Raw genomic sequence first — 55,218 nt, 5'->3', positions numbered from 1 at the left:
GCCAGGGCTTGGTGACGTTGTAGTTCTGCAGGCTGTAGTAGAGGACGCTGAGCATCGGATAGGCGATGAAGCCCAGCATCAGCAGCCCGGCGGGGGCGATCAGCAGGTACGGGAGGCGGCGTGGTGTCGCTCCCGTACGGCGCCGGGTGCCCCGGGGGGCGACCCGGGGTTGTTTCGCCACGGCGTCGGCCATGACTGCTACTCCGTTCTCAGGGGGAAGCGCGGAATGGAAGCGCTTTCCGCACGTTGTTCGAGATACCGTGCAAAAATTTTTCGGTCGGAGCCGCGGGCCGCTCAGCCCGCGTACGGTTCCGGCACCGCGCCGTCCCGGGCCAGGAAGCGGAAGTCGCAGCCGGTGTCGGCCTGGGTCATCTGGTCCTGGTAGAGCGCCCCGTAGCCGCGCCCGTAGCGGGGCGGCGGGGCCGTCCATTCCGCTCGGCGCCGCTCCAGCTCGGCGTCGTCCACCTCCAGCCGCAGCACCCGCGCCGCCACGTCCAGCGTGATCAGGTCGCCGTCGCGGACGAGGGCGAGCGGCCCGCCGATGTACGACTCGGGGGCGATGTGCAGCGCGCAGGCGCCGTAACTGGTGCCGCTCATCCGGGCGTCGGAGATCCGCACCATGTCCCGCACCCCCTTCTTCAGCAGGTGGTCGGGGATGGGCAGCATGCCGTACTCGGGCATGCCGGGCCCGCCGAGCGGACCGGCGTTGCGCAGCACCAGCACGGTGTCCTCGGTGATGCCGAGGCCGGGGTCGTTGATGGTGGCCTGCATCGTCTTGTAGTCGTCGAAGACGACGGCGGGCCCGGTGTGCTTCAGCAGGTGCTGATCGGCGGCGATGTGCTTGATGACCGCGCCGTCAGGGCACAGGTTGCCGCGCAGCACCGCCACTCCGCCCTCCTCGGCGAGCGGGTTGTCGCGCGGCCGGATGACGTCCGGGTTGTGCACGAGGGCGCCGTCGAGCTGTTCGCGCAGGGTGGTGTGGGCGGCGGTGGGCCGGTCCAGGTGCAGCTGGTCGGTGAGCCGGGAGAGGAAGCCGGGCAGTCCCCCGGCGAAGTGGAAGTCCTCCATCAGATACCGGCCGCCGGGCCGCAGATTGGCGAGGACGGGCACGGTGCGGGCGATCCGGTCGAAGTCGTCCAGGGTGAGCCGCACCCCCGAGCGCCCGGCCATGGCGATCAGGTGGATGACCGCGTTGGTGGAGCCGCCGAGCGCGAGCACGGTGGTGACCGCGTCCTCGTACGCGTCCCGGGTGAGGATCTCCGAGAGCCGCAGGTCCTGCCACACCAGCTCGACGATGCGCATCCCGGAGGCCGCGGCCATCCGCTCGTGCGCGGAGTCGACGGCCGGGATGGACGAGGCGCCCGGCAGGGTCACGCCCAGCGCCTCGGCGGCGGCCGTCAGCGTGGAGGCGGTGCCCATGGTCATGCAGTGGCCGGGCGAGCGGGCGATGCCCTGCTCCAGCTCGGCGATCTCGCAGTCGCCGATGAGCCCGGCCCGCTTGTCGTCCCAGTACTTCCACATGTCGGTGCCCGAGCCCAGCACCTCGTTGCGCCAGTGCCCCGGCAGCATCGGCCCGGCGGGCACGAAGACGGTCGGCAGATCGGCGGTGGCGGCGCCCATGAGCAGCGCCGGGGTGGACTTGTCGCAGCCGCCGAGCAGCACGGCGCCGTCCACCGGGTAGGAGCGCAGCAGCTCCTCGGTCTCCATGGACAGCAGATTCCGGTACAGCATCGGAGTCGGCTTCTGGAAGGTCTCGGAGAGGGTGGAGACCGGGAATTCGAGGGGGAAGCCGCCCGCCTGCCAGACCCCGCGCTTGACCGCCTGGGCGCGGTCGCGCAGGTGGACGTGGCAGGGGTTGATGTCGCTCCAGGTGTTGAGGATCGCGATGACCGGCTTGCCGAGGTGTTCCTCGGGCAGATAGCCGAGCTGGCGGGTGCGGGCCCGGTGGCTGAAGGTGCGTAACCCCTCGGCGCCGTACCACCGGTGGCTGCGCAGCTCCTCCGGTCTCCTGCGCGGGCGGCTTTCGCTTGCGTGGGGGCCGCTCGCGCTTCCGCGCGGGCCGCTCACAGCGCCCACCCCTGTATCAGCGCGGCCACCTCGGCTCGCTGCGGCTCCGGCAGCAGCCGGCTCGGCGGGCGGACGTCGCGGCGGCACAGGCCGAGCGCGGCCAGCGCCTCCTTCACCACGGTCACGTTGTTGGCCGACTGCCGGGCGGCCCGCAGATCCTCGAACGGCCGGATCTGCTCCCACACCTTCATCGCCGCCGCGTAGTCCCCGGCGCGCAGCGCGCCCAGCATGTCCAGCGAGAGCTTCGGGGCGACGTTGACCAGCCCGGAGGTGAAACCGGTGGCGCCGACGGCCCAGTACGAGGGCGCGTACAGCTCGGCCAGCCCCGCCACCCATACGAACCGGTCGAGCCCCGCGTCCCGCGCGAAGGCCGCGAAGCGGGCCGCGTCCGGGACCGCGTACTTCACGCCGATCACGTTCGGGCACGCCTCGCCGAGCCCCGCCAGCGCCGCGCCCTCGATCAGCGGGTTGCGCAGGTACGGCACCACGCCCAGCTCCGGAACCGCCTCGGCGATCTCGCGGTGGTAGTCGACCCAGCCGTCCTGGGAGACGTACGGATGCACCGGCTGGTGCACCATCACCATCTGGGCCCCGGCCTCCCGGGCGTGCCGCGCGGCGGACACCGCCGTCGCCACGTCCTGCCCGACCCCCACCACCACGGCGGCCCGGCCGCCCGCCTCCTCGACGCTCAGCTCGGTGCACAGCCGGCGCTCCTCCAGGGTGAGGGCGTAGAACTCCCCGGTGTTGCCGTTGGGGGTGACCGCCCGTACGCCGCCGTCGAGAAGCCGGCGCAGCAGGGCGCGGTAGGTGTCCCGGTCGACGGCGCCCGTGGCGTCGTACGGGGTCACCGGGATCGCCACGACGTCCGCGAGCGCGGTTCTCAGCGGTGTGAAGTCCATACGGGGCCTCTCTAGTTCGTGTTCGCGTCGGTGTCCGGGTCCGGGAAGGCCCGCTGGACGAAGGAGGAGATGTGGTGGTGCAGCGCGCGGGCGGCCCCGTCGGCGTCGCCGTCGTGCGCGCGGGCCAGGATCTCCCGGTGCTCCCGCGCCTCCCGCTCCCAGGACGGCACCGCCTGCCAGGCGACGGCCGACACCAGCGCGGCCTGGTCGCGCAGCTCGTCGAGCATCCGGGTCAGCAGCGGATTGCCGCACGGGAGGTAGAGCGAGCGGTGGAAGTCCCGGTTGGCCAGCGACCGGTCGGCCGGGTCGGCCGCCGCGTCCGACCGCTCCAGCGCGGCCCCGGCCGCCGCCAGGCTCGCCCGGGCGGTGACGGTCCGCCGCAGCGCCTCGGGCTCCAGCAGCAGCCGTACGTCGTATACGGCCCGTGCCATCGCGGTGTCGACGGTCCGCACGGTCGCGCCCTTGTACTCGCTCATCACCACCAGCCCCCGGCCCGCCAGGGTCTTCAGCGCCTCCCGCACCGGTGTCTTCGACACCCCGAACTGGGCCGCCAGCTCGGTCTCGACGAGCGGCTGCCCCGGCCGCAGCCGTCCCGTGAGGATGGCGTGCTTGACCGCTTCCAGCACGTACTGGGTACGGGACGGAATCGGGCTGGGGGCGATGTCCATGGTGGCTCTCAGATCTCACGTATCGCGTCTCATATATGACGTACGAAGTACGACGCGATGAAGTTAGGGCGGTCCCGGGGATTCGTCAACGGTCCTGACGAAACTTCACGTTCCATTGCCGGTAACGTGATCGGAGTGCTAACGGGCTCCCCGACGACGCGTCTGATCCTGCTGCGCGGCAACTCCGCCTCCGGCAAGTCCTCCATCGCCGCCGGGCTGCGCGCCCGCCACGGGAGGGGCCTCGCGCTGGTCGGCCAGGACGCGCTGCGCCGCGACGTCCTGCGCGAGCGGGACGTCGCGGGCGGCGCGAACATCGGCCTCATCGACACCGTCGCCCGCTACGCCCTCGACCACGGCTACCACGTCGTGGTCGAGGGCATCCTGTACGCCGCCCACTACGGCCCGATGCTCGACGCCCTGCGCGAGGACCACCGGGGCCGGACCCACGCGTACTACCTCGACGTGCCCTTCGCCGAGACGGTGCGCCGCCACGCCACGAAGCCGCAGGCGGCCGAGTACGGCGAGGCGGAGCTGCGCGGCTGGTACCGCCCGCTGGACCTGCTGCCGGGCGGCGCCGAATCCGTGATCCCGGCGGCGAGCGGGCTCGACGAGACGGTGGACCGGATACTCCGGGACGCGGGGCTGGCGCCGGGCTGGATCAGATGATGCGCGACGGGGTGGGCGTCCGTGGGGGCGTCATCGTGGTTGATGCCGTGCACGCGGCCATGCACCCGTGGGGTGGGGCCTCTAGCCAGGTGTGGTCGGCGGTTCCGCGATGCCGATGAAGTTCGCGATCTCCTCCAGCAGCTCTGGGTAGTGCTCGCCGTACGTGTTCACCGCGTGCCACACCGCGTCCAGCGCAGCCTCGAGCGGGGCGGGCTCGGCTGCGGCGAGCACGGCGGGAAGAGCGAAGTGCGGCTGTGAGATCCGCGCGGGGCCGCGCGTGTTGCCGGAGGCGTGCACCACCACGGCGGCGCCGTACCCCGCCCGCCCGGCCGCCGCCGGGGGAGCCGGTGGGCGGTATGGCGGTCGCTCGGGAGGTATCGCCTCGAGCACCGACCGGCTCGGGACCCGGGGGTCGGAGCGCAGGGTCTCCCACAGCCGGGCCGCGTTGTCGAACGGCGGCGGCAGCGGACGCCTCTCCGTCAACGCGGTGAGCGCCTGGGCGACCCACGGCACATCGGTCAGGCCCGCCGCCTCGCAGGCCCGTCGGGCGGCCAGCGACGCCACCGCACGCTGCGCCTCGGGACTCACGACGTCGAGCGCGTGCACCAAGTCGCTGTCGAAGCGGAGCAGACCGCGGACATTGCCGCCGGCACCGCGCAGCGCCTCGCTCGGCAGCCGTCCGCCCCACTCCCACCGCTCGCGGTGCGATCGCCGCTCCTCCGCGGCCCGTTCCTCCGCCTGGCGGGCCAGGCGTTCGGTCTCGGCGCGCTGCTCGGGTGTGGGCGGCGGCGGAAGTTCGCGCGCATAGCGGTGCCAGTTCGCGGCAATCCGTGAGGTCTGGCGGACCACGCGGTCCGGGCGGGGCGGCGCGGGCCAGAACTGCAGGAGGTAACTGTCCGCCGGTGGCTCCCCGGCCACTCTGGTGTCGAGCTCCCGTCCCTCGTCCATCCCCCGGGCGCAGTACCGTACCCGGTAGTCGGTCGGGGCGAGGTTCAGGTCCCACGCGGCCTCGGCCGCCCATTGCACCAGACTGGTGCGTTCCGACACCGGGCGGAAGGACACCTCCACCACGTCCTCCCAGACGGGGTCCAGCGGAGGTGCCTCGTCGTGGACCTCCACGACGAATCCGACATTGCCCGTGTGCAGTCCGGTCGTCAGCCAGAGCACACCCGGGACCGCGGCCCCGCACAGGCCCCCGCTCTGGCCTGCGAAGGCCTCGAAGAGGTCCGGATTCGCACTGCCCGGATCGCTTTCGACGTAGATCTGACTGTAGTGAACGTGGACCTCGCCCGTGACCGGCCTGCGCACGGCAACCCTCTCTTCGTCGCTGACGGCCCCGGGGCCCTGTCGGACGGGCCGTCACATGTCCCGCAGCATGCCGCAGGCCACTGACAACGGGCCCGGCGGTGTCAGTTCGGCGGTCCGGTGGCACGTCCGGGATCACTGCGACCGCCGGCCCTTGGACCGATCAGCTAGGACAGGGTGCCGGCGACCACGGACGCCGCCTTTGCGATCAGCTTGTCGTCGTGCGCGTCGTCCTCCTCGCCGCGGTTCGTCATGACCGCCATGACGATGGGCGCGGCGTTGGGGCGCCACACCACGGCGATGTCGTTGCGGGCGCCGTAGCCGAAGCCGCTCCCCGTCTTGTCGCCGACCACCCAGCCCTTGGGCACGCCGGCCCTGATGACGGCGTCCCCGGTGGTGTTGGTCCGCAGCCACGTCGTCAGCTGGGCGCGTTCGGGCTTGCGGAGGACGTCGCCGAGGACGAAGGCGCGCAGGTCCCCGGCCAGTGCCCGCGGGGTGGTCGTGTCCCGCGTCTCGCCCGGGGTCCATCGGCTCAGGTCGGGCTCGACGCGGTCCATCCGGGTGGTGTCGTCGCCCAGCCTCCTGACCTCGCGTTGCAGCGCCTTGGGCCCGCCGATGGCGTCGAACAGCAGGTTGGCCGCGGTGTTGTCGCTGTAGCGGACGGCGGCGTCGCACAGCTCGCGCAGGGTCATGCCGGTGTCGACGTGCTTCTCGGTGATGGGCGAGTTGTCGATCAGGTCGTCACGGGAGTACGTGATCACCTTGTTCATCCCGCCGAGCGAGTACCGGCGCAGCACGGCCCCGGCGCTGAGCGCCTTGTGCGTGGAGTGGAAGCCGAAGCGCTCACCGTCCCGGTAGGCCACCTCGCGTCCGGTGCCGGTGTCGATGGCGTAGAGGCCGAGCCGGGCGTCGAACTCGCGCTCCAGGGCCTTGAGTTCGCCGGTGTACGGCTTCGTGGCCGTGGCGGACGCCGCCGTGGGCGACGAGGCCGTGGCGGTGTCCTGCCCGCAGGCCACGAGCGGGACGAGGGCGAGCGCGGCGAGAGCGCCGAGTGCGGTGCGGCGGGCACGGGTGAACAGCATGGTGACCTCCAAGGTCCGGTGCTGGTCGGTGAGTTGCGAACACCTTCACCGCCGGGCACTCATGCGGTCCAATACCCTCACGCGCCACTTCATGCCGATCTGGCATAAGGTTCCGGGTTGTGGATCTCGTCGGGGCATGCCGTGCGTTCGTCAGCGTGAGCGAGTACGGCAGTTTCACCGTGGGGGCGGCGGCTGCCGGGATGTCCCAGCCGGTGGCCAGCCGTCGCGTCGCCGCCCTGGAGGAACGCTTCGGTGAGCCGCTGTTCGAGCGCACGTCGCGGCGGGCCGTGCTCACCCCGTTCGGCCGGGACATGCTGCCGACGGCCCGGCAGCTCGTCCAGGCGGCGGATGTGCTGCTGCACGAGGCCGAGGCCGTCAAGCGCAAGCCGTGGCGGCTCGCGGTGCCCGGCATCTGCACCACGGCCGGTCTCGCCCGGCTCGTCGCCGAGGCGCGGGGGCTCGGTGTCACCCTGGACCTCCGGGTCGCGGCCCCGGCGCGGCGCGCGGAGCTGATGCACACCCAGCACGTACGTGCCGCCCTGCTCACGGTGGTGCCGGACGACGCCGCGTGGTCCGTGCCGCTCGGGCTGGCCGGTGCCGTGGATCCCGGGGTGCGGCGCGTCTACCTGGAGACGCTGCGGGTCGGCCGGGCCTCCTCCGGCCCGGCCCGGCGCATCTGGATACAGCCGGAGGACGACGTGCCGCACATCCGCGATCCGCTGACCCGGCTGCGCGACGCGGTGGGCCTGCGGCCCGCCCAGCTCGTCACCGCGACCGACCTGACCACTGCCGTGGCGGAGGCCCTGCGCACCCACGACGTACTGCTGTGCTCGCCCGCGCAGGCTGCGGAACTCGGCCTGCACTGGCGGCCCGTGGGCGAACTGGCCACCCTCACCCGCGGCTACGCCCTCGCCTCCGCGGAGGGCAGTCCACAGCACATCGAAGCACGCCTGGGCGGGGCCATAGCCCGCTGCCTGGGCGCCGAGACCCGGCGGGTGGCCACGTGAACACCGAAGCGCTGCTCCACGACGTACGGCGGCAGCTGCACGACGGCGGCCTGCGCGGCTGCCTCCTCGTACGGGACCTGGACACGGGCGAGGAGCTGGGCATCGACCCGGACACCCAGCTGCCCTCGGCCTCCCTGGTCAAGGTCCCGCTGGCGCTGGCGACGGCGGAGCGCGTCCGGCGGGGCGAGCTGGACGGGGCGACGCGGCTGGACGTGCCGCCCGGGCGCGTCACCACGCCCGGCCCCACCGGGCTGAGCCGCTTCCGCCACCCGGCGCGGATCGCGGTCGACGACCTGCTGTACCTGAGCACCTGCCTGAGCGACGGGGCGGCCGCCGACGCGCTGTTCGGGCTCACCCCGCCCGCCCAGGTCGCCGAGATCCTTCACGAGCTGGGGCTGCGCGGCATCACCGTCCGGCACACCGTGGACGAGTTGTCCGACACCCCCGTGGAACGCTTCGACACAGCCCAGGTCCACCTGGCCCACGCCCTGGCCATCGGCGCCGGTACGGGCGGTCGCGGCCACCGGGTGCCGCAGCTCGACACGACCCGCGCCAATACGGGCAGCGCCCGCTCGTACGTCGACCTGCTCCAGGCCCTGTGGACCCCGTCGAAGATCCACCCCGAGGTGGCGGAGCGCGTACGCGACCTCATGGCCCACAACGTCCTGCGGCACCGCCTGGCCCCGGACTTCAGCTCGGACGCCACGAAGTGGTCCTCCAAGACCGGCACCCTGCTGAACCTCCGCCACGAGGTGGGCGTGGTCGAGCACGCCGACGGCCAGTCCTTCGCCATCGCGGTCCTGACGGAGTCCGAGGTACCGGCCGCCATCCAACCCGGCGCGGAGGCCCTGATGTCCCAGGCGGCCCGCACCCTGCGCGACCACTTACGGCAGCTCTAGACCGGGCGCGGTCACGCCTGGACGGTGGGACGCACGCTGATCTCGCCGATCTCGACGTCATCGGGCTGCTCGACGGCGAAGGCCACCGCGCGGGCGACCGCCTCCGGCGGGATGCCCACCGCGGCCATGTTCTGGCGCGTCAGCTCCCGCAGGCGCGGGTCCGCCATGGAGTCGGCGAGATCGGTGCGGACGTATCCCGGCGAGATGGCCGTCGTGCGCACCACTCCGTCGGTGGACTCCGTGCGCAGCCCCTCATGGATGGTGCGCACCGCGTTCTTGGTCGCGGCGTAGACCGCCATCGAGGGGGACACGCCGGACAGGCCCGCCACGGAGACGATGCTCACCAGGTGGCCCGCCCCCTGCTCACGGAAGACGGGCAGGGCGGCGGCGACGCCGTTGAGCATGCCGCGCAGGTTGACATCGATCATGGCCGACCACCCTTCGGTGTCGAGGTCGGCCAGCGGGCTGATCGGGGCGATGCCGGCGTTGTTCACCAGGACGTCGATACGGCCGTACTGGCCGGTGGCGGTGGAGACCAGGCGCCGCAGGTCCTCGGCCCGGGTGACGTCGACGACGCACGTGGCGGCACGGCCCCCGGCCTCCCGGATGTCCCGCGCTATCGCCTCGATGCGCTCGCCGCGGCGGGCCGCGAGGACGACCGCGCCGCCGCGCCGGGCGAGCAGGCGGGCCGTGGCTTCGCCGATGCCGCTGCTCGCCCCGGTGATGGCGACGACCTTGCCGTGCAGAGAGAGCACTGCTGCCTCCAAGTAAAGTGGACACGTGTCCGCAGTAAGCTTCACCCTACCGGACACGTGTCCACTTGTTGCAGGCGGAACGTCAGGAGAGACAGATGAGCGCGCCGGCACGCCGTCCGGACGCGGCGCGGAACCGGACCCGCATCGTGGAGGCCGCCCGCGCGGCTCTCGCCGAGTCCAGCCACGTCCACCTCAACGAGATCGCCAAGCGCGCCGGTGTGGGACAGGGGACGCTCTACCGGAACTTCCCCAACCGCGAAGCGCTCCTCGCCGAGGTCTACCGGCGCGACGTCGAAGCGCTCGTGGCCGCCGCCCCCGCTCTGCTGGCGGAACACGAGCCGGTGGAGGCCTTGCGTCACTGGCTCGACCGGGTGATCGACTACGCCGAGATCAAGCACGGCGTCCTGGCAGCGCTCGAACCGGCGGCGTGGCAGGACCTTGTCGCCCACAGCCACAACCCCATCGAAGGCGCCCTCGGCCGCCTGCTGGACGCCGGGCAGGCGGCCGGTTCCCTCCGCACGGACGTGGACGCCCACGGGGTCCTGCTGCTGATCGCCTACCTCGGCCGGCTGGACCGGGACGCGTGGGAATCGACGGCACGGCCGCTGATGAGCGTCATCCTCGACGGCCTCCGCCGACGGGACGCGGACCGGTGAGGACCCGTACGGCGAGTACGGACCCGGGGCGCGGTCAGATCACGCGGAACAGATCGGCCGCGGCGTGCACGTCCGTAAGGTCCTCCACGGCGCGCAGGTTGTCGCACAGAGCCTCCAGCACCGACCCGGCCCCCGCGGCCCCCGGCGCGCCGACCGCCACCCCGAAAACCCGGAACCCCAGCAACCGCTTGGCGTCGTTCCAGCCCCGCATCCATGCCTCCGTGACGCCGCACTCGTCGTCGGTGATCATCACGATGTCCCCGCGCCTGCGCGCCGCGTCGTTGAACTCCTCCTCCAGCAGCTCGCGCGCCACCGTCAGCGGCGCCTGGTAGCTGGTGCCGCCGCCGAGGAAGGTCTCCGCGAAGTCGAGGACCCGGGCGACACCGGCGGGCCGGCCGGCCGGGAAGCGGAAGACGCGGATCTTGTCGGCGGCGGAGAACAGCACGCCGACGAAGTCGCGCCCCGCGTGCCGGGCCTGGTCCAGCAGCGCCAGGGCGCACGCCTTGGCCCACGCCTCCCGGGTGACTCCGCCGGGCCCGGCCTCGTACATGGAGTGCGAGGTGTCGACGCACGCGATGATGGCGCCCTGGCCGGTGGTCTGCTCGCCCTGGCTGTCGTAGAGCATCAGCTCCCGGGCCGCGTAGCGCGCGGCGAACACCGCGCGCAGCTCGGGCAGGCCGAGGTTGGCCAGCTCGGAGGGGATGACGCGGGAGAGGTCGTCGCCGAGCGTGACGCCGACCAGCTCGCCGGTGGCGTTCTCCACCTTCCGGGCGCGCTCACCGTCGGCCATCTGCCGGAAGCGGCCGATCAGTTCGGCCCACCGAGCGAGGCGGCCGGTGCGCAGCCGCCTCGCGAGCCGGGCGCGCCGGTCGAACGGCATGCGCTCCGTCTCGCCGGGTGCGATCCCCCACGCCCGCATCAGCGCGGCCTCCTCCCGTACGGCCTCGGCGGCCGTCGCCGCCGCGTTCCGCGCGGCGGCTCGGATGCCGGGGGCGGCCGCCGCGAGGGCCTGCGCGGCGTTCTGGGCGGCCTGCCGCGCGGCGGCCTCGGCGGCTTCGGCGGCCGCGATCGACCGTCGTACGGCGTCGGCGGCCGCGTCCGGCACGGCGCCGTCCTCCTCGGCGGCCCGCTGAAGGTCGGCAGCCTGCTGAAGGTCGGCGGCCCGCTGAAGCGCCTCGCCCACGGCGCTCGCCGCGCCTTCCGCGTCCTGCCGGGCCTTCTTCGCCTGCTCGCCGCGCTCCTGGGCGGTACGGGCGCGCTCCAGCATCCCGCGCAGCGCGGGGCCTTCGGCGAGTACGGCCATGGCGGCGGCGTAGGGGTCACCTGCCGTCTCCCGGCGCAGCTCGGCGAACTCCCGCGACTCCACCAGTGCGGTGACGACCTGATGGTTGACCAGCCGTGAGGGGTCCATCTCCGCGCCCTCGCGCAACCGCGGGTTGACCTTGTACGCGGCCAGGAAGGCGTCGGCGAGGAGGTCCGTGGCGTGGTCGTGGCGCCCGTTCAGCTCCTCGGCCATCTCGCGCAGCCCGGCCGACTGCTCATAGGTGTCGCGCCAGGTGATGCGGTCGAACCGGTCCGCGACGACGGCCGCCGTGTGCCGCCGCCCGGGCGCGGCGGCGGACAGGGCCAGCCACTTCCCGCCCCGGCCGGCCGGCTCGTCGAGCGTACTCACAGCTGGGCCCGCACCATGCTGGCGTCCATGCCGAGCGCCTCGGTGAGTACGCGGGCGCGGACGGCCCGGTGGCGGCCGGTGACCCGGTCGATGGCGGCGGTGGAACGCCCCGCCCTCGCCGCGTCCTCGCGCAGCTTCTCCAGCCGCTTCCCCGCCATGGCGAGCTTGTTGTGGGCCTTCTTGATGACCCACTCGCTCAGCGCCTCACGGGACCGCCCGGCCATGGCGTCGAGCTGGGCCTCCAGCTCCTCGATGGCGTCGGCCAGGTCGAGCGCCTCCTTGGCGTCGGGGTTGACCAGCTGCAGCACCTCGCGCTCGACGGTCGGCCGTTCGGCGGGCGAGTCCCACAGCACGTGCGTCAGCACCGACAGGTCGTTCTCGGCGACCTCCGGGCGGCCGTCGAGGTACGCGGACGCCTGGAGCAGGCCCACCGCCTGCCGCCAGCGGCGGTCGGAGGCGACGAGTTCCTTGCGGCGCAGGGCGGCCCGCAGCGTACACACCGCGTCCACGATCGCGTCGGGAACACCCACGGCCGGGACGGCCTCGGTCACGGCCTGCTGCAACGCGCCCAGCTCCACCGTGGTCCGCTCCGGTGCCGGTGCCGCCGGGCGGCTGACGGCGGAACGGATCAGCGCGGCGAAGTTCGAGGGGTCGGCCAGATACCCGACCTCGATCCGCACCAGCAGCCGGTCGTAGATCGCGGCCGAATCCTCGCCGCCGGGCAGCTCGTTGCTCGCCGTGATGGCCCCGATCAGGGGGCAACGGATCGGCTCACCGCCGCTCTCGGGGTGGTAGATCCGCTCGTTGAGGTAGCCCAGCGTCTCGTTCAGCGCCGCCGTGGAGCACTTGAAGATCTCGTCGATGAACGCGATGTGCGCGGTGGTGGCGCGGCCGTCGTAGACCTGGCGGTACTCGCCCCGGGCGAGCGCGGCGACGTCGATGGGCCCGAACATCCGCGTCGGCGCGGTGAACTTCGACAGCAGGATCTCCCAGTACGCCGCGCCCTCGACCCGCCCCGTCAGCTCCCGGGCCAGCTCGGACTTCGCCGTCCCGGGCGGCCCGAGCACCAACGAGTGCTGCCCGGCCAGCAGCGTCACCACCAGCGTCCGCACGACGTCGGCCCGCTCGTAGAACCGGTCCGACAACTCGTCACCGATCGCCCGCAGCCGCTTGGCCGTGTCCTGCGGATCCCGCGCGTCCATGCTCAACTCCTCCACCGCGGCAGCCTATTGGGCTGCCCCTGAGGGTTTCGCGCGCGGGTGCGGGCCGGTGGCCGGGTTGTGCCCACCCGTTCCGCCCCGCGGAACGATTGCCCACAACCCGGCCCTCAGGCACGCGGACTCGGGGCGGATGTGCCGCCACCCAACCCCTCCGACGATCGAGGAGCCGGGTCTCCGGGGCGAAGATGCCTCGCCCCCAGCCCCTTGCGCGATCGAGCAGCCCGACCCCGGGGCGGAGAAGCCCCACCCTCAGCCCCTTGCGCGATCGAGCAGCCGACCCCGGGGCGGAGAAGCCCACCACCCAGCCCCTCCGGCGTTTGAGGAGCGGGGTCCGGGGCGGAGCCCCGGCGGGGGAGGTGGGGGCCGGGCCCCACCAGGGGGGCCGGGGGCTGTGCCCCCGGTTCGGGAAGGGGCGGGGTGGGGAAAGGTCACCCCAACCGGGCCAGCGCCTTCCGCACCTCCCCCAAATCCCCATCCGACGCCAACCCGGCGTGGTACAGCCGAATCTCATCCGCGCCCAACTCCACCGCATGCGCCGCGTCATCCGCCAGCGCCGACGGCCGGCCCCCCATCCCCGCCACCACCGTGAAGTTCGCGGCGAGCACCGTCCCCTCCCGCCGGTGCGGAACAAACGGCGGGAGGACGGCCGCGCGCACCGCCCCGTCGCCCGTGCACGGCAGCACCACCCCATCCGCGTGCGCCAGCACATCCGCCGGGTCGACACCCACGTTGGCCCCGACGCCCCGCCGATTCGGCACCGCGTGCAGCAGCACCTGGAAACCGGCCGGGGCCGCGGCCCGTACCGCCGCGACGGCGTCCCGCTGCAGCCCGCTCGCGACCCCGTCCCGCCACGCCGAGAAGACCCCGGCCACATCCGCGTCCAAGACCCCGGGAGCGGGCTCCCCGGCCCACACCGGGGCCAGCGCCCGCCGCACGGCCGCCCGCAGCTCCCCCGGGTCCGCGCCCAGCCCCTCGTAGCCCGCGCAGCAGCACTCGCAGAAGCACAGCGACATCAGATACTGCGCCTCGTCCCCCAGCCCCACTCCCCCGATCTTGTCGTGGGCGTGCAGATGGGCGAGCCCGTACCACCCGCAGGACTCCAGCTCGACGCCCAGCGCCCCCGGCCGCGCCGACGCCTCGACCGCCAGGTCGACCAGATACTCCCGCACCTCGGGCCGCCCGATGCACGGCGCCCACGGATACCGGTCCCCGTACGCGTTCCGTACGGAGATGCCCGGATGCTCGTCCCCCATCCGCGAGTTGTGGGCCAGCACGACCCACGCGTGCACCTCCAGCCCGGCCCCGGCCAGCGCCTCCGCGGCCTCGCCGAAGGGATCGGCCCCGGCCACCCACGCCTGCTCGTACGGCCGCAGCGCACGCCCGGCCCACCGCTCCGCGTCCGGCGGGTACAGCACCGCCGCGTGCCGGGCGGTCACGATCCGGTGTTCGGGGTGCCGAGGGGTCAGGGCCCGCGTCGAGTGATAGGCCGAGGCCAGGGTGACCTGCCGTACCCCCAAGTCGGCGATGCGCGCCGCCGCGTCCGGATCCCCGACCACATCCCACGGATAGACGAAAGCGGAGGACTTCATCGCGCCCCGCCCTCCCCCACCAGCTCCAGGCCCCGCTCGATCAGCCCGGCCAGCTCCTTCACGTGCGCCGCGCTCGGCTCGCTCAGCGGCGGCCGCACCTCGCCCACGTCCAGCCCGCGCAGCCGCACACCCGCCTTCACCAGCGATACGGCATATCCCCGCCCCTGGTTCCGCAGTTCGACGAGCGGCCGGAAGAAGCCGTCCAGCAGCCGGTTGACGACGTCGTCGTCCCCGGCCATCAGCGCCCGGTGGAACGCCAGGGCGACCTCCGGCACGAAGCAGAAGACGGCGGACGAGTAGAGCGTCACCCCGATCGACCGGTACGCCAGCCCGGTCAGCTCGGCGGTCGGGAGCCCGTTGAAGTACCGGAACCCCTTGTCCGCTCCCGCCTCCCGCACCGCGCTCACGATCCGCTGCATCAGGTCCAGGTCGCCGAGCCCGTCCTTCAGCCCGATGATCCCCGGCACCTGCGCCAGCCGCACCACGGTCTCCGGCGTGAAGACGGCGTTGTCGCGCTGGTAGACCACGACGTCCAGCCCGGTCGCGCCCGCCACCGCCGCGTAGTGCCGGACCAGCCCCTCCTGATCCGCGACCACCAGGTACGGCGGCATGGCGAGCAGCCCGTCGGCCCCCGCCCGCTCCGCGAGCTTGGCGTACTGGATGGCCAGCGCCGTCCCGTACCCGGCGCCCGCGACGACCGGCACCCGCACCCCGCCGGCGGCCTCGACCGCCGCGGCCTCCTCGACCGCCACGGTGACGCAGTCGTGGAATTCCTCCGGCGTCAGCGCGTGGAATTCCCCCGTACCGCAGCACGCGAAAACGGCTCCCGCGCCCGCTTCGATGCCTCGGCGCACATGGGTGCGGTAGACCTCGAGGTCGAGGGCGCCATCGGGCCCATAGGCGGTCACGGGGAAGAACAGCAGTCCGTCAAGGCGCTCGGCCAGTGATGCCGAGGTCGAGGGGGCTGTGGTCACGGGCTCTCCCTGTCGAGTACGCCGACCCCCGCCAGCCCTGCCGTGCGACCGACGAACCGAATCGTGCACGTTTCTGATCGGCATCTATATTCATGAACGCGGACACCGTAAGGCAGTCGCCACGCACGGGTCAAGGGGCGACGCGCGGATCGATCACCCTTGACGCCACCCCCTACACTCCCTAGGTTGTCCATGCATCTGAACCAGATGCACATATACGTCCCGCCAGGCGTTCGTGTCCGTAACCGTACGGAGGAGATCCGCCCATGTCCGCGCCCGCTCCCCGCACCATCCTCCTCACCGGCGCCGCCGGCGGCATGGGCACCCTGATGCGCGAGCTGCTGCCCCCGTACGGCTACGAGCTGCGCCTGCTGGACGTCGTCCCCATGCCCGACGCCCCGGACGCGATCATCGCCGATCTCGCCGACAAGGACGCGCTGCGCCAAGCGGTGGAGGGCGTTGACGCGATCATCCACCTGGCGGGCATCTCCCTGGAAGCCTCGTTCGAGAAGATCCTCGCCGCCAACATCCAGGGCACGTACAACCTGTACGAGGCGGCCCGCGAGGCGGGCGTCCGCCGGATCGTCTTCGCCTCCAGCAACCACGCGGTGGGCTTCACGCCCCGCCCGGCCGGCGACGACGCCCCGCTGATCCCGATCGACACCCCGCGCCGCCCGGACACGTACTACGGCATCTCCAAGTCGTTCGGCGAGGACCTGGCCTCGTACTACTGGGACAAGCACGGCATCGAGTCCGTCGCCATCCGCATCGGCTCCTGCTTCCCCCAGCCGACGAACGTCCGGATGCTGTCGATCTGGATGAGCCCGGCCGACGGCGCCCGCCTCCTGCACGCCGCCCTCACCGCGAAGGACGTCGGCTACACCGTCGTGTACGGCAGCTCGGCCAACACCCGCCTGTGGTGGGACCTGTCCTCCGCCCGGGCGCTCGGCTACGACCCGCAGGACGACTCGGAGCCGTACGCCGCGAAGCTCATCGCCGAACAGGGCGAACTGGACCCGGCCAACCCCGACCACGCCCACCTGGGCGGTGCGTTCTGCACCAACCCGCCGATCTGGCCCCACTAGACCCCGCCCGGCACGGCCGGTCGGGGGTCAGGCCAGGGCCAGGAGGCTGACGGCCACGGCGGCGGTGCCCAGGCCGACGAGCTGGCCGCGGTGGACGCGTTCGGCGAGGACGCCGCGGGCGAGGAGGACCGTACCGGCCGGGTAGAGGGCGGTGATCACGGCGACGACGGCGAGGTCGCCGCTGCGGGAGGCCAGCAGGAAGAGGAGGTTGGCCAGGGAGTCGAGGACGCCCGCAGTGGCCGACATCGCGTACGCGGGCCGTTCGGGGCCCAGCTTGCGCCGCATCAGCCCGGCCGCGGCCAGGGTGACGGTCGAGGCGACCGTCCGGCCCACGATCAGCGGGGCCACGCCGCTGTCGGAGGGGGCCTGGTGCAGGCAGATGAGCTGGAGGGCGATGGCGGTGCCCGCGCCGAAGCCGAGCAGCAGCGCGGTACGGGAGGGACGCGCCGAACCCGCGCCATGTCCCGCGCTGACCAGCACGACCGCGATCAGCGCGAGGGGCAGGCCCACCAGCCCGGCGATACCCAGGCGTTCACCCTGCGACAGCCCCACCGCGACGGGCAGGGCGGCGGACACGAGGGCGGTCAGGGGCGACAGCACGTTCATCGGGCCGATCGCCAGGGTGCGGTAGAGCAGGGCGAACGCGGCGGCCGAGGCGACGCCCGACGCGGCACCCCAGCCGAGGACGCGGGGGCTGAACGAGGCGCCGAGCAACGGCCACAGCAGCAGCTCGATCGCGAGGCTGGCCGGGGCCGCGACCATCACGGTGCGCAGTACGTGGGCCTTACGGGCGCCGAGGCCGCCGAGGAAATCGGCGCACCCGTAGGCGAGTGAGCTGCCCAGAGCCAGCAGCAGAGCGATCACGGCACGTCCCTCTCGTCATCGGAATGACCAGACCGTACGGGGGATCGACCGGGTGCTGTCAAATATAAGCGACTGTGCGGTGCATCATGGTGAACTTATGGGAGGGGGTCGGAATGCCGGGGCGGGCGCGGGGGTTGCGCTGATCATGACTCAGAATCCGGGACCCAGACCCCTCTCCGACGACGCCGCCTCCGCGCTGCTCGCCGCCCAGCAGTTCGGCACGCTCGCCACCGTCAAGCGCAGCGGCCACCCCCACCTGACCACCATGGTCTACGGCTGGGACCCCGACGCCCGCATCGTGCGGTTCTCCACCACGGCGGACCGGGTCAAGGTCACACACCTGCGGCGCGAGCCGCGGGCGGCGGTGCATGTGCAGGGTGGCGACCCGTGGTCGTTCGCCGTGGCGGAGGGGGAGGCCGAGGTCTCCGAGGTGACGACGACTCCGGGGGACGCGGTCGGGCGGGAGCTGCTGGGGATGCTGCCGCAAGCCGCGAAGCCGGAGGACGAGGACGCGTTTTTGGAGCAGTTGGTCGCCGAGCGCCGGGTGGTCATCCGGCTGAAGGTGGACCGGCTGTACGGGACGGCGCTGGACTTCGACACCCCCTAAGGGCCGTCGGGGGTGATCGTGGCGGGCATCGGGCCGTCCGGGCGGACCGTGAAGCCGAACACGGTCGCCGCCGGGGTGGCCCGGAACGCGGGGGTGAAGGCGGGCAGGAGGTGCCGCAGCAGCTCGGTCGTCTCGCGCATCGCGAACTGCGCGCCCAGGCAGGCCCGGGCCCCGAGGCCGAAGGGGTAGTACGCGCCCTGCCGGGAGGAGCGGTCCACCCCGGCGAACCGCGTCGGGTCGAACCGCTCCGGGTCCGGCCACAGGGCCGGGTCGCGGTGGGTCAGGTAGGGGCAGACGAAGATGTCGGTGCCCGCCTCGATGCGGTAGCCGGTGAGGGTGTCGTCCTCGGTGGCGTGCCGGGGGATCAGCCACGCCGACGGATAGAGCCGGCAGGCCTCGGAGACGAGGGCCCGCAGGGCGTTTTCGCGCTCGGGCGAGCCCTCGGGCCCCGCGTCCAGGGCCCAGCGGCGGGCCTCGGGGTGGCGGTCGAGCAGCAGATACAGCCAGGACAGGGTGGTGGCGGTGGTCTCGTGCCCGGCGGCCATCAGCGTGACCAGCTCGTCGCGGATGAGCTGGTCGGTGTATTCACGGCGGGTCTCCCCGGCGTCCACCAGGACGCGCAGCACGCCGGGGCCGTCCGGGCCCGCTTCTCCCCGGCGGGCGGCCGCGATCGCGCGTGCGGCGACGGCGTCGATCCGCGCGAGGTCGGCGGCCACGGTGGCGCGCAGCGCCTCCATGTCGGCGGGGGCGGAGGGGGTCGACGGGAGGGCGGCCCCGACGGCCTCGACGGCGGCCAGCTCGCGGTTGGTGGCCTCGTCGAGAGGGTGGCCGGTGAGGGAGCGCCAGATGGTGTCGAGGGCGAAGAAGCGCAGGTCCTCGGCGACGTCGGTGGGGGCGCCGGTACGGGCGGCGGCCGCCCAGCGCTCGGCGGCCCGGCGCGCGGCGGCGGCGATGCGCTCCTCGTAGCGGCGGATGCCCGCCCCGGTGAACTGGGCCTGGAGCAGACGGCGTTGCCGCTTCCACGCCTCCCCGGTGGCCGAGAGCACCCCGTCGCCGACGAGCACGCGCGCCCGGTGGGAGCGCTTGACGTAGCGATCGGGGTGGAGGGCGAGGACGTGCCGCACCGCCTCCGGGTCGGTGACCAGCACGGTGGGGCGCGGCCCGAGCCGTACGCCGCTGACCCCGCCGAGTTCGCGCGCGAGGGTCAGCAGATCGACCACAGCCCCCGAGGTGGCGCGCCACCGCTCGACGGCGGCCGAATCGAGGAGCGGTACGGGGGCGCCGTGCGGGGCTGTGGTGGCCAAGGTGCTCTCCTGCTCGCTCGATGAACACTGGGTACAACGACGCCCGGTACAACGAGGGAGCGGGCTCCCGGGTCAGCGTACTGGCCTGGCAGGCAGGCGGGGGACGTTACCGGTTACGGCTTGGGGCCCTGTGTGGCGACGGCCTTGGCCCACTCGTCCACGGTCGTCACGGTGGCCTGGCGCGGGAACACCTTCTCGGTGAGCACCCGGTGCACCTCCTCGTCGGTGTCGGCGCAGCCGTCGGCCAGCACGGTGAGCCGGTAGTCCAGGTCGGCGGCCTGCCGCAGCGTGGACAGCACGACACCGCTGGTCGCGACGCCGGTCAGGACGAGATCGGTGATGCCCTGGGCCCGCAGGACCATCTCCAGGTCGCTTCCGGCGAAGGCGCTCACCCGCTTCTTGGTGATCACGGTCTCGTCGGGCCGGACCGCGAGGTCGGGGTGGATGGCGGCGCCCGGGTCGGCGGGCGTGAAGACGCCGGACGTCCCCAGTCCGCTGAACGCCATGTTCCGCTCCGACACCTCCGGGTGCCCGGACCGGAAGCCGACCACGACGTGCAGCACCGGAATCCCGGCGCTCCGGGCGGCGTCGACCGCGCGGGCCAGGCGCGGCAGGTAGTCGGGGGCGGCGAGGCGGCCCACGATGCCGTTCTGGATGTCCATCGCGAGCAGTGCGGTGTTCGACATGGTTGAGCCTTTCAGTGCTGAGGAGAAGGTGCGGAGGCGATGCGGCCCAGTGAGCGGTCCGCGAGCGTCATCGCCAGGAACAGTCCGGCGATGGCGAGCATGAACCAGGTCAGGCCGTGCAGACCGACGGTGTCGGCGCGGGCGCCGAAGAAGACGCCGTTGGCGCCGGAGGCGACCATCGCGCCGATGTAGAGGAACGTGCGCAGCAGCCCCGCCGACGAGCCCATCCGCTCGGGGTCCGCCTGGTGGTACACCGCGTTCTGCAGGGCCAGGTTGTTCAGCCCCTGCGGTACGCCGCACACGAGCGCGACGGCGATCAGCAGCCACACCGGGCTGTGCGGCTGGAGCGTGAGCAGGATGAGGCATACGGCGATTTGCCCGACCGCGCCGACGATGAGCTTGCCGCGCACCTCGCTGCGGCGGCCGGTCGCGGTGGACACCGCGATCGCGGCCAGGAACAGCGGCAGTTGCGCGAGCCCCGCCTGCGACGCGGTCAGCCCCCGCCCCTCCTGGAGCCACTGGGTGTACCCGTACAGCATGACGTACGACACGACGGCGACCAGGAGCATACGGGCGTACGTCAGCAGCAGCGGAACGTTTCCGCCGAGCACCCGCAGATCGATGAACGGCTCCGCCACCCGCAGCTCACGCACCGCGAACCCGATCGCCGCCACCACCATGAGCACCGGCAGATACCAGCGGTCCGCGCCCGGCTCCATCAGGAACAGCAGCAGCGATACGAGCATCCCGGCGAACAGCACCATGCCGGCGAGGTCCAGCCCGGCCCCTCCGCCTTCACGGCGTGGGTGGGCTTTCGGCAGCCGCCGGGCGCCGAGGATCAGCCCGGCCACGGCCAGCGGAAGGTTGACGGCGAACGTCGTACGCCAGCCACCCAGCCCGATCAGCAGCCCACCCAGGGACGGGCCGATCACCGCGACGGTCTGGTTGGCCACCGCGAGCGCGGTCAGCACCCCGGCGGGGCTCTCCCGGCCCGTACGCCCGGCCTCGCTGCGGATGAGGTACATCGCGGCCGGATAACCCGCGCAGGTACCGAACCCGAGCACCACCCGGGCCACGATCAGCGCACCCAGGTTCGGGGCCAGTACGCCGATGAGCCCCGACAGCCCCGTCAGCGCCGAACCGGCGAGGAACAGGCGGCGCGGCCCGTACAGATCGATGAGCCGCCCCACCACCGGCTGGCCTATCGCGGTCGCCAGATAGAGCGCCGAGACCAGCCAGGCCGTCTGCGCGGGCGGAGCCCCGAAGGCCGCGCCGATCGGCACCAACGACACCGAGACGATGGAGGAGTTGACCGGGTTGAGGATCGACCCCAGCATCATCGGCGCGAGCAGCCTGCGGTCGAAGCCTCCGGGCGCCTGGGGCTTGCTGACGCGTCGTATGAGCCGCGCGATCATATGGCGTTGAGCCGGTCGAGCAGGGCCAGTGCCTCGATGACGGTCTGCCGTTCGTCCTCGGTGAAGCCGGTTTCCAGGGAGCGGGCCAGCCACTCCTCGCCCGCCCGTCGGTTGTCCTCCAGGAACGCCTGGCCCGCCACGCTCACCGAGATCAATTGCCGCCGCCCGTCGTCCGGATCGGGCCGCCGCTCGATCAGCCCGCGCTCGTCGAGCACGCCGAGGGTGAGCGCGATGGACTGCGGCCGGACGCGCTCGGCGGCGGCGAGAGCGCTGGCCGAGGACGGTCCGTCCTTGCTGAGCCTGCTGAGCACGGACGTCTGCGTGGGGGTGAGCCCTTCCATGTCATACGTCTCCCTCAGCCGCCGTCGCAGGCGGCCGACGACGACGCGGATCTCGTGCGCGGCGCGCACGGAGGACGCGGACATGCCGGGTGGGGTCTCTGCCATGCCCCCACCGTAAATTTCTTCAGGCCAGCCTGTCCAGTCTGCACTGAACAGTCTGGCCTGTCATTCAGTACGGACGGGCCACAGGTGCACCACGACGGCCGCCGCCGCCGACACCGCGATCGCCAGCGCCATCGGCAGCGCCGCCCCGTTCCCGCCGAGCCCCGCCAGCGGCCCGGCGACACCACCCAGCGCGAACTGCAACAGCCCCAGCAGCGCGGACGCCGTACCGGCCACCTCCGGGTGCCCCGACATCGACAGCGCCGTGGAGTTCGGCATGACCAGTCCGATGCTCGCGACCAGCGCGAACAGCGAGACGAGCACGGCGGCCACGCCGAGGTCCGTCAACACGGACACCAGCAGCGCACCGCCACCGGTCGCGCACAGCGCGATCCCGGCCCGGAGCAGAGTCTCCGGCGCGTAGCGGCGCAGCAGCCGGGCGTTGCCCTGGCCGAGCAGCATGATGCCCAGGGCGTTGGCCCCGAAGGCGATGCTGAACTGCTGCGGGTCCAGGCCGTACGTCTTCTGGAGCACGAAGGACGACGCCGAGATGTACGAGAACATCGCGGCGAACGCGAAACCGCCCGCGAGCGCGGGCCGCACGAAGCCCGGGTCGCGCAGCAGCAGAGCGAAACTGCGGAACGTCTGCCCGAGCCCACCCGCGTGCCGCCGCTCCGACGGCAGGGTCTCCCCCACGACGAACACGGTGGCCGCGAGCAGAAGAGCCCCCGTCACGGCCAGGACGAGGAAGATCCCCCGCCAGGACGTGAACCGCAGCAGCTGACCGCCGACGACCGGCGCGAGAATCGGCGCAACGCCGTTGACCAGCATCAACAGGGAGAAGAAGCGAGCGGCGGCGGTCCCCTCGTAGAGATCGCGGACGATGGCCCGGCTGATCACGATCCCCGCCGCGCCCGCCAGCCCCTGGAGGGCCCGCAGCCCGGTCAGCGCGGTGACGTTCGGCGCGAAGGCGCACAGCACGGACGCCACCACGTAACCGGCGAGGCCGATGAGGAGGGGCACCCGCCGCCCCCACCGGTCGCTGAGCGGCCCGGCGATCAGCTGCCCCACGGCGAGGCCGATCAGGCAGCTGGTCAGGGTCAGCTGTACGCCCGCGTCCGGTACACCGAAGTCCCGCGCGAGAGCGGGCAGCGCGGGCAGATACATGTCCAGCGACAGCGGCCCGAACGCGGACAGCGCGCCCAGGACGATGAGCAGCCGCAGCGCGCGGCAGGGCGGGGCCTGTATGGGAGCGGTGGTAGCGGTGTCCATGAACAGCAGCGTAGCGATATCACTGACTGCTCAGCAATTGAGCAGTCAGTGACTTACCCGGCACGCACTAGACTGCCTTCATGGCTATGGGGACCGACTCGGAGAAGCGCACGGCCGCGCAGGCGGCCAGCGGACCACTGGTCCACGAGTTCGGTCTGCTGCTGAAGGCGGCAACCCACCTTGAGCGGCGCATCAACGCCGCCATGCGAGCGGAGGCCGGGATCGGCCACGTCATGTTCGAGGTGCTGCTCCGGCTGTGCCGGGACCCGGAGGAGCAGGTCTCCCAGCGCACCCTGGCCGAAGACGTCATCCTGACCAGCGGCGGGGTCACGCGCCTGGTCGACCGCATGGAGACGGCGGGCCTCGTACGCCGCGTACCGTCACCCGACGACCGCCGGGTCACGCTGGTCGAGGCGACGGCGGAGGGCGAGAAGACGTTCGTCCACGCGGTGGACGTCCACGCCCGCATCGTGGAGCGCTACTTCGTCGCCCCCGTGGCGCCCGACGACCGCCGTCGCCTGACGGCATCTCTCGACCGGATCACCACGGCGCTCCGGGACGACGACGGCCCAGCCTGCCGCCCGGAGGGCTGAACAGGCTGGACCGTTGGGTTCAGTTGTTCGCGGCGAACCCCACGAACGCGTCCCACGCGGTGGCCGGGAACGTGAGCACCGGGCCGGTGGTGTCCTTGCTGTCACGGACGTGGATGGTGTCGGGGCAGGCGGCGACCTCGACGCACTCGCCGCCCTCGCCCCCGCTGTAACTGCTCTTACGCCACGCCATGGCGACCTCGACGCAGTTGCCGCCCTCGCTACCGCTGTAGCTGCTCTTGAACCAGACCAACTTGCCTATGTCCTTTGTCATAGCTCTCCCAGCACCTTCTCAATAAAGGTCGACGACTCCCGTGGATTGAGAGCCTGGGCCCGGATGATCCCATGCCGGACAGCGATGGCGTGGACCTCATCTCGGTCAGTGAGCAGCGTGCCAGCCCCTTGGTTTTCGTGATACGCGATCTGCTGGCCCCCCTTCGGCACCATCAAGGTGAAGGGGCCATCGACACCGGCGTTGTCCTCCCGGTCCATGGGCATCACCTGGATCTCGACGTTGCGCTTCTCCCCGATGAGGAGCAGATGCTCCAACTGCCCACGCAGAACCCGCTTCCCGCCATACGGCTTCCGCAGCACGGCCTCTTCGATGACGAAGCCCAGGATGGGCGCAGGCCGGGCGTTGAAGATCTCCTGGCGGTCCAGTCGCGCGGCAACGCGCTGCGCGACGGTTTCCTCGTTCAGCAGTGGTCGACGCATCGAGAACACCGCGTGTGCGTAGTCCTTGGTCTGCAGCAGGCCAGGCACCGCCTGGGTAGCGTAGATCTGTAGCTCAACCGCTTCCTTTTCGATCTCCGCCGCATCGCGGAAGAACGCCGGATACCGCTCCAGCGCGCACCGCTCCTTCATCGCCTTGAGGAGGCCCCCGGCACCCAGAACCTCATCGGCCTTGTCGATCAGGTCCGGCTTCGGGATGCGGCGCCCGCATTCCACCGACGCGATCTGATCCGCGCTGTACCCGACGCGTGCCCCCAGTTCCGCCTGTGTGAGCCCGGCCCTCTCCCGCAACAGCTTCAGCTGCCTGCCGAACCCCCTCAGAAACGCTGACGTCTCGTCCGTACCTGCCATGGGTCACCACCCCTGCCTCCGCGCCCTCGCGTGTCCGACAGACACTGTCCGTACAGGCGCGCTTACTAGCGAGGCTAGGCATACGACCACCACCCTCGTTGCCATGACGACCGAAAATCCCCCCTCATGGGGTACGGCGGAGGGCCAGCTCCCTTCCGTACCCGGCGAGTTCGCCATGCGCTTCACCTCGACACCGCGCGGTGCGCGGCTCGCGCGGCGGCTCGTATCGCACCGGCTGGCCGCGTGGGGCTACCCGTACGATTCCAGCCCCAACGAGATCACCACGCTCATCGCCAGCGAGCTGTGCGCGAATGCGGTGCGTCACGGACGCGTCCCCGGGCGGGACTTCCACGTACGGCTGACCGCGCCCCTGGACGCGTCCGGCCCGATCCGTATCGAGGTCTCCGACACCCGTGGCGAGCGGCTGCCCGCGCTCGCCACGGCGGCGCCGGACGCCGAGACGGGGCGCGGACTGTTCCTCGTCTCGCAGTTCGCCGAGCGGTGGGCCGTTGGGCCACGGCCCAACGGCGGTCCCGGGAAAACTATTTGGGCTGAGATCGCAACAAAATATGGGTCGCCCGCGCCTATCGTGGGCGACCATGGAACAGCGGATGCAAGCCGCCCTGCGCGTGGAGATCAGCGCCGAGGCGGATGAAGGGGATCTCGCGATCCACGATCTGTACCGGTGGCTGCGGCAGGACACGGACGTCCGCGCGCATGCCGATCTGAACATGCTCCCGGCCCGCCCGCACGGAAAGCTGGAGATCATCGATCTGGTGGTCAGCCAGGGGCTCGGCGCGCTGAACCTGGGGCTGTCCTACGCCGCCTGGCGCGCCGCGCGCCCGACCGCGCCCGCCGTCGTCATCAGCGCCAACGGGCGGTCGATAACGGTGCGCGGGGAGTGCGACGCGGAGACGGTGCGCCGCTTCGTGGAGGCGATGGAGTCCGCTTCCGCCCCCGTGACGGAAGCGGACATGTAGGGTCTTACTGCTCGTGGCCTGGCCGTGCTTGCTGACCAGCAGCTCTTGGAGCTGTCTCACAGCTCGGTGCCCGTCTCCTCGGCCAGCGTGTGCAGGAGCCGGTCCTGGAATGCCTCGTCGTGTGCGGCGGCGTGTGGCTGCTGCCGTCGGCGGTGGTACCAGTAGCCGCCGGTGGTGAGTGCCTCGGGATTGTCGCTGGTTGCCAGCCACTGCTGTGTCCGGTGGCCCAGTTCGAGATCGTCGGGTGCTCCGGGTCCGCCCATCTTGGTGGGTACCCAGCCTGGGTCCACGGCGTTGCTGGGCACGTCGGGGTACAGGCGGGCCACTGCGGCGGCGAGGGTGGTGACGAACAGCTTGCTGTCCGCGTACGACCCGGGGTTCGTGCCCTGCCAGTCGACGCTGTCGAGAGAGGAGTGGCCGTCGAAGTGCGAGCTGCTGCTCAGGTACACCAGGCGGCGTGGCCGGTGCAGCAGTGCCGTGAGCAGGTACGGGGCGATGATGTTGACCGGCATGACGGCCGGTCCGTTCCAGACCCCGGCGTTGTGGATGACCGCGTCGAGCAGTGGTTGGTCGTTCAGCTCAGCGGCGATGCGCCGTACGGCGTCACGGTCGGTGAGGTCGGCGACGACGAGGTCCGCTCCGCGGCCGACGAGCGGGTCGAGGGCGGTGGCGCGCTGTGGGTTGCGTGCGTGGACCACGATGTCGTGCCCGGCGGACTGCAGTGCGTCCGCCGTGGCGTATCCGAGGCCGTCCGTGGAACCGGTGATCAGGATCCGGCTCATGATCGTCCTGTGTGCTTCACGGAAGGGCTCCTTGGATGGTTGCTCGGAAGGGCTGCGCTCAGCGGCTTTCAGCGTGCCGGGGACTGCCGCGTGGGCGGGTGGGGCTCGTGGGTGGCTGCCCAGGAGGCGAGCAGGCGCAGGCCGTCTTCGGACGGCGAGCCGGGTTCGGCGGTGTAGATGGTCAGGGAGTGCGCCTCGCGGACGGACATGGGCAAGTCCAGGGGCTGGTAGGTGAGTTCCAGGTCCCCGGCGTCGGGATGGTGGAAGCGTTTGACGCCGCCGTGGTGAATGCGCACGTCGTGGGAGGCCCACCGGGTGCGGAACTCGGCGCTGACCGTGGACAGCTCTCCGATGAGGTCGCGCAGGGCCTTGTCGTTGGGGTACCGGCCGGCCTCGGCGCGCAGGAGTGCGGCGGTGGTGGTGGCGGCGCCGTCCCAGTCGGCGGCGAAGTCGCGGGAGTCGTCGTCGAGGAACCAGAACCGGGCGAAGTTGGGGCGGCCACGCACGCCGACGGTCGGGCTGTCGAACATGGGCGCGAACAGGGCGCGGGTGAGTGCGTTGGTGGCCACGATGTCGAGGCGGCCGTTGGTGACGAAGGCCGCGGACAGGGTGATGGAGTCGAGCAGCCACTGGACGCGAGGGGGGACGTCGACGGCCTTGCGCCGGCGGCGGGATGCCGGGCTGGGCTGTGCGGCCTTGGCGAGGTCGAACAGGTAGGTGCGTTCGTCGTCGTCCAGTTGCAGGGTGCGGGCCACCGCGTCGAGGACGTCCTCGGACACGCCGCTGATGTGGCCCTTCTCCAGCCGGGTGTACCACTCGGTGCTGACCCCGGCGAGGACCGCGACCTCCTCGCGGCGCAGCCCGGGGACCCGGCGTCGGCCGCTGGTGGGCAGCCCGACCTGCTCCGGGGTGAGCTGGGCGCGCCGGCGGGCGAGGAAGTCACGGATGTCGGCGCGGTTGTCGGAGCTGCGTTCCATGCCTTCCACGCTACGGCCGAAATCCGGCGGGAGGGGGGTTGAGCTTGTCCCCCCATAAACGCAGCCTCCCGCACACGCGGCCGAAGCGGTCTCCTGGGATGCGCACCCAATGCCGAACCGTTGCGGAGACATCGCATGACCACGCGAGGAGTCACCCTCCACGCCCCCGCCGCCCTGGAGGTCGGTGACGGCGAGCACCGCCCGTCCATCCGACTGCCACTCGTGGTGTACGTGCTCGCCCTGGCCACGTTCCTGATGGGCACGACCGAGTTCGTGGTCGTGGGGCTGCTGCCCGAGATCGCGGCTGATGTGCGGGTCAGCGCGGCCCAGGCTGGGATGATGATCACGGTGTTCGCGGTCGGGATGGTCATCGGCGCGCCGCTGATGGCGATGCTGACGCTGCGGCTGCCCCGGCGGCTGACACTGATCCTCGCCTTGGCCGTGTTCGCTGTCGGTCACGTGATCGTGGCGCTCGGTTCCGGTTTCGCGCTGCTGCTGGCGGCCCGGTTCCTGACGGCGCTGGCGACCGGCGCGTTCTGGGCGGTGGCCAACGTGGTGGCCGCTCGCGCGGTCGGTCCCGCCGCCAGTTCTCGCGCGTTGGGCGTCGTGGGCGCCGGCGCGATGCTCGCCAACGTGGTCGGGGTGCCGCTCGGCGCGTTCGCCGGACAGCTCATGGGCTGGCGCGGACCCTTCTGGGCACTTGCCGCTCTCGCGGTGGCCGCCATGGCGCTGATCGCCCGCCACGTTCCCCACGACAGCGCCGACCATCAGGCGCCCTCGATCCGGTCCGAGCATCCGCCCTGGGTTCGGGGCGCCTGTGGCTGGTGCTGGCGGCCTGCGCGACCACGAACGCCGGTGCGCTGGGGGCGTACTCCTATGTCTCACCGCTGCTGACCGACCGAGCGGGCCTGGCCCCCGGCCTGGTGCCGCTGGTCCTGGTCGGCTTCGGGATCGGTGCCCTGGCCGGCTTCCTCGTGGGAGGCCGTCTCGGGGACCGTCGCCCGTACGCGACGACGATCATGGCCCCTGGGGTCACGATGCTGGTGCTCCTGGCGATCTGCCTGCTGTCCGGCTACGCCGCCCCGACGATCGCGCTGGTCGCGTTGCTGGGACTGTTCGGGCTCGGCGCGAACCCGGTGCTCATCGCCCTGGCGGTCCGCTTCGCAGGCCGCGCCCCCACCCTGGGCTCCGCGCTGACGGTGTCGGCGTTCAACCTCGGCACCGCCATCGGCTCCTGGATCGCCGGGTTCGCCCTCGAAACCCCGCTCGGAGCCACCGGCCCGGCCGCGGTCGGCACGGTCATGGCCGCGCTGACCCTGATCCCCACCATCGCCATCGCGCTCACCCAGCGCCGACCGGCACCGGCGACCGCCTAGACGACGGGCCGCGCCCCGGGCGGATTACGCCTGTCCAGCGGGCTCGGCGGCCGGGACGCACAGACCGAGGAAGCCACGGCGATCCCGCGCCTTCCCGACATACGAACCGGCGCGAAGACGCCGGCACACCGAGCAAGGAGAACCACCATGCGTGGAGTAGTGATGCACACGGCCGGCGACGTCCGCGTCGAGGACCGCGACGATCCGAAGATCATCGAGCCGACCGATGCCATCGTGAAGCTGACCGCGACCTGCATCTGCGGCTCCGACCTGTGGCCCTACCGTGGCATCGAGCCCGCTGACCACCAGGTCATGGGGCACGAGTACGTGGGCGTCGTCGAGGAGATCGGCTCCGAGGTCGAGAACGTCAAGGTCGGCGACTTCGTCGTCGGCTCGTTCGTCATCTCCGACAACACCTGTGAGATCTGCCAGGCCGGGTTCCAGTCCAAGTGCGTGCACGCCGAGTTCGTCGCGCAGACGATCGGCACCCAGGCCGAGAAGGCCCGCATCCCGCACGCCGACGGCACCCTCGTCGCCACCCCCGGGCAGCCCGACCCCGAGCTGATCCCCGCCCTCCTCGCCGCCTCCGACGTACTCGGCACCGGCTGGTACGCCGCCGTCGCCGCCGAGGCCGGCCCCGGCAAGACCGTCGCGGTCGTCGGCGACGGAGCGGTCGGGCTCATGGCCGTCCTCGCGGCCAAGCAGCTGGGCGCCGAGCGGATCATCGCGATGTCCCGGCACCCCGAGCGGCAGAAGCTGGCCCGCTCCTACGGCGCGACCGACATCGTCGAAGAGCGCGGCGAGGAGGGCGTCGCGAAGATCAAGGAACTCACCGGCGGACTGGGCGCGCACTCGGTCGTCGAAGCGGTCGGCACCCAGGAGGCGTTCATGCAGGCCGTCGGCGCCACTCGCGGCGGCGGGCACCTGGGCTACGTGGGCGTGAACTACGACGTCACCATCCCCGGGATCGAGCTGTTCTTCGCGGGCATCCACACCCTCGGTGGTCCGGCCCCCGTGCGCCGGTTCCTGCCCGGCCTGATCCGGCTCATCTGGGACCGCGAGATCGACCCCGGCAAGGTTTTCGACCTCACCCTGCCTCTGGAGCAGGCTCCCGAGGGTTACAAGGCCATGGACGAGCGCCGGGCCACCAAGGTGCTCCTCACCCTCTGACGCGCCGCGGCCCCACACACCCGCCCGGGCCGGGCTCTGCCACTGCGCGTCAGCGGCACGAGCCCGGCCGGGGCCGGCGGCCGGATCGCGCACCACCCATCATCGCTGGGGCATTGCCCTGGTCCCGCCCCCGAGACCGGCACGGCGGCTACCGGGCGTCGCGCAGCGTGAGAACGTACGTCGCCGTGAGCGCCACAGCACGGTCTTCGTCATGTGACAGATCCACGAGGGCACGGGACGCCGCGATCCCGGGGATGTCCGCGAGCGCCTGGGCCAGCCGTCGACGTGCGGCCGGCCCAACGGCGGCGTGGGCGAGGCGGTCGACGAGCCCGGTGGCGATCTGATCCGCCGACGCGGGATCACGCGCCAGCGTGCTCAGCGCATCGGCCGCGTCGACGTCGTTCCTCTCCTCGACGATCATGTCGATGAGCGTCGGGACCGCGTCGGCCACTCCCCGCGCCCCGAGGGCCAGAGCCGCGTACCCACGGACCACGATGTCGGGGTCGGTGAGGGCGTCCCGCAGCAACGCGGTCGCCTCGTCGTTCGGAATCTCGGCGACGCACTGGACGGCACGCTTGCGCACCTCGGCCTCCGGGGAGCCGAGGCCGTCTGCCAGCAGTGCCGGCCCGTCCCCGCCCGCTTGCGCCAGAGCCCAGCGGAGGGCCCCGGCCACGTGCGGATCCGATTCGCTCAGCACGGCCTCGACCAGTGCTTCCACCGGCACGGGCACGTCCTCGACCGCGGACAGGGCCGCGCGCTGCCGCGCCGCCGCGCTCGTCGACCCCAACGCCTGGAGGAGCGCGACGACCTGGAGGACGTCCTCCCACCCGGCGGGTTCCGCGGCACCGATCCGACGCAGTCGCGTCAGCAGCTCCGTCTCCGCCGCGATACGGTCCCGCGTCTGGCGGATGAGGTCGTCGACGAGCTCGGCGGGCGCGAAGCCGGGGTCGTCGAGCGTGCGCCTGACGTCGCGCAGGGACAGCCCCAACGACCGCAGGCTCTCGATGTGGAAGATCCGCCGGATGTTCTCGCCGGAGTACTCCCGATAGCCGGAGTCGGTACGACCCGTCGGCCGCACCAGGCCGAGCGATTCGTAATGCCTGAGCATGCGGGCGCTGACCCCCGCACGCCGCGCGACATCACCGATCAGCACTGCCTACCGCCCCTCCTGGCCGCCCTCACCGAGGGCCACGACGCGCTTCGCCTCCTCGATCGCGAACGCGAATCCGGCATCCGGGTCACGCCACAGCCGTTCCGTGGCGATCGCGTGTGCGCGCACGCGAGGGTCGGGATCCCTCGTCGCGGCGTCCAGCGTCGGCAGCATGACCTCCCCGAGCACGATCAGCGCCCGGCTGAGGCTCAGTCGCGTCTCGCGTCCGCCGCGCCCGAGCTGTGTCGCCAACACTACGGCCAACTCCTGCTCCTCACCGCCGGGCACGAGCACGACCGCCGCCCGCCAGGCGCTCCGGGCCACCTCGTCGTCGGCGTCGGACAGCAGCGCCGGTGTGATCACCTGCCACGCTCCCCGATCCCCGATCTTGGACAGCGTGTGCAACGCCTGGCTCCGTGCCTGCGCACGCTCCGAGCGGACCTCACCGAGAAGCGCCGGGACCGTCATCGACGCCGGGTGGCGGGTGAGGGCCCACGTCAGCATCTCGCGCACGGAGAACTCGGGTTCGATCGCGCATCGCTCGACGAGCGTGCCGATGAACCCCGGATCGGGGGCCGTGCCGACCGCCAGCGCCGCCCGCAGCCGGACCGACGGATTGTTGTGTTCCAGCCCCTGGAGAGCGCGTGCCGTGTTCGTGTCCACATCCGCAGTCAAGACCTTGTCACCGTGTCAAGGTCAAGCTCACAGGCTCGTGGGCCCTTCCAGGGCTTGCAGCGTCCCCGCGGGCAGCCGGTCGGTGCCCCAGCTGCGCTCGATGTAGCCGATGATCCGCGCGACGTCTTCGGCGGGCACCCGCTCCGGTTCGCCTTGCTCGAGCGGGTCGGCGTGGAAGATGTAGAGCCGCGAGGCGAACTGGTCGAACGGCAGTGAGGCCTCGCCGAAGCGCTCGCCGTTGCCCGCGGTGGAGACGACGACGCCGTCGCCCCAGTCCTGGCCGCTGTCGTTGTTCGGGTTGAAGAAATACACCCGCATGACGTCCTGTGGGTCCGGCGCGGCCCGCAGGATCGTGATCGCGTGCCAGCCGACGTAGCGGGCCGCGCTGTCGGTGACGGCGACACCGGCCGGCTGCGGATGGATCAGCGGCTGCTCGCCGTTGTAGGACGGGTGGTAGGTGGCGTGGAACTGCCGCAGGAACGCGTCGAGGTCGATCAGGTTTCCGGTCGCGACATCGACGTTGATGTGGAACCCACGGCCCGACCACCAGCCGTGGAACTCGGGGTTGACCCACCGGTGCGGGTCCCCTGGCCGCCCGGCGCAGCGCCGTCCCATCTCGGCGTAGATCCGGTCCAGGTGGGGGACCACGAGCAGCGACACGGGGTCCAGGTCCATCGGCAGCGTGCCGGCGACTCCGGTCGCGCTGTCCTTCGACGAGATCGGCTGACCCTCGAAGTGCATGATGACCTCGTCGTCGCGGGCCGCCCAGACCACCATTTGCAGCAGGTAGTCCGGGTCGTTGTAGGACCACATCGACAGCGCGCGGGCCGACTGGCAGGTGGGGTTGTCGCCCTGACCGACGCCGAGCGGCTGGCCCAGCATCGAGAGCACCCCCGCGACCAGCCGCGCCCGCGGCTCCGGCACCTCGCCGAAGACCGTCGTCAGCCGCTCCCGCGCGACCGGGGACAGCTCAAGCCGCAGCTGGCGCCACAGCGCGGGCACGATCGGCGGCTCGTAGAGGATGCCGCGGTCGAGCAGCAGCGCCAGCCCGTAGACGCTCTGCGCGGTCTGCGGGTGCACGGCCACCTCGATCAGCCGGTGCACCAGTTCGCTGTAGCGCATCAGGCAGTTCCGGCCGGTGTCGGACAGCCCGAGCGCCTCACCGACGAGGTAGTCGCTCTCGCTCAGCAGGAACCGGAGCAGTTCCGCGTGGTACGGCGACACCAGGCCGGTGTCGTGCATCGCCCGCGCGAACCCCGCCGCCTCGGACTGCAGGCCGCCGGTGTCCATCGCCTCGAGCCGGGAGCGGAAGACGTCGATGCCCGGGTCCTCCCGGCACGCCTCGGTGGTCCCGTACAGGCTCGTGATGAGCCGGTCGATGCCCAGCCCCGACGATGCGCCAAGGTCGACGTCCGGATTCTCGCGGTAGGCCGCCACCCGGGTGATCAGGGACTGCACCGCCTCGACCTGGATCGGACGCTGGCGCAGGATCCGCCAGACCTCGTCGACCAGGTTGTCCAGGACGCTGTCGTAGCCGATCCCGTCGGCGAGGTGGCGGAACAGGTCGCGGATGAGCTGTGCGGTCCGGCCCTGCTGGGTCCGCTCCGCCTCGCTGGGCGGGGTGAACAGCAGCTCCAGGTTCATCGCCATGACCTGGGACAGGAACTGGCGGGCGTCCTCGGCGGGCAACGTCGGGTGCGCGAACTCGCCGCGGGCGACAGCGAGCATCCGCAGCTCGCTGGTCGCCTCCATGACGACGGTGTCCGCTTCCTTGCTGTGCAGGCCCGGGCCGACCAGCGCCGGAATGAGGATCTCCGGTGACGCCCAGTCCGTCCCCTGGAAGAGCCCGGCCTCCTCAAGGGTCTGCGCCCTGGCCTGCACCGCGGCGGGGCCGCCCGGCTGCATGAGCACCCGCCGCAACGCTTCCAGAACCCGCCGCAGCTTCGTGTGCTTGCCGAAGTCGCGGGTTTCGGCCAGGGCCTGGATGGCGTCGTCGAGTGAGGTCACGCGCTTGTCCAGCGTCGTGACCTCACCGCGGACGTCGACGGTCGGTTTCAAAGGGTTTCCTCGGGTTGGTCTCCCGCGTCCAACAGGGTCGTCAGACGTAGAAGTCGAGCTGTTCCTGCTTCTTCAACAGTTCGCGCATCCGGTAGGGGTCATCACCGAAGAAGTACACCAGACCCCAGTGGGTACCGAACGCGGTCCTCTTGGTGACGGTCTCCTCGAGCGGCGCCGAGAGGTCGTGCGACTCGTAGTAGTCGTCGTCCTCGGTCTCCTCGGGGATCTCCAGTTCGCTCACGACACGGCGGCGCGGGTAGACACCGAAGCAGCCGGCGACCCCGGAGGCGTCGACCACCTCGCGCGGGAAGAAGGCGTCGATCTCCTCCTCGGTCGTCTTCGGATCGAAGGCCAGCACCAGCCCATGGTAGGCGTTGAACCCGTAGGCCCGCTCCAGCAGCTCGAACACCTTGAATCCCGGCGGCCGGTAGGCGACCTCGCCGAAGTACATCTCGCCGTCACTGGTGACGAAATACTCTGGGTGCACGAAGCCGAACTCGATGTCGAACGCCTTGATGAGCTTTTCGATCTGCGCCGTGATCTGCGGGCGGTACCGCTCCAGTTCCGGGGTCGCCGGCACGAACACCGAATACCCCAGCGTGACGTATTCGGAGATGTTGAGGAACTTGATCTTCCCGTTGTGTATCCACGCCTCGACCGCGAACTCCCAGCCATCGAGGTGGGATTCCATGAGGACCGGGAATTCCTCGTCCGGAATCGTGTCGATCTCGTCCGGGGTGCGGATGACGCGGTGCCCGAGGCATCCTGCCTTGTCGAACGCCTTGAGATGGATCGGGTCGTTCGGGTCACCGTCCAGCTTGAGCAGGGTCTGGTTGACGCGCTTGAGGAAGCGGATCACGTCGTCCCGGTCGTGGGCCTCCTCGAATATTCCGACCCGGATGCCGCCGAGTTGCGCGCGGCGCTTCATCAGCGCCTTGTCCCTCAGCAGCATGGCCTGACCGTACAGACGCGGGTTGTCCAGCAGAACGGAGTTGATCGCCCCCGCCCATTCCACCGTCTCCTCGAACAGCGGGATCGCGACGTCGACACCCTCGTTCTGAAGAGTCTCGGCGATCTCCATGGAGCGGTCGTTGAGCCGCTCGAAATTCCACGGCACGTAGGGGATGTCGTGGTCGACGCAGTACTCCTCGGCCCACTCCGGCGCCACGACGACGTATCGCCGGTCGAACCGATCGAGAGCTTCCACCGCGTTGAGACTCCAGCCGAGAAGCGCTACATAGCCTTTGTCCGGGTTCCTGGTGATCGGTTCAACTTGCGGCATAGACAGTTTCTCCTTCGGCGCTTGCGCGCATCGACGGCGTGGCTGGCGCCTACCCGACGCTCTGCCGCGCAAGCCCCTCGCGCCCGCGCGCGTGTCCGCGCGCGGTGGAGTAAGCGAGGTAAACGGCGACCTGGCTGTTCTCGCCGCGTCGCCGCCCGTATCCGGCGCCTCGGTTCCGTGGAAGGACCGGGGATCTCCTGAACTGACCCGGTTCGGGCTTACAGCCACCGCGTACGGTCACCACGCGTGGCTGGACGATCCGGCACACGAGTCATGGCCCGTGTACCACCCCGACGCCTGACACCCTCGCCGTACCGGCCCGTCCGTGCGCATCGAACCGTGCGCCGAGCTCCGGTGCACCGCGATCGGCGATCGCGTCCGGATCACGCAGGGGGCGCAGGCCGCCGGGCATTTTCGGCAGGTGGAAGGAGTATCGGCCGAGCATGCTGATGTGGTGCCGCACGAACGGCGAGAGGCGGGCCACGTCCTCATCGCGGACGTCGGAGCCGTCCGTCCGCTGGCTCACCGCGCGCACAACCGCTCCAAGGCCGACTGGCTCTCCTCGTCCGCGGCGCGGTGGATCACCAACCGATGGTCCGGATCTTGAAGTGGCATCAGCACTTCGAAGTGCACGGCGATCACACCGACGTCAGGATGCCGGATCACCTTGCGCCCGCGGCCATTGACCTTGACGTCCCGCTCGGCCCACAAGCGCGCGAATTCCTCGTCATGAGCGGTGAATTCGGCGATGAGGTCGGTCAACGCCTGATCCTCCGGATGCGCGGCCCACGCGGCGCGCAGGTGAGCGATCCCCTCCCGCACGACGCGTTCGCGGTCGACATAGAACTCACGCATCTCCGGATGCATCAGGCACAGCCACATCGCATTGCGCTGCGAGGGCGGAAGGGTGCCGAAATCCAGGAGCAGCCTCGCCATTTCGCCGTTCCAGGCCAGGATGTCGTAGCGGTGGTTCAACAACATGGCGGGCAGGGGCGACAGGTCGGCGACCAGCTGGGCCAGCGGCGGTGCTGCCGTGGTGGCGGGCTTGCCGGAATCGCGGGGGTACTGCTGGGCCAGGTTGAAGAGGTAGGCGCGTTCGTCGGGGGCCAGGCGCAGCGCCCGGGCCAGCGCCTCCACCACGTTCGCCGAGGGCCGCAGCCCGCGGCCCTGCTCCAGCCGCACGATGTAGTCGATGCTGACCCCGGCCAGTTCGGCGACCTCTTCGCGGCGCAATCCCGGGGTCCGCCGGGCCTGCCGACGCGACGGTAGGCCGAAATCGTGCGGGTCCAGGCGCTCGCGCCGGGTCCGCAGGAACGCGGCCATCTCCTGTATCGCGTCCACGGTGCGGGTCGTCACGGTCGATCCAACAGCCGGGGTAGGACTGGCATTCCCAGGAACGTCCTTCCCTTATCCCGGGCTCGCGGCGGCCACAGGCTTGCTCCCGGCAACGGATCACAAGCACAGGAGGACACGATGTCGCTCACCCTCGACACCTACCGGCTGCTGGGCCGCTCCGGGCTGCGGGTCTCACCGCTGGCGCTGGGCGCGGCGACCTTCGGCACCGAGTGGGGCTGGGGCGCCGAACAGGACGAGGCGCGCAAGCTGTTCGACCTCTACGTCGAGCGCGGCGGCAACTTCATCGACACCGCCAGCACCTACACCAATGGCAGCTCCGAGCGCCTGCTGGGCGAATTCACCCGCGACAACCGCGAAAGCCTGGTGCTGGCGACGAAATACACGACGCTGCGCCGCCCTGGCGATCCGAATTCCGGGGGCCCGCACCGCAAGAGCCTGTTCGCGTCGGTGGAAGCCAGTTTGCGACAGCTGAATACCGACTACATCGATCTGCTCTACCTGCACGTGTGGGATTTCACGACGCCGGTCGAGGAGATCCTGCGCGGCATGGACGATCTGGTCCGGCAGGGCAAGGTCCTGTACGTGGCGATCTCCAACGCCCCGGCCTGGCAGGTGTCGCGCATGCAGGCGATCGCCGACCTGCGTGGCTGGTCGCCACTGGTCGCGCTACAGATCGAATACAACCTGATCGAGCGAACCGGGGAACGTGACCTGATCCCCATGGCCCGCGAGATGGGGTTGGGGGTCATCCCGTGGTCACCGCTGGCCGGTGGGGTGCTCACCGGCAAGTACGGCCACGACGACCTGACCGTGACGAACGTCGCGTCCGACGACGGTACGCGCAAGAGCTTCAACCTCGCCCTGGGCACGCTCACCGAACGCAACCTCGCCATCGTGGACGTGGTGAAGGATGTCGCCGCGGAGCTGGGCCGCACACCCGCCCAGGTCGGGCTGGCCTGGACCCTGCGGAACCCGGGCGTGACGGCACCGATCATCGGCGCCCGTACCCCCGCGCAGCTGAAGGACAACCTGGGCGCCTTGGAGGTCGACTTCACCGCCTCCCAACTGGCCCGCCTCGACGGGGCCGGCGCGCCCGAACTCGGCTTCCCGCACGACATGCTCGCCAGTGACCACATCCGCGGTGTGACCGCGGGCGACCTGAAGATCGAAACCCGCCGCTGATACCCGAGTGCGATGTCACGCAGCGATGCGTCGACGCCGTCCTCGGCGCTGACGCGTTCCTGCGCGACCTCGGCGCCGACGAGTTCATCAACTATCAAGCGCGGCGGATCCCTCTACTCGGTGCTTCGACGACCGGGAGAACGCGGAGCTGAGCGTCACAGTCACGGCCCCCCAGGTCCCAGGGCAAGATCGCACGCACGGCCGCGTAAGGACGAGCCGTTTCACGGGACTTGGCGCCGGGTGCCACGGGCGGTCAGGGGCGTGTGCCAGTCCCGGATCGCTGCCGCGAACCGGTCCGGGGCGTCGGACTGCACGAAGTGGCCGGCGCCTTCGAGGATCTCGGTGTGGTGGTCGGCGAAGGTTCGCTCCCACCGCTGTCGCTCTTTGCCGCGGAAGGCGACGTCGGCGTCGCCCCAGATGATGAGCGTCGGGAGCGACGCGAGGCCGGGGGGTCCCGCTTCGACATCAGCGAGGAAGGTGCGGCTGGCGGTGATGCGCCGGGCGAATACGGCCGTTGCCTCACGCCGGTCGTGGGTGGCGAGAGCGTTCCGGTAGTGGGCCATCTCGTCGGCGGTCGGCTTCCGCAGCCGGTGCCCGGCAGGGATCATCGCGTTGACGAAGAGGTTGAACTGCCGGATCAGCAAGCGCCCCAGAGGCCCGCCCAAGATGGGTTCGGCCCGGGTGCCGACCTCGTCGACGAAGGTGAACGTCGCGGGGCCGCGTACGACGATGCTCTCGCGGGCGCGCAGCGGCTCGGGCGGACCGTGCTCCGGCACGATGCCCCGGTGAGGACGGCGCACAGGGTCAGCGGCGCGCCGTCCACGCCTCGATCATCGTCGCCGCCCCAGTGGGTGAACGCGAGCGCTGGCTGTCGGTCGCCGGGCACACCACGGTGGAACCCGACGGAGCACACGACCTGTGTACCCGCCTGGCCGCGCGCTACTGGGACCTCGACGACCGGGCCCGCGCCGACGACCTCGCCGGGATCCTGGCCGCGGACCAGCTTCGTCTCGTCATCCATCCGGAGACCGTAAGCCGCTACATGAACTGACCTACGCCCCGGCGCGCTCCAGGGCACCCAGCGCCATCCTTCGCGCCGTGGCGACGGGGTCGGGGACGGCCGCCAGGCCGTACAGCACGGTGGCGCCCTCGTGGAGCAGCAGCAGTTCGTCGGCGAGGCCACCGGGGTCCGGGACGCCCGCACCCTCGGCCAACTCCCGCAGATAGTCCCGTAGCCACCGCTTCTGGTCGCTGATCGCCCGGCGGGCCGGATGGTCCGCGTCCGGCAGCTCGGCGGCGGCGTTGACGAAGCCGCAGCCGCGCGGGTTCTCGCGGCGCATCCAGAGGCCGAGGGCGTCGAAGGTGGCGAGGATCCGGTCCCGTGGACCCTGCTGAGGCGACTTGTCGACTTCGGCGGTCAGCCAGACCCGCCACCGCTCGTCGCGCTCGCGCAGATACGCGGCGACCAGCGCCTCCTTGCTCCCGAAGCGTTCGTAGAGCGTCTTCTTGGTGACTCCGGCGTGCCTGGCGATCAGATCCACACCGACCGCGTTGATCCCCTGCCCGTAGAACAGCTCGGCGGCGGCGTCCAGGACGCGGCGGGCGGCGGGGGTGAGCGTCTCCATGGGCGTGATCCCTCCCGACGTGACTTGACGGGTATACCGATCTGTTTAGTCTAGGGGAGAGTGGACTAAACAGACCGGTATACCTACTAGCTCGGGGAAGGAACCCATGCCTGTCACCGCGCTCACCTCCGTCGGCCTCGTCGTGCTGTGGAGTTCCGGCTTCATCGGCGCCGAACTCGGCACCCGCGAGGCCCCCGCCGACACCCTGCTGATGTGGCGCTTCATCGCGGCGGCCCTGCTGCTGGGCGGCGGCTGGGCGCTCTTCCGGCGGCGCCGCTTGCCGCTGCGCGCGGTGGCCGAACAGACCGCCATCGGCGCCCTGTCACAGGGCGGCTACCTGGGCGGGATCGTGTGGGCGGTCGGGCTCGGCGTACCGTCCGGGACCGCCGCGCTGATCGCCGCCCTGCAACCCCTGGCCGCCGGTGCCCTGGCCGGGCGGCTGCTCGGGGAGACGGTCAGCACCCGGCAGTGGGTGGGGCTCGCGATCGGGCTGGGCGGCGTGGCCCTCGTCGTACAGGGCGACCTGTACGGGACGTCGGCCGTGACGCCCTGGGCGTACGGGCTCCCGTTCGCGGCCATGGCCGCCCTGCTGACCGCCAGCTTCCTGGAGCGGCGGGCGGGGGCGCCGCTCGCGCCGATGGACGCGATACCGCTGCACTGCGTCGTCAGTGCGGTGCTCTTCGCCGGGGTCGCCCTCACCGGCGGGCACGCGGCGCCCCCGTCGGGCGGCGGCTTCTGGTTCGCGGTGGGCTGGACCGTCGCGCTGTCCACGGTCGGCGGCTACGGCTTCTACTGGCTGAGCCTGCGGCACAGCGGGGTCACCCGTACCTCCGCGCTGATCTACCTGACGCCGCCGACGACGGCGGTGTGGGCGTACGCGATGTTCGGCGAGGCACCGGGGGTGCCGGCGCTGGTGGGGATGGCGGTGTGCGTGGCCGGGGTGGTGGCGGCGAATGGCCGCGCCGGGCGGTCGGCGCGGGCCGCCGTGGCCGTCGGGGACACGGCTGGTACCCCGGCCCGGTGCGAGGGGTCCGCACCGGCACGCCCATGAGGAGGGCGCGGGCGGCCATCACCCCCGGCTGCCGGTGCCGACACCGTCATTCCCCAGATGCCGGCCTACGGCGGCTTCCGCTTCGTGCACCGCGTGGCGCAGGCTCGACAGGACCGTGCGAATCAGCGGATGGTCGTTCGCGGAGGTCCGGACCGTTGCCAGGATCGTGCGCCGGTGGGTGGGCGCGGGCGTGAGCAGGGCGAGGTCGGGGGCGCGGTCGAACCACAGGAGGTCGGGCAGGAAGGCCACGGCGTGCCCCTGTGCCGCCAGGCGGGCGTGCACCAGCATGTCGGCGGACTCGAAGGCGACATCGGGGTCGAATCCGGCCGCGTGACAGACGGAGACGGTCCACTGTCTGGCCGGGGTGCCGACGGGTTCCATCGCCCAGGGGCACCGCGCCAGTTCGGGCAGCGCACGCACCGTGGTGTCCCGGACCGCCAGCCGCATCGGGTCCTCGCCCAGCACGTGGTGGCTCAGTTCGGTGGCCCGGGGCGGGGCGGCGTGGCCGAGGAAGGTCTCGTCGATGACGAGGTCGACATCGCGGGCCAGCAGGGCCGGCAGGGCGGTGTCCGGTTCGGCCTGGGTGGCCTCGACTCGTACGTTCGGGTGCGTTTCGCGCAGCCGGGTCAGGGCGGTGGGCACGAGGGTGAGCATCGCGGTCTGGAAGGCGGCCACCCGCAGGGTGCCGGTCAGCTCCTGCAGAGAGGCGGCGATCTCCGTCTGCGCCCGGTCGAGTTGCCGCAGCACCGTCTCGGTGTGGGCGACGAGGATCTCGGCCTGGGGCGTGAGCCGCACCCTGCGGCCGTCCCGCTCCAGCAGTGGCGCGCCGACCTCGGATTCCAGCAGAGTCAGCTGCTGGGAGACGGCGGACGGGCTGTACGACATGGCCACGGCGACGGCAGCCAGGGTGCCCCGGTGCTTCAGCTCCCGCAGCACCTCCAGACGGCGCAGGTTGTACATGCCGCCCCCATCCAACAAATTTAGTGACCGATCGCGTCCAGAAACATTCACTTTACTGAACGTCGGTGGCCCGATGGGATGGACGTCATGGACATCGAAGCGCTCCGCCGGGACACCCCGGGCACCGCGAACCGGATTCACCTCAACAACGCGGGGGCCGGGCTGTTGTCCCGGCGGACCCTTGAGGCCGTGACCTCCCACCTGGAGCTGGAGGCCGCCATCGGCGGCTATGAGGCCCGGGCCCAGGAGCGGGAGCGGATCGACGACACCTACGCGCACCTCGCCCGGCTCGTCGGCGGCCGGCCCGAGGAGATCGCGCTGTTCGACAACGCCACCCGCGCCTGGAACGCCGCGTTCTACGCCATGACGTTCAAGCCGGGCGACCGCATCCTCACCGGTCGGGCCGAGTACGGCAGCAATGTCCTCGCCTACCTGCAGATCGCCGAGCGCACCGGCGCCGAGGTCGTCGTCGTCCCCGACGACGTTTCCGGACAGCTCGACACCGCCGCCCTGGCGGACCTGATCGACGACCGGACCAGGCTGGTCGGCGTCAGTCACGTCCCCACCAGCGGCGGCCTGGTCAATCCGGTGGCCGAGGTCGGCCGCATCACCCGCGCCGCAGGCGTGCCGTTCCTCCTCGATGCCACCCAGTCCGTCGGCCAGTTCCCCGTCGACGTCACGGACATCGGCTGCGACATGCTCACCACCACCGGCCGCAAGTTCCTGCGCGGTCCTCGCGGAACCGGCTTCCTGTGGGTGCGCCCCGAAGCGCTCGACTACCTCGAACCGCACGTCAGCGAAGTCGGCGCCGCCACCTGGGACGGCAAGCGGGGTTTCACCTGGCATGACGGCGCCCGGCGCTTCGAGACCTGGGAGGTCGGTTACGCCAACGTGCTCGGCCTGAGTGCCGCCGTCCAGCAGGCCCTGGAAAGCGGCATGGACCACATCGGACGACGCTCCATCGAACTCGGCGCCTCCCTGCGCGACCGCTTGGCCGCCGTGCCCGGCGTCACCACTTACGACCTCGGCCGGCAGCGGTGCGCGATCGTGACCGCCAAGATCGACCACGTGCCCACCGCGGACGTCGCCGCGGCGCTCGCCGCGCACGGCATCAACGTCAGCGTCACCGACCCGGCACAGACCCAGTTCGACACCGAGGAGCGGGGGGTCCACCCGCTGGTGCGGCTCTCGCCCCACTACTACAACACCGAGGACGAACTCGACCGCGCCGTCGAGGTCTTTGCCGAACTGGCGGCAGCACGCTGACGGCCCGCCGGCCCACGGCCGGTCGGCCCCGGCCGGGGTCAGCAGCACTGCCAGGTGAACACCGCCGGTACATGGACGCCGCGGTCAACCAGCTGCGGGCGGACGGCTTCGACGTCCGCGACGAGGGCGTCGCCCGCCTCTCACCGTTCGTGCGGGACCACATCAACATGCTGGGCCGGTACTCGTTCCAGCTTCCCGACCTGCCCGGCGGTCTGCGGCCGCTGCGGGACCCGGACGCCGCCGCCGACGAGTGACGATGACATTGGCCGTATCTCGTCTGCCGTCCCACGACCCCACACAGGCTTAATGATGCTCCCGCGCCGTGCACTGCGCGGGTGGTCGTGACGACAGCACGGGGGGACCATGGATCACACAGGCGGCATCGGCGTACCACCTCCCGGGCCTCCGCCACAGCTTCCGCCCCGGCCCCCGTCTCAGCCGCCGCAGCCGCCTCCTCAGATACCGCCGATGCCGCTGCCTCCCCGCAGGGGAAAGCCGCTGGAACTCCGGGTCCAGCGGCAGATCCTGTGGGTGGGGTCGGCGGCGGTTCCGTTGCGCAATATCAGCTGGGTCGAAGTGTTCAGGCTGAAGCCCGCCTGGGGCAAGGCCGGCGTCTACTTCCTGCTGTTGGTCTTCGCCTTCGTGGTCTCCGCCCAGCTCGACTCCACGGACGGGGACGGCGGGGTCGGCGGCCCTGCCCTGGGCGTCCTGGCCCTGTTCACCCTGGTTGTTGTCTGCGCCGTCCTGCTCTGGTCGAGGAAGCCGGTGCTGGTCGTCGAGCTGAACAGCGGTTCCAGGGTGGTTTTGACCCTGCCGACCATGGATGAACTGCGGGCGATCGCCGGGCAGATCGTGTACGCGATCGACCACCCGGAATACGAGTTCTCCGCCGTCCTCGAACAGCACAACACCACGAACAACTTCGGTTCCGTCGTCAATATGAACGGCGGCAGGGGAAACACGGGGATCAAACTATGAGCGACACATCGAACTACTACGGAGACGTCGTCAACGTGAACGACGGCGAAAAGGTCATTGGCATCAACCACGGCACGGTTGTCCACAACGACGGCACCGCTCAGGACACCGAGCTCCAAGCCGCCGTGACGGACCTCACCCGCCTCCTCGACGACCTGCGCCCGGTGCTCACCTCGGACCAGGCCCAGACCGTGGAGAACGCGCTGCCCGCGCTCACCCCCGACCGAGCCGCCCTGCGTGAGCGCGGCATGATCCTGGCGTCCGTCTCGCAGATCGCGGCGACCGTGGGCGAGGTGGGCAGGCCCGTCATGGAGGCGCTGGGGCGGCTGCTCGCGCTGCTGGGCTGACGGGCCTGCCCTGGTGGATACCGCCATGGCCTACGCCGTAGGCAAAGCAGCGAACCCGGGCCTTGAGATAGCGGCCGAGTTCCCACGGCGTCCCCGGTCTGTAGAGCCTCACCGTCTGCTGTCCTCCGGCGCGAGCAGACTCGTGACCTCGGCGATCGCCTCCGCCGAGGGCTGGACGGTGGTGATCCCGCCGTGGGCCCTGGCGGGCGGCTTCGGCGCGACCCTGCTGATCGGCGCGCTGGCGGGCCTGTACCCGGCCGTGCGCGCCTCCCGCCTCCACCCGACGGAAGCGCTGGCTGCCCCATGACCGCTTCGCAGGTCAAGGAACCGTAAAGCGGGGACGTTCGTTACCCCGGACATGACCGCTATGACACCCGGCTCGAACCTCCCCCTCTCCGTCGCGCGCGTGGCGGTTGACGTCACCGCGCCCGTGCGGCTCGACGTGTCGGGCCTGCTGCTCACCGCCGACGGCAAGGTGCGCTCCGACGACGACTTCGTGTTCTACAACCAGCCCTCCGGTCCCGGCGTGACCCATCGGGCCGGGACCGGGGGCGGTGGTGACGCGATCACCGTCGACACCGCCGCCGTGCCGCCCGACATCGACAAGATCGTGGTGACGGCCAGTCTGGACGCCCCCGGCGCCACCTTCGCGGGCACCGAGCCGACCGCCACCGTGCGCGGGGCGGACGACGGCGCCGTGATCGCCACGTTCACCCCGCCGCAGCTGGGCACCGAGACCGCGCTCGTGGTCGTGGAGGTGTACCGGCGGGGCGGGGCCTGGAAGGTGCGGGCGGTCGGGCAGGGCTATGCGAACGGGCTGGCGGGCATCGCGACGGACTTCGGCGTGACGGTGGAAGAGCCCGCCGCGCCCGCCGCCGCCCCGGCCGCGTCCCCCGCGCAGCCCGCGCCCCCGGTCACCCAGGCACCCCCGCCGACCGGCCCGGCGGCCCAGGTCCCCCCGCCACCCATGCCCGCCGCGCCTCCCGCCCCGCCCTCCTCGGGGAAGATCAACCTGGACAAGGGCCGGGTGAGCCTCCAGAAGAACCAGACCGTCTCCCTGGTCAAGGGCGGTCGCCCGATGCTCAGCTCGGTGAAGATGGGCCTGGGCTGGGAGCCCGCCTTCCGTGGCGCGAACATCGACCTGGACGCCTCCGTGATCGCCTTCGGCGTCGACCGCAAGAAGATCGACGCCTGCTTCTTCGGCAAGCTGGCCATTTTGAACGGCGCCATCCAGCACTCCGGCGACAACCTCACCGGCGAGGGCGGCGGCGACGACGAGTCCATCACCGTCCACCTGGGCGGTCTCCCCCCGGAGGTCACCGGCCTCGTCTTCACGGTCAACTCCTTCTCCGGCCAGAAGTTCACGGACGTGGCGAAGGCGTACTGCCGCCTGGTGGACGCCCAGACGAACGAGGAGCTGGTCCGCTTCGACATCACCCACGCCGAGCCCCGGACGGGCGTGATGATGGCGAAGCTGATCAGGCAGTTCTCGGGCGAGTGGGAGATGACGGCGATGGGCGAGTACGTCGACTCGCGCACGGTCCGGGGCATGGCGAAGCCGGCGGGCAAGGCCCTCTGAGAGGTACGGGCACCTCGCCCTCGTCCCCGCCCCGACCCGGGGCCACCCCGTCCCGGCCGCGCCGGGACGCAGCGGGGGAACCGCGGCGCCGCGCCGGGCCGGGCACGCCGGGGGGGGCTCCGCCCCTGGCGCCAGCCGGTACGCGGCCCCGGGCCGGGCACGGGGGCCGGGGTCTCCCCGGTTTCGGGAAGGGGAACCACCGACCAGCGATCAGGCGGTGGCCACCGCGTCGAGCAGAGCCCGGAGGGCGTACCGGCTCGAGCCGACGGCACCGGCTCACCTACCGCCCCGCTCGGACCGCTACGCGGTGAAGAAGTCGGTGAGCGCGCGGGCGATCCGGCCGGGGGCGTTCTCCGTGGGGATGTGCCCCGCGTCCGGGATACGGATGAGCGTGGTGTGCGGGATCTCCGAGGCGAACCGCTCGGCGTACTCCAACGTCTCGAAGGGGTCGTTCTCGCCCCAGATCAGCAGCTTGGGCGTCGTCGACCGCCGCAGCGCGGGAACGAGATCGAGGGTGTAGCGGCTGTCGGCCGCACCCGCCATGGCCATCCAGGAGCGGCGGACCCGCGAAGCGGTCCACGGGTCCAGGTAGTCCGCGACGCGCTGCTCCGTGGCGGCACCGGCCAGCGCCGCCGTCACCGCCTCTCGGCGGGCGGCGAGAACGTCGTCGGCCGTGGTCCCCGGCCCCCGGAACCGGGCCACGTGAGGCGCCGGCCAGGAGTCGTAGGTGACCGAATTGACCAGGGCCAGCCGCGACACCTGAAGGCCATCGTGGACGAGGAGGTGCTGGGCGACGGCGCCGCCGATGTCATGGCCCGCCACGGCGACCGGCCCGGAGATGTCCAGCGCGGACGCGAAGCGCGCCACCCAGTCCGCGAGGGCCGGGACCGTGGCCGTCTCCAGGGTCAGCTCGCCTCCCGAGCGCCCCAGTCCGGGGAGATCGACCGCGAGGGGTCGCAGGCCCGCCTCGGCGAGGCGGTCCAGCACCGGGAGCCAGACCCGGCTCCAGTACGTTCCGTGCAGCAACAGCACGGCCGGGCCGTCGTGCTCCGCGGTGTCCACGGTCAGGTAGCTGGCCGTTTCGCCGTCGACCCGGACCGCGGTCCTCGACACTGCCGTTTCGGTGGTTTCACTCATGGGACCACTGTGGCCAGGGCCGGCCGCCCGGCCCGAGAGTCCAGAAAGACACTCACAGGTACATTCTTGCCATGAACGTCCACCGGGTGGTGGCCCTGCTCAACCCGCCCCAGTCGCCCTTCGAGCTGGCCTGTGCCACCGAGGTCTTCGGCACCGTCCCGCAGGACGAGCCGGCCCGCTACAGCTTCCGGATCTGCGCCGAGCACCCCGGCCCCCTGCGGACCACCGCCGACTACGCGATGCTCGTCGACGCGGGGCTGGCGGCCCTGCGGGAGGCGGACACCGTGGTCGTCCCCGGCTGGCAGCCGCCCGGCGCACCCGCGCCGCCGACCGTCACCGAGGCGCTGCGGGCCGCCCACCGGCGCGGGGCCAGAATCGTCGCCATCTGCACGGGGGCGTTCGTCCTCGCCCAGGCCGGACTGCTCGACGGCCGCCGGGCCACCACCCACTGGCGCAGCACCGCCCGGCTCGCCGCCGCCTTCCCCGAGGTGCGGGTGGACCCGGACGTGCTCTTCGTGGACCACGGCGACGTGGCGACCAGTGCCGGGACCGGCGCGGGCATCGACCTGTGCCTGCACCTGGTGCGTTCCGACCACGGCGCGGCGTACGCCGCCCGGATCGCCCGGAACATGGTCCTGCCGCCGCACCGGGAGGGCAGCCAACTCCAGTACGCCGCACGGCCCGCACCGGCCCGGGCGGACGAGTCATTGGCGCCCCTGCTGGAGTGGGCCGCCTCCCGGCTCGACACCCCGCTGACCCTCGGCAGCCTCGCCGAACGCGCCGGGTTGTCCAGCCGCACCCTCGCCCGGCGGTTCACCGAACAGCTCGGCACCAGCCCGGGACAGTGGCTGCTCGTCCGGCGCCTCGACGCGGCCCGGGTACTGCTGGAGCAGACCGACCTGCCGGTCGAAGCCGTTGCCACCCGGGTCGGACTGGCCTCGGCGGTCAACCTGCGCCGTCATTTCCGGGCGCATCTCGGCACCACACCCGGCGCCTACCGGCGCACCTTCAGCGAAACCCGCGTCACACGGCGCTGAGCGGCGCCAGGTCCGCCAGCCTCGCCAGGCGGCGGTAGGAGTCGAGCAGGGCGTCGTGGTCGTACGTACTCGTCGTGACCAGGACCTCGTCCGCGCCGCTGCTCCCGATCAGCTCGTCGAGCGCGGCGGCCACTTCGTCCTCCGTGCCGTACAGCTGGCCGCGCAGCCCGTCCTCGTAGAAGCCGCGCTCCTTCTCCGTCATGTCCAGCGCGGCGATCTCCTCCGGCGGGGTGAGCGGGGGGAAGCTGCCGCGGGTGCGGGAGTGGGCCATCGCCCAGGCCTCGGGAACGAGGAGGCGGCGGGCCTCTTCCGTCGTGTCGGCGACCGCCACGTTGCCCGAGACGACGACGTACGGGGCGGACGACCACGCCGAGGGGCGGAAGCCCGCCCGGTAGCGTTCGATCGCACGGAGCATGCGGTCCCGGCCGCGCAGATCGCCGATGACGAGAGACAGCCCGGCCTCGGCGGCCACGTCGGCCCCGGCGCCCGTCGCCAGGACGAAGGCGGGCAGGGTCAGGCCCTCCGCCGGGTGGGCGTGGACCTGGGGGCACGCGCGCTGCTCGCCGGTGAACCAGCCCAGCAGCTCGGCCAGCCGCGCGCCGAAGTCCCGCGCGGCGTCCTTCTCGGCGCCCAGGGCGCGGCGGATGCCGTCGGTGAAGCCGACCGAGCGGCCGAGCCCCATGTCGATGCGGCCGGGGTAGAGGGAGGCCAGCACCCCGAACTGTTCGGCCACCACCAGCGGGCGGTGGTTCGGCAGCATCACGCCGCCGGTGCCCACCCGGATGCGGTCCGTCGCCGCCGCGACGGCGGCCGCCAGCACGGTAGGGGCGGACCCGGCGACGCCGGGCACGCTGTGGTGCTCCGAGACCCAGAACCTATGGAATCCCAGAGCCTCGGCCTGCCGCGCGAACCGCACGGTGTCACGCAGCGCCTGGGACCGCTCCCGCCCCTGCCGGGTGCGGGAGCGGTCCAGGATGGAGAAGGGCACGTTACGAAGGCGCGAGGTCACCTACGCGTCAACGTACGGCCCGGTCCGCGTGATTCCCGGTTCAGCTCTGACGGCGCCAGGGGCCGGTGATCGCCAGCATGATGCCCGGCTCCTGGATGTTGGCGTACAGGGTCGCCCCGTCGGGCGAGAAGACCACGCCGGTGAACTCGCTGAACTCCGGCTCCTCGGCCGAGCCGATGTTCAGGTCGTTGCGCGCGATCGGGTACGTACGGCCGTCGTCCGTCGCCCCGAACAGGTGCTGGACGCCCTCGCCGTCCTCGGCGATCACCAGGCCGCCGTACGGCGAGACGGTGATGTTGTCCGGGCCGTCGAACGCGCCGTCCTTCGACGGGTCCGGGTTGACGCCCAGCAGCACCTTGAGGGTGAGGGTGCGGCGCTTGGGGTCGTAGAACCAGACCTGGCCGTCGTGCTGGACCGGGCTCTCCTCACGGGCGTACGAGGAGACGATGTACGCGCCCCCGTCGGCCCACCACATGCCCTCCAGCTTGCGCGCCCGGGTGATCTGGCCGTCGGCGAACTGCTTGCGGACGGGCACGGACTTCGCGTCGCGGTCGCGCACCGGCTCCCAGTCCACGCCGTAGACCGTGCCGGTCTTGGTGGCGCGGGACAGGTCGTCCACGAAGTTGCCGCCGGAGTCGTAGCACTTGGGCGCCTGGAGCACACCCGCGTCGTCCTTCAGCGTGCGCAGCTGGCCGCGGCCGTGCTCGAAGCCGTGCGGCGGGACCCAGCGGTAGAAGAGACCGTTCGGGCCGGAGGCGTCCTCGGTGAGGTAGAGGTGGCCGCGCTTGGGGTCGACGACGACCGCCTCGTGCGCGTACCGGCCCAGCGCCTTGATCGGCTTGGGGTTGCGGTTGGCCTTGCGGTCCTGCGGGTCGACCTCGAAGACGTAGCCGTGGTCCTTGGTCATGCCGTTCTGGCCGGCCTTGTCCTCGGTCTCCTCGCAGGTCAGCCAGGTGCCCCACGGGGTGCGCCCGCCCGCGCAGTTGGTCGAGGTGCCCGCGATGCCCACCCACTCCGAGACGTGGTCGCCGTGCTTGGCGACCTCGACCACGGTGCAGCCGCCGGACGCCGCCGGGTCGTAGACCAGGCCGTCGATCAGCGGAACCGGATGCGGCCAGTCCGCGCGGGGGCCCTTCAGCTCGTGGTTGTTGACGAGCAGCGTCGCGCCGCGGGGACCCTCGAAGGTCGCGGTGCCGTCGTGGTTGGACGGGGTGGACTCGCCGGACTCCAGCGTCGTCTCACCGGTCCGGGTGATGATCTTGTACGTGAAGCCCTTGGGCAGGGCCAGGATGCCCTTGGGGTCGGCGACCAGCGGGCCGTAACCGAGCCCTGCGGCGCCGCCCTCCGCGGCGGTGCCGGTGGCCTCCGTCGCCAGGGCGCCGGGCGCGGTGCCGAGCACCCCGGCGCTGCCGACGAGGGCGAAACCGGCCCCGGTGTACGCGGAACGCTTCGCGAAATCTCTTCGGGTGAGAGGCATCTTCATCTCCTGAGCGGCGAGGGCCTGGCTGCGGGCGCCATGCTGGGGACTGCGGGGGGCTGCGCGCATAGATTTTCGTCCCAGACCGAACAGCAGTTGAACGGAATAAGACATCGACGGACCAAAGGGGTCCGTCGATGTCGCGCTGTGTGCCGTTGTCAGCCTCGGCCGGCCAGCCTCGGCCGGCCGCTCAGGAGCCGTTACGCCCGGGAGCGGGCCTTGAACGCGGCCTTCCGGGCCTCCTTCGCGGCCTTCTTGTCCGGGTGCAGCCGCCCCATCGCCTCCAGCACGTCGGCCGTCGCCGGGTGGTCCACCTTCCAGGCCGACTCGAAGAAGCCGCCGGACTGGTCGACCAGTCCGCGCACCAGGTCCCGCAGCTCCTCGGAGTCGTCCTCCGTGGCGAGCTGCGCGGCCAGGGTGTCCACCGTCAGCCAGAAGACCATGGTCTCCGACGGCTCCGGGATGTCCTTCGCGCCGTGCTCGGCCAGCCACACCCGGGCCAGCCCGCCCAGGTGGCGGTCGTCCAGCACCTCCCGCAGGGCGGGCTCGGCCGCGCCGCCGACCAGCGACAGCGTCTGCTGGCAGGTGAGGCGGCGCAGCGGGGCGTCCTCGTCGTCGCCGCGGGCGGCGGCCAGGAGCTCCCGGGCGGCCCCGTCGGGCGTACGGCGGTCGAGCCACAGCTCGGCCTCGGCATGCGCGGCCGGCTCGGGGTGGCCGGGGAGGGTGTCCAGCAGGACGTCCGCGCCCTTGTCGGCCAGGTCGCCGACGACCGGCGCGTCGACGCCCGCGTCGAGCATGCGGGAGCGGACGGCGTAGACGCCGAGGGGGGTGAGGCGGACCATCCCGTAGCGGGAGACGTCCTCCTCGTCGTCCTGCGGCTGCTGCCGCGCCGGGTCGGACTCGTGGAGGCGGACCTCGCCGTCGACCTCCTCGATCAGCGCCTCGTCCACCGGCTGGTACTCGATCAGCCCGGTCGGAGCGAGCAGCCGGAACTGGTCGTCCAGCCGCACCATCGCCTCCGACACCTCTTCGAGGATGTCGTCGGTGGGCTCGTCCATGTCGTCCGGGACGACCATGGAGGCGACGAGCGCGGGCAGCGGCACCGAGCCGGCGGCCGCCTCCTCGTCCATGGCGGTGAGCAGGTAGAGGTTGCCGAGGATCCCGTCCAGGAACTCGGCCTCCTCCTCCGGGTTCCAGTCGATCGAGTCGAGGTCGATCTCGCCGCCCTCGCTGATCTGGTCCACGATGTCGGCGAGGTCGGGCGCGGCGGCGTCGGCGAGGACGGTCTCGAAGCCGTCGAGCCAGATGTCGAGGACGTCCTGCGGGCTGCCGCCGGTGATCAGCCGCAGCTCCTCACCACTGGTCGCGATGGCGGGCGCCTCGCTCTCGCCGTCGGCCGCGGTGTCGTCGTCCGCGTCGGCCGCGGAGTCCGCGTCGGCCGCCTCGGACTCCTGGATCGCGACCAGCCCGGTGTCGACGGCCAGCTGCCACGCCTGGGCGACGTGCTCGGCGCCTTCCTCGTCGGCCGCGAGGTCCAGCAGCTCTACCGCGGCCGGCAGATCCTCGGCCGACAGCACGCCCCCCGCCGCCACCGGCTTTCCGGGCTCGGCCCAGCGGGCGAGCCGCACCGCGCGGGCGAGGAGCGGCGCGGCGAGCGCGTCCCGGGCGAGTTCCGCCTCGGTGCGGAGCCGCACGGGCGGCATGGTGGGGCGGTCTCCTGGCATATGCGGAAGTCTCCTCGGCCGGTGGTGGTACGGAGGGCACGGGGCGCGCGGCCCGAACCCCCAGCGTAGACGGAACGCGGGGGCAGTTTCGTCCCGATGTGGCCGCCCGCCGCGTTCCCTCGCCCGTTCCCGTGGCTGTTCATTCCTCTGTCCGGGCCCGTACACCTGACCGCCCTTGACAACTGTCGTACGGAGACAAGAGATTGACGCGCGTAGAGGCCACCCTGTCCCTCTGTTCACTCCGCACCGGAGGCCATCACCATGTCCCCACGCGCCCGGCGCACAGCCGTCGCCGTCACCGTCACCGCCGTCGCGGCAGGGCTGCTCGTCGGCCCGTCGTCCGCGTTCGCCTCAGCGTCGGCGTCCGCGTCGGCGTCCGCGTCCGCCGATGCGGTCCGTGTTCACGACATCCAAGGCCGCACCCGAATATCCCCGCTGGCCGGGAAGCAGGTGACCGACGTCCCCGGCACGGTCACGGCGGTGCGCGCCTTCGGCTCGTCGCGCGGCTTCTGGATCCAGGACCCCCGGCCGGACGCCGACCCGGCCACCAGCGAGGCGATCTTCGTCTTCACCGGCTCCACCACGCCGTCCGTCGCCGTCGGGGACGCGGTCCTGGTCAGCGGGACGGTGAGCGAGTACTACCCGGGCGGGGCGTCGGCCGGTCTGCAGTCGCTGACCGAGATCTCCAAGGCCACGTGGACGGTCCGGTCGCAGGGGAACGCGCTTCCCGCCGCCTTCCGGCTGAACCCCTCCACCGTCCCCGACCGGTACGCCCCCGGCGGCTCCCTGGAGGGCCCGGCACTGCGGCCCCGCTCGTACGCCCTTGACCGGTACGAGTCCCTGGAGGGCATGCGGGTCTCGGTCGCGGACGCGCCCGTGGTCGGCGCGACCAACACGTACAAGGAGCTGTGGGTCACCGCCGAACCGCGCCACAAGCGCACCGCGCGCGGCGGCGCCCTCTACGACACGTACCGCGACCCGAACGCCGGGCGGCTGAAGGTCACCTCCCTTCTCCCCTACGCCGAGCACCCCTTCCCGGTCGCCGACGTCGGCGACCGGCTCACCGGGACGACGGCCGGGCCGCTGGACTACGACAACTTCGGCGGCTACACGATCGCGGCCAGTGCGCTGGGGACGCTGGACGACCGCGGGCTGGAGCGGGAGAGCACCCGCAAGCAGAAGTCCGGCGAACTGTCGATCGCCACGTACAACGTCGAGAACCTGTCCCCCAAGACCGCCCAGTCGAAGTTCGACCGCCTCGCCTCCGGCCTGGTCGACAACCTCGCCGCGCCCGACATCGTCGCCCTGGAGGAGGTCCAGGACGACAACGGCGCCACCAATGACGGGGTCGTGAGCGCCGACGCCACGTTGAAGAAGCTGACGGACGCGATCGCGGCGGCCGGTGGCCCGGCGTACGAATGGCGGCAGATCAACCCCGTGGACGACCAGGACGGCGGGGAGCCGGGCGGCAACATCCGCGTCGCCTTCCTCTACAACCCGAAGCGGGTCTCCTTCACCGACATCCCGGGCGGGGACGCGACGACGCCCGTCGAGGTCGTGAAGAAGGACGGCGGGGTTGGCCTGTCGGCCTCCCCGGGGCGCATCGAGCCGGGCAGTGAGGTGTGGAAGGCCAGCCGCAAGCCGCTGGTCGGGCAGTTCGCCTTCCAGGGCCGCCCGGTGTTCGTGGTCGCCAACCACTTCAACTCCAAGGGCGGCGACCAGGGCCTCGACGCCCGCGTCCAGCCGCCCGCGCGGTCCTCGGAGACCCAGCGCACGGGCCAGGCCACGGCGGTCAACACCTTCGTGAAGTCCCTGCTGGCCGCCGACCCGAAGGCGGCGGTGGTCGTCGCGGGCGACCTCAACGACTACCAGTTCTCCCCGGCGCTGTCCGACCTGACCGAGGGCGGCGTCCTGACGGACCTGGTGACGCGCCTGCCGCGCGATGAGCGGTACGGCTACGTCTACAACGGCAACTCGCAGGTGCTGGACCACATCCTGACCAGCCGGGCCCTGCGCGGCCCGGACTACGACATCGTCCACATCAACGCGGAGTTCGCCGACCAGTCCAGCGACCACGACCCCCAGGTGGTCCGCCTCCGCCCCTGACGGAAGACTCAGCCACGCCGTAGTGATGCTGCACGGTGGCGCCAAGAAGATTTAAGTGGACCTACGGCGTATTGCGGCACGACACTTCCGCCATGCCCAGATCCCATCTCGCCTGCGCCATGGTCACCCCCTTCACCCGGGACGGCGACCTCGACCTCCCCGGCACCCAGCGCCTCGCAGCCGCCCTCGTCGACGAGGGCGGCTGCGACGGGGTCGTGGTCAACGGGACCACCGGGGAGTCGCCGACCACCACCGACGCCGAGAAGACGGCGGTCGTGCGGGCCGTGGCGGAGGCCGTCGGGGACCGGGCGCGGATCGTGGCGGGGGTGGGGAGCAACGACACCCGGCACACCGTCGCGCTCGCGCGGTCCGCCGAGGAGGCGGGCGCGCAGGGGCTGCTCGTGGTCACGCCGTACTACAGCCGCCCGCCGCAGGAAGCCGTCGAGGCGCACTTCCGCATGGTCGCCGACGCGGTCGGCATCCCGGTCACGCTGTACGACATCCCCTTCCGCACCGGCATCGCCCTCTCCTACGAGACCCTGTGCCGACTCGCGGAGCACCCCCGCGTGACCGGGGTGAAGGACTGCGCGTACGACCTGATGAAGTCGGCGCGGACCATGGCCGCCACCGGGCTCGCCTACTACTCCGGCTGCGACGAGCTGAGTCTGCCGCTCAGGGCGATCGGCGCGGCCGGATGCATCAGCACGGTCGCGAACGTGGCGCCGCGCGAGGTGCGGGGTGTGCTGGACGCGTACGACGCGGGCGACCCCGAGGAGGCCGCCCGCCGCCATCTCGCGCTGACCCCGCTCATCGACGCGATGATGTCCCACCTCCCCGGCGCGGTCACCGCGAAGGCGCTCCTGTCCGCCCTCGGCCGCCCCGGCGGCGCGGTGCGCCCGCCCCTGTTCGGCGCGGACGCGACCGTGACGGCGGGACTGACCGACGTCTACGCGACGGCGACCTGACCGCCCACGAAACCGACCAGCCCGAGCCCGGGGCCCCCGAGGCGGGGCGGATGCCTTCCCCCGCCCCGCCTCGGGGGGCCCGGGGCTCCCCGCTCCGTGCGGCAGCACGCGGACACCGGGCCCACGCCCGGCGCGGGGGCCCGGGGGCGCAGCCCCCGGTT

55 protein-coding genes and 3 pseudogenes (1 of these 58 only partly in view) are annotated in these 55,218 nt (G+C 71.8%); 24 read left to right on the top strand and 34 right to left on the bottom strand.

Features of this window, described 5'->3' with window-relative positions:
• The 4 genes from ACFZCY_RS08875 to ACFZCY_RS08860 form a co-directional block, all read right to left on the bottom strand.
• A protein-coding gene (locus tag ACFZCY_RS08875) for a sugar ABC transporter permease (RefSeq protein ID WP_361483200.1) crosses the window boundary here: on the bottom strand, positions 1-193 show its 5' portion. Its footprint begins 746 nt before the window's first position; the window shows 193 of its 939 coding nt (coding positions 1-193); it begins with the start codon at positions 191-193; the stop codon falls past the left edge of the window.
• Positions 194-294: 101 nt separating this feature from the next.
• Positions 295-2,067 (bottom strand): L-arabinonate dehydratase, encoded by a 1,773-nt coding sequence (araD, locus tag ACFZCY_RS08870; protein ID WP_391170339.1) that lies wholly within the window; start codon positions 2,065-2,067, stop codon positions 295-297.
• Positions 2,064-2,966 carry a dihydrodipicolinate synthase family protein gene (locus ACFZCY_RS08865; protein ID WP_391170337.1) on the bottom strand — a complete coding sequence of 301 codons (903 nt, stop codon included), beginning with the start codon at positions 2,964-2,966 and terminating at the stop codon, positions 2,064-2,066. The genes araD and ACFZCY_RS08865 overlap by 4 nt, the downstream gene beginning before the upstream one ends.
• A gap of 11 nt (positions 2,967-2,977) precedes the next feature.
• A complete protein-coding gene (locus ACFZCY_RS08860; RefSeq protein WP_391170335.1) occupies positions 2,978-3,634 on the bottom strand; it encodes an FCD domain-containing protein in 657 nt (218 codons plus the stop codon).
• 135 nt (positions 3,635-3,769) lie between these two features.
• Between ACFZCY_RS08860 and ACFZCY_RS08855 the strand changes: the two genes are divergently transcribed.
• Positions 3,770-4,300: an AAA family ATPase gene (locus ACFZCY_RS08855; RefSeq protein ID WP_391170446.1), complete on the top strand. Its 531-nt coding sequence runs from the start codon at positions 3,770-3,772 to the stop codon at positions 4,298-4,300.
• 81 nt (positions 4,301-4,381) lie between these two features.
• On the opposite strand, the gene ACFZCY_RS08850 is transcribed toward ACFZCY_RS08855, so the two are convergent.
• Both ACFZCY_RS08850 and bla read right to left on the bottom strand, forming a co-directional pair.
• Positions 4,382-5,608, bottom strand: coding sequence for a hypothetical protein (locus ACFZCY_RS08850; RefSeq protein ID WP_391170333.1), 1,227 nt, complete (start codon positions 5,606-5,608; stop codon positions 4,382-4,384).
• A gap of 164 nt (positions 5,609-5,772) precedes the next feature.
• Positions 5,773-6,687 carry a class A beta-lactamase gene (gene bla, locus ACFZCY_RS08845; protein WP_391170331.1) on the bottom strand — a complete coding sequence of 305 codons (915 nt, stop codon included), beginning with the start codon at positions 6,685-6,687 and terminating at the stop codon, positions 5,773-5,775.
• A 119-nt stretch (positions 6,688-6,806) separates the two neighbouring features.
• Here bla and ACFZCY_RS08840 point away from each other — a divergent pair, with 119 nt between their 5' ends.
• A complete protein-coding gene (locus ACFZCY_RS08840; protein ID WP_391170329.1) occupies positions 6,807-7,694 on the top strand; it encodes a LysR family transcriptional regulator in 888 nt (295 codons plus the stop codon).
• Positions 7,691-8,593, top strand: a complete 903-nt coding sequence (locus ACFZCY_RS08835; protein WP_391170327.1) for a serine hydrolase — start codon at positions 7,691-7,693, stop codon at positions 8,591-8,593. The genes ACFZCY_RS08840 and ACFZCY_RS08835 overlap by 4 nt, the downstream gene beginning before the upstream one ends.
• 11 nt (positions 8,594-8,604) lie before the next feature.
• Here the strand turns inward: ACFZCY_RS08835 and ACFZCY_RS08830 are convergent, their stop codons facing one another.
• A complete protein-coding gene (locus ACFZCY_RS08830) occupies positions 8,605-9,348 on the bottom strand; it encodes an SDR family NAD(P)-dependent oxidoreductase (RefSeq protein WP_391170325.1) in 744 nt (247 codons plus the stop codon).
• A 95-nt stretch (positions 9,349-9,443) separates the two neighbouring features.
• Here ACFZCY_RS08830 and ACFZCY_RS08825 point away from each other — a divergent pair, with 95 nt between their 5' ends.
• Positions 9,444-10,004 (top strand): TetR family transcriptional regulator, encoded by a 561-nt coding sequence (locus tag ACFZCY_RS08825; protein WP_391170323.1) that lies wholly within the window; start codon positions 9,444-9,446, stop codon positions 10,002-10,004.
• A gap of 34 nt (positions 10,005-10,038) precedes the next feature.
• Here ACFZCY_RS08825 and ACFZCY_RS08820 read toward each other — a convergent pair whose 3' ends face one another.
• From ACFZCY_RS08820 to ACFZCY_RS08805, 4 genes are all read right to left on the bottom strand, one after another.
• Positions 10,039-11,676 carry a VWA domain-containing protein gene (locus ACFZCY_RS08820; protein WP_391170321.1) on the bottom strand — a complete coding sequence of 546 codons (1,638 nt, stop codon included), beginning with the start codon at positions 11,674-11,676 and terminating at the stop codon, positions 10,039-10,041.
• A complete protein-coding gene (locus tag ACFZCY_RS08815) occupies positions 11,673-12,878 on the bottom strand; it encodes an AAA family ATPase (RefSeq protein WP_391170319.1) in 1,206 nt (401 codons plus the stop codon). The genes ACFZCY_RS08820 and ACFZCY_RS08815 overlap by 4 nt, the downstream gene beginning before the upstream one ends.
• A gap of 446 nt (positions 12,879-13,324) precedes the next feature.
• Positions 13,325-14,485: a hypothetical protein gene (locus ACFZCY_RS08810; protein WP_391170317.1), complete on the bottom strand. Its 1,161-nt coding sequence runs from the start codon at positions 14,483-14,485 to the stop codon at positions 13,325-13,327.
• Positions 14,482-15,459 carry a 5-dehydro-4-deoxyglucarate dehydratase gene (locus tag ACFZCY_RS08805; RefSeq protein WP_391170315.1) on the bottom strand — a complete coding sequence of 326 codons (978 nt, stop codon included), beginning with the start codon at positions 15,457-15,459 and terminating at the stop codon, positions 14,482-14,484. The genes ACFZCY_RS08810 and ACFZCY_RS08805 overlap by 4 nt, the downstream gene beginning before the upstream one ends.
• 266 nt (positions 15,460-15,725) lie before the next feature.
• On the opposite strand from ACFZCY_RS08805, the gene ACFZCY_RS08800 reads away from it, so the two are divergent.
• On the top strand, positions 15,726-16,544 hold the full coding sequence (locus ACFZCY_RS08800) for an NAD-dependent epimerase/dehydratase family protein (protein WP_391170312.1): 819 nt from the start codon (positions 15,726-15,728) through the stop codon (positions 16,542-16,544).
• Between the two features lie 27 nt (positions 16,545-16,571).
• Here the strand turns inward: ACFZCY_RS08800 and ACFZCY_RS08795 are convergent, their stop codons facing one another.
• Positions 16,572-17,408, bottom strand: a complete 837-nt coding sequence (locus ACFZCY_RS08795) for an EamA family transporter (RefSeq protein ID WP_391170310.1) — start codon at positions 17,406-17,408, stop codon at positions 16,572-16,574.
• Positions 17,409-17,553: 145 nt separating this feature from the next.
• On the opposite strand from ACFZCY_RS08795, the gene ACFZCY_RS08790 reads away from it, so the two are divergent.
• Positions 17,554-18,015 carry a TIGR03618 family F420-dependent PPOX class oxidoreductase gene (locus tag ACFZCY_RS08790; RefSeq protein ID WP_391170308.1) on the top strand — a complete coding sequence of 154 codons (462 nt, stop codon included), beginning with the start codon at positions 17,554-17,556 and terminating at the stop codon, positions 18,013-18,015.
• Here ACFZCY_RS08790 and ACFZCY_RS08785 read toward each other — a convergent pair.
• The 5 genes from ACFZCY_RS08785 to ACFZCY_RS08765 form a co-directional block, all read right to left on the bottom strand.
• Positions 18,012-19,319 (bottom strand): cytochrome P450, encoded by a 1,308-nt coding sequence (locus ACFZCY_RS08785; protein WP_391170306.1) that lies wholly within the window; start codon positions 19,317-19,319, stop codon positions 18,012-18,014. The two genes, ACFZCY_RS08790 and ACFZCY_RS08785, sit on opposite strands and share 4 nt — an antisense overlap.
• A 113-nt stretch (positions 19,320-19,432) precedes the next feature.
• Positions 19,433-20,005: an isochorismatase family protein gene (locus ACFZCY_RS08780; protein WP_391170303.1), complete on the bottom strand. Its 573-nt coding sequence runs from the start codon at positions 20,003-20,005 to the stop codon at positions 19,433-19,435.
• 11 nt (positions 20,006-20,016) lie between these two features.
• The gene (locus tag ACFZCY_RS08775) at positions 20,017-21,420 is read right to left on the bottom strand and encodes an MFS transporter (RefSeq protein WP_391170301.1); all 1,404 of its coding nucleotides are present in this window, start codon (positions 21,418-21,420) and stop codon (positions 20,017-20,019) included.
• Positions 21,417-21,866 carry a MarR family transcriptional regulator gene (locus ACFZCY_RS08770; protein WP_391170299.1) on the bottom strand — a complete coding sequence of 150 codons (450 nt, stop codon included), beginning with the start codon at positions 21,864-21,866 and terminating at the stop codon, positions 21,417-21,419. The genes ACFZCY_RS08775 and ACFZCY_RS08770 overlap by 4 nt, the downstream gene beginning before the upstream one ends.
• Before the next feature lie 60 nt (positions 21,867-21,926).
• The gene (locus tag ACFZCY_RS08765; protein WP_391170297.1) at positions 21,927-23,135 is read right to left on the bottom strand and encodes a Bcr/CflA family multidrug efflux MFS transporter; all 1,209 of its coding nucleotides are present in this window, start codon (positions 23,133-23,135) and stop codon (positions 21,927-21,929) included.
• Between the two features lie 80 nt (positions 23,136-23,215).
• On the opposite strand from ACFZCY_RS08765, the gene ACFZCY_RS08760 reads away from it, so the two are divergent.
• Positions 23,216-23,728, top strand: coding sequence for a MarR family transcriptional regulator (locus ACFZCY_RS08760; RefSeq protein ID WP_391170295.1), 513 nt, complete (start codon positions 23,216-23,218; stop codon positions 23,726-23,728).
• Positions 23,729-23,747: 19 nt separating this feature from the next.
• On the opposite strand, the gene ACFZCY_RS08755 is transcribed toward ACFZCY_RS08760, so the two are convergent.
• Positions 23,748-23,999 (bottom strand): DUF397 domain-containing protein, encoded by a 252-nt coding sequence (locus ACFZCY_RS08755; RefSeq protein ID WP_391170293.1) that lies wholly within the window; start codon positions 23,997-23,999, stop codon positions 23,748-23,750.
• Positions 23,996-24,808, bottom strand: a complete 813-nt coding sequence (locus ACFZCY_RS08750; protein WP_391170291.1) for a Scr1 family TA system antitoxin-like transcriptional regulator — start codon at positions 24,806-24,808, stop codon at positions 23,996-23,998. Before ACFZCY_RS08750 ends, ACFZCY_RS08755 begins: the two co-directional genes overlap by 4 nt.
• A 175-nt stretch (positions 24,809-24,983) precedes the next feature.
• Between ACFZCY_RS08750 and ACFZCY_RS08745 the strand changes: the two genes are divergently transcribed.
• Together ACFZCY_RS08745 and ACFZCY_RS08740 are read left to right on the top strand one after the other, a co-directional pair.
• Complete coding sequence (locus ACFZCY_RS08745; RefSeq protein ID WP_391170444.1) at positions 24,984-25,463, top strand: ATP-binding protein; 480 nt, start codon at positions 24,984-24,986, stop codon at positions 25,461-25,463.
• On the top strand, positions 25,408-25,788 hold the full coding sequence (locus ACFZCY_RS08740) for a hypothetical protein (RefSeq protein ID WP_391170289.1): 381 nt from the start codon (positions 25,408-25,410) through the stop codon (positions 25,786-25,788). Before ACFZCY_RS08745 ends, ACFZCY_RS08740 begins: the two co-directional genes overlap by 56 nt.
• 56 nt (positions 25,789-25,844) lie before the next feature.
• Here ACFZCY_RS08740 and ACFZCY_RS08735 read toward each other — a convergent pair whose 3' ends face one another.
• Entirely contained in the window at positions 25,845-26,570 is a 726-nt protein-coding gene (locus ACFZCY_RS08735; protein WP_391170286.1) for an SDR family NAD(P)-dependent oxidoreductase, read from the bottom strand.
• A 68-nt stretch (positions 26,571-26,638) separates the two neighbouring features.
• Complete coding sequence (locus tag ACFZCY_RS08730) at positions 26,639-27,547, bottom strand: helix-turn-helix domain-containing protein (protein ID WP_391170284.1); 909 nt, start codon at positions 27,545-27,547, stop codon at positions 26,639-26,641.
• A gap of 135 nt (positions 27,548-27,682) precedes the next feature.
• Between ACFZCY_RS08730 and ACFZCY_RS08725 the strand changes: the two genes are divergently transcribed.
• From ACFZCY_RS08725 to ACFZCY_RS08715, 3 genes are all read left to right on the top strand, one after another.
• Positions 27,683-28,441 (top strand): MFS transporter, encoded by a 759-nt coding sequence (locus ACFZCY_RS08725; protein ID WP_391170282.1) that lies wholly within the window; start codon positions 27,683-27,685, stop codon positions 28,439-28,441.
• Positions 28,372-28,923, top strand: a complete 552-nt coding sequence (locus tag ACFZCY_RS08720; RefSeq protein WP_391170280.1) for an MFS transporter — start codon at positions 28,372-28,374, stop codon at positions 28,921-28,923. The genes ACFZCY_RS08725 and ACFZCY_RS08720 overlap by 70 nt, the downstream gene beginning before the upstream one ends.
• Positions 28,924-29,070: 147 nt before the next feature.
• Complete coding sequence (locus ACFZCY_RS08715) at positions 29,071-30,093, top strand: zinc-binding dehydrogenase (protein ID WP_391170277.1); 1,023 nt, start codon at positions 29,071-29,073, stop codon at positions 30,091-30,093.
• Positions 30,094-30,241: 148 nt separating this feature from the next.
• On the opposite strand, the gene ACFZCY_RS08710 is transcribed toward ACFZCY_RS08715, so the two are convergent.
• From ACFZCY_RS08710 to ACFZCY_RS08685, 6 genes are all read right to left on the bottom strand, one after another.
• Entirely contained in the window at positions 30,242-31,246 is a 1,005-nt protein-coding gene (locus ACFZCY_RS08710; protein WP_391170275.1) for a HEAT repeat domain-containing protein, read from the bottom strand.
• A 3-nt stretch (positions 31,247-31,249) separates the two neighbouring features.
• Positions 31,250-31,906 (bottom strand): HEAT repeat domain-containing protein, encoded by a 657-nt coding sequence (locus ACFZCY_RS08705; RefSeq protein ID WP_391170273.1) that lies wholly within the window; start codon positions 31,904-31,906, stop codon positions 31,250-31,252.
• Between the two features lie 39 nt (positions 31,907-31,945).
• A complete protein-coding gene (locus ACFZCY_RS08700; protein WP_391170271.1) occupies positions 31,946-33,976 on the bottom strand; it encodes a hypothetical protein in 2,031 nt (676 codons plus the stop codon).
• Between the two features lie 40 nt (positions 33,977-34,016).
• On the bottom strand, positions 34,017-35,183 hold the full coding sequence (locus ACFZCY_RS08695; protein WP_391170269.1) for an acetyl-CoA carboxylase biotin carboxylase subunit family protein: 1,167 nt from the start codon (positions 35,181-35,183) through the stop codon (positions 34,017-34,019).
• Between the two features lie 346 nt (positions 35,184-35,529).
• Positions 35,530-35,793: a hypothetical protein gene (locus ACFZCY_RS08690; protein WP_391170456.1), complete on the bottom strand. Its 264-nt coding sequence runs from the start codon at positions 35,791-35,793 to the stop codon at positions 35,530-35,532.
• Positions 35,781-36,614, bottom strand: coding sequence for a helix-turn-helix domain-containing protein (locus ACFZCY_RS08685; protein WP_391170267.1), 834 nt, complete (start codon positions 36,612-36,614; stop codon positions 35,781-35,783). The genes ACFZCY_RS08690 and ACFZCY_RS08685 overlap by 13 nt, the downstream gene beginning before the upstream one ends.
• A 117-nt stretch (positions 36,615-36,731) precedes the next feature.
• On the opposite strand from ACFZCY_RS08685, the gene ACFZCY_RS08680 reads away from it, so the two are divergent.
• Positions 36,732-37,796: an aldo/keto reductase gene (locus tag ACFZCY_RS08680; RefSeq protein ID WP_391170265.1), complete on the top strand. Its 1,065-nt coding sequence runs from the start codon at positions 36,732-36,734 to the stop codon at positions 37,794-37,796.
• A 656-nt stretch (positions 37,797-38,452) separates the two neighbouring features.
• Here the strand turns inward: ACFZCY_RS08680 and ACFZCY_RS08675 are convergent.
• Positions 38,453-38,682 (bottom strand): annotated as a pseudogene (locus tag ACFZCY_RS08675) (hypothetical protein); the annotation flags it as partial.
• Here ACFZCY_RS08675 and ACFZCY_RS08670 point away from each other — a divergent pair.
• Positions 38,644-38,847: a hypothetical protein gene (locus tag ACFZCY_RS08670; protein WP_391170454.1), complete on the top strand. Its 204-nt coding sequence runs from the start codon at positions 38,644-38,646 to the stop codon at positions 38,845-38,847. The pseudogene ACFZCY_RS08675 and the gene ACFZCY_RS08670 sit on opposite strands and share 39 nt — an antisense overlap.
• 1 nt (position 38,848) lies before the next feature.
• On the opposite strand, the gene ACFZCY_RS08665 is transcribed toward ACFZCY_RS08670, so the two are convergent.
• A complete protein-coding gene (locus ACFZCY_RS08665) occupies positions 38,849-39,421 on the bottom strand; it encodes a TetR family transcriptional regulator (RefSeq protein ID WP_391170263.1) in 573 nt (190 codons plus the stop codon).
• 106 nt (positions 39,422-39,527) lie between these two features.
• Between ACFZCY_RS08665 and ACFZCY_RS08660 the strand changes: the two genes are divergently transcribed.
• A complete protein-coding gene (locus ACFZCY_RS08660) occupies positions 39,528-40,472 on the top strand; it encodes an EamA family transporter (protein WP_391170261.1) in 945 nt (314 codons plus the stop codon).
• A gap of 18 nt (positions 40,473-40,490) precedes the next feature.
• Here ACFZCY_RS08660 and ACFZCY_RS08655 read toward each other — a convergent pair whose 3' ends face one another.
• The gene (locus ACFZCY_RS08655) at positions 40,491-41,432 is read right to left on the bottom strand and encodes a LysR substrate-binding domain-containing protein (RefSeq protein ID WP_391170259.1); all 942 of its coding nucleotides are present in this window, start codon (positions 41,430-41,432) and stop codon (positions 40,491-40,493) included.
• Between the two features lie 87 nt (positions 41,433-41,519).
• On the opposite strand from ACFZCY_RS08655, the gene ACFZCY_RS08650 reads away from it, so the two are divergent.
• From ACFZCY_RS08650 to ACFZCY_RS08625, 6 genes and pseudogenes are all read left to right on the top strand, one after another.
• On the top strand, positions 41,520-42,698 hold the full coding sequence (locus ACFZCY_RS08650) for an aminotransferase class V-fold PLP-dependent enzyme (protein WP_391170257.1): 1,179 nt from the start codon (positions 41,520-41,522) through the stop codon (positions 42,696-42,698).
• A 65-nt stretch (positions 42,699-42,763) separates the two neighbouring features.
• A pseudogene (locus tag ACFZCY_RS08645) lies at positions 42,764-42,952 on the top strand (Tn3 family transposase); the annotation flags it as partial.
• Between the two features lie 214 nt (positions 42,953-43,166).
• Positions 43,167-43,676 (top strand): DUF6232 family protein, encoded by a 510-nt coding sequence (locus tag ACFZCY_RS08640; protein ID WP_391170255.1) that lies wholly within the window; start codon positions 43,167-43,169, stop codon positions 43,674-43,676.
• Entirely contained in the window at positions 43,673-44,023 is a 351-nt protein-coding gene (locus ACFZCY_RS08635; protein ID WP_391170253.1) for a hypothetical protein, read from the top strand. Before ACFZCY_RS08640 ends, ACFZCY_RS08635 begins: the two co-directional genes overlap by 4 nt.
• Positions 44,024-44,165: 142 nt before the next feature.
• Positions 44,166-44,330, top strand: a pseudogene (locus tag ACFZCY_RS08630) (ABC transporter permease); the annotation flags it as partial.
• Positions 44,331-44,390: 60 nt separating this feature from the next.
• Positions 44,391-45,602: a TerD family protein gene (locus tag ACFZCY_RS08625; protein ID WP_391170442.1), complete on the top strand. Its 1,212-nt coding sequence runs from the start codon at positions 44,391-44,393 to the stop codon at positions 45,600-45,602.
• 300 nt (positions 45,603-45,902) lie between these two features.
• Here ACFZCY_RS08625 and ACFZCY_RS08620 read toward each other — a convergent pair whose 3' ends face one another.
• Positions 45,903-46,739: an alpha/beta fold hydrolase gene (locus ACFZCY_RS08620; RefSeq protein WP_391170252.1), complete on the bottom strand. Its 837-nt coding sequence runs from the start codon at positions 46,737-46,739 to the stop codon at positions 45,903-45,905.
• 71 nt (positions 46,740-46,810) lie between these two features.
• Here ACFZCY_RS08620 and ACFZCY_RS08615 point away from each other — a divergent pair, with 71 nt between their 5' ends.
• A complete protein-coding gene (locus ACFZCY_RS08615; protein ID WP_391170251.1) occupies positions 46,811-47,776 on the top strand; it encodes a helix-turn-helix domain-containing protein in 966 nt (321 codons plus the stop codon).
• On the opposite strand, the gene ACFZCY_RS08610 is transcribed toward ACFZCY_RS08615, so the two are convergent.
• From ACFZCY_RS08610 to ACFZCY_RS08600, 3 genes are all read right to left on the bottom strand, one after another.
• The gene (locus ACFZCY_RS08610; RefSeq protein WP_391170250.1) at positions 47,763-48,785 is read right to left on the bottom strand and encodes an MsnO8 family LLM class oxidoreductase; all 1,023 of its coding nucleotides are present in this window, start codon (positions 48,783-48,785) and stop codon (positions 47,763-47,765) included. The two genes, ACFZCY_RS08615 and ACFZCY_RS08610, sit on opposite strands and share 14 nt — an antisense overlap.
• A 40-nt stretch (positions 48,786-48,825) precedes the next feature.
• Complete coding sequence (locus ACFZCY_RS08605) at positions 48,826-50,262, bottom strand: alkaline phosphatase PhoX (protein ID WP_391170249.1); 1,437 nt, start codon at positions 50,260-50,262, stop codon at positions 48,826-48,828.
• A 200-nt stretch (positions 50,263-50,462) separates the two neighbouring features.
• A complete protein-coding gene (locus tag ACFZCY_RS08600) occupies positions 50,463-51,986 on the bottom strand; it encodes a hypothetical protein (RefSeq protein WP_391170248.1) in 1,524 nt (507 codons plus the stop codon).
• A 261-nt stretch (positions 51,987-52,247) separates the two neighbouring features.
• Here ACFZCY_RS08600 and ACFZCY_RS08595 point away from each other — a divergent pair, with 261 nt between their 5' ends.
• Both ACFZCY_RS08595 and dapA read left to right on the top strand, forming a co-directional pair.
• The gene (locus tag ACFZCY_RS08595) at positions 52,248-54,092 is read left to right on the top strand and encodes an endonuclease/exonuclease/phosphatase family protein (protein ID WP_391170247.1); all 1,845 of its coding nucleotides are present in this window, start codon (positions 52,248-52,250) and stop codon (positions 54,090-54,092) included.
• Between the two features lie 92 nt (positions 54,093-54,184).
• A complete protein-coding gene (gene dapA / locus ACFZCY_RS08590) occupies positions 54,185-55,057 on the top strand; it encodes a 4-hydroxy-tetrahydrodipicolinate synthase (protein ID WP_391170246.1) in 873 nt (290 codons plus the stop codon).
• Positions 55,058-55,218: the final 161 nt, after the last annotated feature.

It is taken from the genome of Streptomyces sp. NPDC007983 (assembly GCF_042958345.1).
In the GTDB taxonomy this organism is placed as follows: domain Bacteria; phylum Actinomycetota; class Actinomycetes; order Streptomycetales; family Streptomycetaceae; genus Streptomyces.
The sequence above is the reverse complement of the archived record's forward strand: the minus strand, read 5'-3'. Positions and strand labels throughout refer to the sequence as shown.

Coding starts and splice junctions, on each gene's coding strand:
- ACFZCY_RS08665 (WP_391170263.1), bottom strand. CDS start 39,421: ATGGAGACGCTCACCCCCGCCGCCCGCCGCGTCCTGGACGCCGCCGCC.
- ACFZCY_RS08660 (WP_391170261.1), top strand. CDS start 39,528: ATGCCTGTCACCGCGCTCACCTCCGTCGGCCTCGTCGTGCTGTGGAGT.
- ACFZCY_RS08615 (WP_391170251.1), top strand. CDS start 46,811: ATGAACGTCCACCGGGTGGTGGCCCTGCTCAACCCGCCCCAGTCGCCC.
- ACFZCY_RS08640 (WP_391170255.1), top strand. CDS start 43,167: ATGCCGCTGCCTCCCCGCAGGGGAAAGCCGCTGGAACTCCGGGTCCAG.
- ACFZCY_RS08765 (WP_391170297.1), bottom strand. CDS start 23,135: ATGGACACCGCTACCACCGCTCCCATACAGGCCCCGCCCTGCCGCGCG.
- ACFZCY_RS08810 (WP_391170317.1), bottom strand. CDS start 14,485: ATGAAGTCCTCCGCTTTCGTCTATCCGTGGGATGTGGTCGGGGATCCG.
- bla (WP_391170331.1), bottom strand. CDS start 6,687: ATGCTGTTCACCCGTGCCCGCCGCACCGCACTCGGCGCTCTCGCCGCG.
- ACFZCY_RS08680 (WP_391170265.1), top strand. CDS start 36,732: ATGTCGCTCACCCTCGACACCTACCGGCTGCTGGGCCGCTCCGGGCTG.
- ACFZCY_RS08800 (WP_391170312.1), top strand. CDS start 15,726: ATGTCCGCGCCCGCTCCCCGCACCATCCTCCTCACCGGCGCCGCCGGC.
- ACFZCY_RS08865 (WP_391170337.1), bottom strand. CDS start 2,966: ATGGACTTCACACCGCTGAGAACCGCGCTCGCGGACGTCGTGGCGATC.
- ACFZCY_RS08790 (WP_391170308.1), top strand. CDS start 17,554: ATGACTCAGAATCCGGGACCCAGACCCCTCTCCGACGACGCCGCCTCC.
- ACFZCY_RS08775 (WP_391170301.1), bottom strand. CDS start 21,420: ATGATCGCGCGGCTCATACGACGCGTCAGCAAGCCCCAGGCGCCCGGA.
- ACFZCY_RS08650 (WP_391170257.1), top strand. CDS start 41,520: ATGGACATCGAAGCGCTCCGCCGGGACACCCCGGGCACCGCGAACCGG.
- ACFZCY_RS08620 (WP_391170252.1), bottom strand. CDS start 46,739: ATGAGTGAAACCACCGAAACGGCAGTGTCGAGGACCGCGGTCCGGGTC.
- ACFZCY_RS08600 (WP_391170248.1), bottom strand. CDS start 51,986: ATGCCAGGAGACCGCCCCACCATGCCGCCCGTGCGGCTCCGCACCGAG.
- ACFZCY_RS08715 (WP_391170277.1), top strand. CDS start 29,071: ATGCGTGGAGTAGTGATGCACACGGCCGGCGACGTCCGCGTCGAGGAC.
- ACFZCY_RS08860 (WP_391170335.1), bottom strand. CDS start 3,634: ATGGACATCGCCCCCAGCCCGATTCCGTCCCGTACCCAGTACGTGCTG.
- ACFZCY_RS08770 (WP_391170299.1), bottom strand. CDS start 21,866: ATGGCAGAGACCCCACCCGGCATGTCCGCGTCCTCCGTGCGCGCCGCG.
- ACFZCY_RS08735 (WP_391170286.1), bottom strand. CDS start 26,570: ATGAGCCGGATCCTGATCACCGGTTCCACGGACGGCCTCGGATACGCC.
- ACFZCY_RS08655 (WP_391170259.1), bottom strand. CDS start 41,432: ATGTACAACCTGCGCCGTCTGGAGGTGCTGCGGGAGCTGAAGCACCGG.
- ACFZCY_RS08725 (WP_391170282.1), top strand. CDS start 27,683: ATGACCACGCGAGGAGTCACCCTCCACGCCCCCGCCGCCCTGGAGGTC.
- ACFZCY_RS08825 (WP_391170323.1), top strand. CDS start 9,444: ATGAGCGCGCCGGCACGCCGTCCGGACGCGGCGCGGAACCGGACCCGC.
- ACFZCY_RS08605 (WP_391170249.1), bottom strand. CDS start 50,262: ATGCCTCTCACCCGAAGAGATTTCGCGAAGCGTTCCGCGTACACCGGG.
- ACFZCY_RS08730 (WP_391170284.1), bottom strand. CDS start 27,547: ATGGAACGCAGCTCCGACAACCGCGCCGACATCCGTGACTTCCTCGCC.
- ACFZCY_RS08595 (WP_391170247.1), top strand. CDS start 52,248: ATGTCCCCACGCGCCCGGCGCACAGCCGTCGCCGTCACCGTCACCGCC.
- ACFZCY_RS08755 (WP_391170293.1), bottom strand. CDS start 23,999: ATGACAAAGGACATAGGCAAGTTGGTCTGGTTCAAGAGCAGCTACAGC.
- ACFZCY_RS08760 (WP_391170295.1), top strand. CDS start 23,216: ATGGCTATGGGGACCGACTCGGAGAAGCGCACGGCCGCGCAGGCGGCC.
- ACFZCY_RS08745 (WP_391170444.1), top strand. CDS start 24,984: ATGCGCTTCACCTCGACACCGCGCGGTGCGCGGCTCGCGCGGCGGCTC.
- ACFZCY_RS08815 (WP_391170319.1), bottom strand. CDS start 12,878: ATGGACGCGCGGGATCCGCAGGACACGGCCAAGCGGCTGCGGGCGATC.
- ACFZCY_RS08625 (WP_391170442.1), top strand. CDS start 44,391: ATGACACCCGGCTCGAACCTCCCCCTCTCCGTCGCGCGCGTGGCGGTT.
- ACFZCY_RS08750 (WP_391170291.1), bottom strand. CDS start 24,808: ATGGCAGGTACGGACGAGACGTCAGCGTTTCTGAGGGGGTTCGGCAGG.
- ACFZCY_RS08780 (WP_391170303.1), bottom strand. CDS start 20,005: ATGTCGAACACCGCACTGCTCGCGATGGACATCCAGAACGGCATCGTG.
- dapA (WP_391170246.1), top strand. CDS start 54,185: ATGCCCAGATCCCATCTCGCCTGCGCCATGGTCACCCCCTTCACCCGG.
- ACFZCY_RS08635 (WP_391170253.1), top strand. CDS start 43,673: ATGAGCGACACATCGAACTACTACGGAGACGTCGTCAACGTGAACGAC.
- ACFZCY_RS08740 (WP_391170289.1), top strand. CDS start 25,408: ATGGAACAGCGGATGCAAGCCGCCCTGCGCGTGGAGATCAGCGCCGAG.